Below are 57,671 nucleotides of genomic sequence, written 5' to 3'. Positions count from 1 at the left end.
TTGGTTAATATTTCCATCAATATATCTTATATTTATAATAGTAAGAGGTTATTTATCTGGGTATTATCCATATCCTTTTCTTAACATTGAAGACATTGGTTATAAAAGTGCCTTAATAAACATTGCAGTAATTTTATCGCTAACAATTGTAATTATGATAGCTTTATCTTCTATTGGAAAATATAAATTTAAAAACAACACTTTATGAAAAAACAGACACCTTTACTTGTTGCACTAATTACATTACTAATTGTTTCTTGTGCTACTAAGAATAATATTGATGGAGATGAACTATATCGTACAACTTGGGAACTGGAGTACATTTCAGGACCTCGAATTGCTTTCGAAGGATTATATCCTGACAAAAAACCAAAGATTACATTCGACAAAACAACACATAGAGTCTCCGGAAATAATAGTTGTAATGGCTACTCGGCAGATTATACTTTAAGTGGTAATTCTATTTCATTTGGAGACCCTGGACCATCAACATTAATGTTTTGTGGAGAAGGAGAAACCGTATTTATGAATATGATAAAAAAAATAAACAAGTACAGTTTGGATCAAGATGGAAAACTAAACTTAATGATTGATAACGTCCCGATGATGCGATTTAAAAAATCGGATAATTAATGAATCTCACTCTAAAAATAGGCACTTTATGTTTGCTATTATTAAGCTTTTCTTGTGTAGATAAGAAAAAAGAGCACTCTAAAAGTACAGAAATTGAAACTGTAAACGAGTCTTTGAACTCGACAAAAACAATGAGTTCTGAAAACAAAACAACTGCTATTTATTTTAGAGCTTCGGGAACAGAGCCTTTTTGGACCTTGGAACTATCTAATAATCAAATTAAGCTAATAACAATAACAGATTCCATTGTAGCACCTTATACAGGACCTGCAATAATTAAACATAGTAGCTTAAGAGTGTATGAAATTCAAACAAAATCAAGCCAACTTAACATCCAAATTGACCAATTAGAATGTAACAATGCAATGTCTGGTAACGTTTCACCATACACCGTAATTGTTGAATATAAAAAAAATACAGAATCATCACTTCATAACATACAAGGTTATGGAAACGATATTACCTATAATTAATTTTAAGTTTTAAGCGCATTAAATCAATTATTGAAATAATAAAAAATATGAAAAAAATAGCTTTATTAATTTTTGCACTCGTTAGCATCGTAGCTTGTAAAGACAATACTAAAACAGATAACCAAACGGTAATAGAAGAAGTTAAAACAGTAATAGAAACAACGCCAAAATCAATTTTAGAAATCGGTTGCTATACTTACAACAGCGATGGCAACAATATTAAAATGGAAATTACCGAAGTAAATGCATACGTAACAGCAGACCTGAACATTGCTTATGCAGAAAAAGATAGCAATAAAGGAAAATTCGTCGGCACTCTAAATGGAGACAAGCTTATTGGAACTTACACTTTTAATTCAGAAGGAATAGAAAGTTCGAGAGAAATGGCCTTTTTAGTTAAAAACGACCTACTTATTGAAGGCTACGGAGAATTAAATGAAAATGGCACAAAATTCAACGATGTAAATACCATTAAATATACTTCGACTACACCTTTAACAAAAGCAAATTGCGAGAAATGATGGCCTGGATATTTCTTTATAAATAGAATACCGTTTTCCGAGTTAAAACAGACTCTATTTGTAATTATCTACCTTAAACACCAAACGGAATCCCTTACAACACAGGGCAAAAACAAGTGATAAAACACGATTCACTCATACTATTAATCACAATTTATAGCAGATTTAACACTAAACAGCCTAATATTAAAAACCCCTCTTTATTTTGTATAAAGAGGGGTTTAGTTAAAATACGAATATCTCTGTTTTAATATTATAGTCCTTTTTGAAGATCTTCAATGCTTTTAGCCATAACAACACCAGGTAATTTTACTGGAGCAGCAACTTCTGCTAAAAATGTTCCATTAACTTCTCCTGTTTTGTAAGTTGTAAAACCAATACGGTATAAACCAACAGTTAAAGCTTTTGTAGGACTTCCTACTTCACTTGTATATCTTAATAACGAGTTATAACTGCTTCCGCTAGGTTGTTTTGGCATATCACTACTATCATCGTTGCTAGCAAGAGTTGTCCAAGTTGCATTTTTGGCAGCTTCTTCAGTAATATCTTCTGCTTTAAAAATAGTAGAACGCTCTAAAGTAATGTAAGTATCAAAATAATCGCTAGACCCTGCATTTTCAGTGTAAGCCGCAGATTCAATAGCGTCTTTAACTTTTGTATTCCCAACAGGAGAAAGCATTCTTACACCTAATTCTGGAGCAACAGCAGGAATCCATAGATAGATATAATAGAATTTTTTACCATCTACTATTTCATCTTCATTACCTGCAGAAGCATATCCTAAATAAGAAATAACATCTGTGTAAGGTACTTGAATGGTTTTTGGTCCAACTTTTTTCTCTACTGAACTTCCAAACTTATTTAATTTTTGAGCTTCTGCATTAAAAATACAACAGAAAGCGAATACTGATAATACTACTAATTTAATTTTCATTTTGGTATTGGTTTTTATGTTTTGTTTATTTATAGACATTCGTAAATTTATTTTAATTCAAAAGACACGGAAACACTATGAGCTTGAGAGTTTGAAGTCCCATAATCCATCACATATTGTTCGCTAGTGTTTGAGTCTGAAATAGTAACTATTTCGCCTATTGTTTTATTCAATTTTACTGCAATCGCTTCAGCTCTTGCTCTTGCATTTTCAATAGCCAATGTTGATAGTTCTGCTAATTCTTGTTCTGTTAATTTTGCACTTTTCATATCTACATTGTCAATAGACGTTCCTGCAGATTTTAATTGCATTATTTTTCTCACTTCATCTTTATCAGACGTTTTTAAATAATAACAAGCAGACTCCCTGTTTTGCGAATACGACATCGCAAACTCGTAATAGGTATTCCGTTTAAATTTGCTAAAATCTATTCCAGCCGCTTCTGCTTTTTTAATATAATTTTCTCTAACAAGATCTAAAGATGTGGCTTCAATTTCACCTTGGCCTTCATAAACCATAATTTGTTGTAACGTGATTAAAATAATATAACTGTCGTCTAACACTTGTTTTGGGGTTTCGCCAATAACTGTAATTGTGTTTCTACTGTCTTGTGCAAATGTTGGCAAAGCAAACATTAGCACTACTAAATAGATAATGTTTTTCATAATAATTTATATTTAATGGTTTGTGATATGTGTTTTTAAAAGAAAAGAATGTTAGCTACAATCATCCAAATACCGACGAATAAACCAATAAGACCTAATTTACCTTGCTTTGGCGCTAACTTTTCTCTAAGTATTACAGCATTGTCTTTAACAGCATCGTTTTTAGATAATACATATTTGTTGATAAGGCTAAACCCTAGCATAAATCCTAAAACAGCCTGAATAATATTTCCTGCTAATAAAGTTCCCCACCAGATTGGAAATGTTGTAATCCAACCTAAGTTTAAAATTGAAAATACAATTCCCCAAACACCATAAAAGCAAAAGATTAATCCAATCCAACCTTGGTAAGGTTCTATTTTTTCTAAAAGTTCTTTTGCATTAGGTTTTTTTGATAATAATAAAGATGGTACTGCGATGATGCTTAATAAGATTAGTGTAATTCCGAAAATCATAATGTTTTTTTTTAATGGTTAAAATTTGGTTTTTTTATATTTGAAACACTTTATTTGTTTTGTGATGTCTCTCATATTCTTATGCAAATCTAGAGCAATAGACTTCTTGTTTTAACCCTGTTTTTAGTGAAAAACACTACCCTGAAAACAGTGAGTTTCACCATATAATGCTGATAATAAATACTTAACAACTTGTTGTTTTATGCTTTTTGAAATAAAATGAGCAGAACCACCCATTTTTCTATTCGGTTAATAGATTTGCGTTATGCTGAAAACCACTTTAAACAAAAAAAGCCGCTATTATAAAATAGCGTCTTTGCGTAAAAGGGATGACTATGTTGCCGTTATGAAGACACATATCCTTTTTTTATAGCGTACTTAGTTAATCCAGCGAGGTTTCTAACATTAAGTTTCGTAATCAAGTTTTTCCGATAACTTTCAATAGTATGTTTACTTAAAAAGAGCTTTTCTGCAATTTCCTGAGTGGTAAATTCTTCTGCGATAAGCGAGATCACTTCAACCTCGCGTTTTGTAAGTTTAATTTCCTTTTCTTTATTCTTCTCAAACTTGTTTTGAAGATAGATATCTTTAATTTCTTTTGAAAAGTATTTTTCACCTCCTAAAATCGTTTCAATAGCTTTTAAAAATTCTTCCTTTTGTGCGTTTTTTTGAAGATAGCCATCTACATTATCTTCTATAAGTGCATCAATAATCTCCGGTGTATTGTGCATACTCACAACCAAAGTTTTTATATCTCTAGAAGTGCCTTTTATCCATTTATTTAAATCAATACCATCTACTTCTGGCATGGTAACATCTGTAATTACGAGGTCTATTTTTTCTTCGGTATTTATAGAAATATATTTTTGTATATGACCACCATGCTTTGCCGTATATAAAATGTTGTAATTGCTTTCTGTATTTAGAATACTTAATAAGCCATCTAAAAACATTTTATGATCGTCGGCTATAATAAGGTTATACTTCATTTGTAAGTGCTTTTAATGGAATTTCTATATTGATATTGGCTCCTCTGTTGGGTTGCGAATCAATATGTAATATGCCGTTATAATTTTCTACTCTATTTTTTATATTGGTTAAACCTATACCTAATGTCGTAAGAGATAAATCGAACCCAATACCATCGTCTTCATATACAAAAAAGATACATTCGTTTAAAAGATCTAATTGTATATCTATGGTTTTTGCTTTAGCGTATTTTAGCGTGTTGGTTGTTAATTCCTGAAAAATTGAAAACAGTTCGTTCTGTAATATTTTGTCTAGTTCATTAATTTTTACTTCATCGAAAAAAGCAACATTTATGGTGAGTTCACTAGCCTCTTGAACGGTGTTTATGTACTCTTTAATTAAATCGACAAAATCATTTTCTCTAATTTTTTTAGGTAACAAGTTATGCGATAAGTTTCTTACCTGCTCGTAAGTATCATCTAACTGACTATAGATTAAACTCATTTTTTCCGGGTGATTAGAAAGCTGACTGAACTGTAATTTTATAGCTGCTAAATTACCACCAACACTATCGTGCATTTCCTGTGCAATCTTCTTTCGCTCTTGGTTCTGGCCTTCAACAGATGCTTTTATAAGCATAATTTCTTGATCCTTTTTCAACGAATTAACGCGTTGCACGTTTATCTCTTTCTCTTTTAAATTTAGTAAACCTTGAGCTTGCAGTTTTTGATAGTAAATAATTAAGAGTGCTATAATAGGCACTAATAAAATGAAAAAAGCGACAAGTACAATATATTTAATAGTCTTTTCTCTATCCAGTTCTACCGCTTTTAGCGCATCTCTTTCTTTAAGTAATGCAATTTCATTTTTACGTTTTTCAACACCGTTTTGTAATTGTAGGACTTGATTTTCATTCTGCTTTGCAATTATAGCTTTTTGAAGTTTGTATTTTTCTATATCTGCATCTTTGTTCTTAATATTTAAACTCTTATTTAGGTTTTCTATCTCTAATACTTTTATTTTTTTTTCTTTTTCGAGCGTTTTAAATTTAAACTCTAAACTATTTATTTCTTTCTCCTTTTGTGAGTTCTCTATAGAGTCTTTTATCATGTAATACCGCTTTCCGTAGTTATAAGCATTACTATAATCATTTTTTCTAGCCGAGAGTTTTTCTAACATAAGATAGCTATGCATCTGCAAGTCTAAAGCACCTAAGTTAATAGCCTTTGGTAAAGCGCTAGTAAATATTAAAAGCGCATCATTATCTCTTTTTTCATTATATAATAAGGTCCCAATTTTGTCTGTAATTATAAGTTCTAAATTATAGAACTTATTTTGAAAGCTTATTTCTTTGGCGTCGTAATATTCTAAAAGGGCTTTATTTGTTTCACCTATATTCAAATAATTATCGGCTATATTAATAATAACGTTTATTAAGGCTTGTATATCAATGTTGTCTTTTTCACAAATGGCTTTCGCTTTTTGCAAATAATTATTAGATCTTTTATATTGGTAAAATGACGAATAAATAGACCCCAAATTGATGTAGCTTCCTAAAATAATTTCATCATCGTTAGAATATTTTACACATTTTTCAAAAAGCTCTAGAGCTTCTTGGTTCTTACCCAATGCAATGTATGTACTTGCTAAACCGTGTAAATGTGAGTAATACAAATTTGTTTCGTTGTATTTCTCGCTTAGTTCTGCGCCTTTAATGTGCCATTTTTTACTTTCATGATACAAGCCCCTATTTTTATTGTTTATGGCAAGTAATTGGTAAGCTAAAATAGTTAGTCTGTTTCCTAAAGAATCGTTAACTATGTTTTTGCTTTTAAGCGCTTGTTGGGTATAATAAATAGAAGAATCTATTTCAGTATATTTATTATGGTAATAAGCTAGTAACAAATTGGTGTTTGCTAAGGCTTTATTTGTTTTAAATTTAGGTAAAAGACGAAGTGCCTGTTGATATGCTTTTTTATCAGAGCCATTGTTAAAATAGTAAAAAAGCGAGTCTACTTTTTTGTCTTCAATGGCAATAATGGACGTTGTTGTTTGGGCTATACAAATTGAAGTATAGCACACAAGGAGAAAAGCAAAAATATTTTGGGGCTTAAAAAGCATGTGCAAATGTAGGAATTGCAGAACGTATAACCACCCCCGAAAACAGGGTTTTCCACGTTTTTTAAAAAAGTTTAGAATACAGCACACAATACCAAGTAATTATAAGTTTGATATGGCCAAATACAAACACCACATTGAGCGCAAATTTACAAACGTGTAGCACGCTATAAGCAAAACAAAAATTAAGGTTAATATATCCCACGACATAAGTTTACATCTATCTTTAGTTTTTAAAACACCACATATGGTATATGAATTATTAGTCTAAAACAATTTTAAACTGTCGTTAAATTTAAGGACAAGACTTACTTATAGTATTAAAAAAAAGCCTACTATAGCAGTATTAAATAACGATTACAACTAACCGTATTACACCATGGAATTGCTTATAATTTATACTGGTTTCTTTCTAGCTGCATATGCCGTAATAGGTAATGATGTAATACAAACATTAGGGACTTTTCTGTCGTCTAACAGCAAAATGCATTGGGTGGTTCTGTGGGCATTTGCATCTACTATTTTAGCTGCAACCTTATTTTACGGATGGTATTTCAATAGTGGAGACGTATCCTACCAAAGATTAAATAATATAAATCTACCGGAAACAATTAAATGGTGGCATTTAATTGCACCGCTTTCCTTATTGGTTATTACCCGTTTTGGTATACCTGTTAGTACCACATTCATGATACTTAGTGTTTTTTCGAGTCAACAGATTATTGAAAAAATGATACTTAAATCGGTTTATGGTTATGGTATTGCTGTTGTTTCAGCCTTTCTGCTTTACTTGTTAATTGCCCAAAATTTTGAATCAAAAAAATCTATTGATAAAGTGGACAATACCAAACAAAAAAAGTATTGGATCATTGCACAATGGGGCTCTACAGCATTTTTGTGGTCTCAGTGGTTAATTCAGGATTTTGCTAACATCTTTGTTTTCCTTCCTCGCAAATTATCGTTGTTAGAACTATTGGGTTCTCTTGTCATAATATTATCCATTATGGCCTATATATTCAAAAATCGTGGTGGTAAAATTCAAGAAATCGTTAATCAGAAAGTAAACACCCGAAATATTCGCTCTGCTACAATAATCGACCTTTGTTACGGATTAATGCTCTTCTTATATGGAAATTATAACTCGATTCCTATGAGTACAACCTGGACATTTATTGGAATTCTTGCTGGACGTGAAATAGCAATAAATTACCTTCTAAACAAGAACAAATTAAAGAACTCTTACAAACTTATAGCTAAGGATTTTGCAAAAGTTAATATCGGTCTTGCAATAAGTATTTTTATAGTCTATTTAATTCAAATGATTAAAACCTATTATGCATAATCTCAAGTACTACTTATAATAGCTTGCATTATGTCACACATTAAACCGCTGTATATATGGTTAATGAAGCATCTACTCTACCCTACAAACCTAAAGGATAAAACTTTGCTTAGGGTTAACTATTTTCGCACTTCGGTATTAGAGTTAGTCGTGAATGCTATTGCCTACTAAACAACAATTCAGATATTGAATGATAAAAGAATACCCTGTTCAGGCTAGCTTGCTAAATTAATTCCATAAACATATCTAGACTATGTCGAATCATATTGTTCAACATATAAAAAGCATTTAAAAAGGAATTAATAACAACGGCATATTTCACCAATGCGTTGTTAATCGATACGGAAAAGAAAGAACGTTGTACTACACTAAAAAAAAAAGGCTATTTTTAAACTTAACTAATGTTAGTTGCTTTGTTAGCAAGCTGCTGAGTTTCCTTCAGAAAATCCTAGTATCCTAACAAGCCTTTTTCTAAGGATTCACTATCGTGATATTATAATATTCAGCATTATTTTAAATTTAAAACAATGAAAATTTACAGAGATAATATAAAAACATACGATGCCAAACTACTCAAGCTAAACACCGAATTACATCGGTTTTCAGTGCTTAGGGTGTTTGTTTTTATATGTTCAATTATCCAACTCATTGCCTTAGTGCGCTTTAAATTAGTTACAATCGCCTTAATTGCTTTTCCTATTTTGATACTCCTTTTTGGATTTGTTTTAAATCGGTATGATAAAATAGCAGCATTAAAAAAACATACCTTATTATTAAAAAACATCAATGCTTCTGAAATTCTGAGAGCAGCATGTGATCTGGAATCGTTTGATACAGGAGATACATTTATAGATCAAAATCATCCCTATACTTCCGATTTAGATATTTTTGGACAACATTCCATTTTTCAATTAATAAACAGAACGACGACAGAATCTGGGAAACTACGTCTATCGGAATGGTTAACAACACCGGCTTCTATTTCTGAAATAGCAGACAGACAAAAAGCCATAAAAGAACTGTCTACAAAATTAGAGTGGCGACAAGATTTTCAAGCCTCTGGCCTGCCTTTTCAAAATAAAAAAAGTGACTATTCTAAATTATTAGCTTGGGTAGAACAGCCGGTCGCTTTATTTAAAAATAGATATCTCTATATAGCCATCGCCATTGTCCTCCCTTTAATATTATTAGTATGTGCTTACTTTTTTTATGTGCATTTGGAGTCCACACAACGGTTTGTATATCTCGCAATTATTATTTTAGTTTTACTTATTAACTATTTCATTTTAAAAAAAGTAAGTCCACATGCCGAAGATATTGTAGAAACATCAACCGAAAATCTTAACACCCTTCAAGGGTATCGCGCTCTTATCGCTAAAATTGAAAGTGAGAGTTTTAAATCAGAGAAACTGCAAGCTTTACAAAACATAATTCAGAAAGGACACTATTCGGCATCTCATGAAATTAACAGCATATGTAAAGTATTGGAATTCTCTCACCAAAAGCCCATCAAAAAGGTTCCTATAGGCGGGAGTTATATGTATCAGCTATTAAACAGTTTTCTGCTATTGGATATTTATTTGATTATTGAAACAGAGAAATGGAAATTAAAAAACAAAACATTTTTAAAATTATGGGCAGAAGTCATTAGTGAGTTTGAAGTGATAAATAGTTTTGCCGGTTTCTGTTTTGCAAATCCAACCTACACGTTTCCAGAAGTCACAGTAACCAATAACGACATTCATTTTGAAGCTTTAGGGCATCCCTTAATAGATGCGAACACACGCGTTTGTAATGATTTTCACTCCGAAGGACATGGTAAAATTGTTATGATTACAGGGTCTAATATGGGAGGAAAAAGCACCTTTTTAAGAACCGTTGGTCTAAACCTTGTACTCGCATTCTCGGGTGCGCCCTGTTGTGCGTCCAATGCAAAAGTGTCTAGATTGCACCTATTTACTAGCATGCGTACCCAAGACAATTTAATGAAAGGCACCTCCTCTTTTTATGCGGAATTACATAGAATTGAAAACATGCTAAAACAGATAGAACATCAGCCCAATGTGTTTTTCCTCTTAGATGAAATGTTTAAAGGTACAAACTCTAAAGACAGACATCGTGGTGGTTTTTCGCTGATAAATCAACTAAGCACGCTCAAAACATCCGGAATTATTGCGACACACGATATTGAACTTGCTAAACTATCCGGACATGAAAAACACGTTACAAACTATAGTTTTAATAGTGAAATTAAAGATGATGTGATGGTTTTTAGCTATAAACTTGATCCGTTTATTTGCACGGACTTTAATGCTAGTGAACTGATGAAACGCAGCGGCATAAATATTTTATCACATATTCCAAATCCACCAAATTTATAACGTTGGACATTTAGTTTAAACAGATGGATCTCGCTTTTTAAATGGCAAAGATTGCCTTCACACCTCTATGTTTAGGAGTTGGAATATAATCGAATTATTCGTAGTACATGTATTGTAAAGTATACATTACGCGTTATAAGCTAAGTTGAAAATTTCTATGGATTTTACTATGCATGCTCTATGACTCCTTTCATTTTGCTAACTTAGTTAACTAAACACTTTACGAACATAAATACTATTGCGTTGTCTATAATCAGAAAGACTCAATTGTACATCCGCACTAACTCCTAATAGCTATTATGTTAGTTTGAGCGGCGTCGAAAACCATTACATACGATCTTCGACCCTACTCGATTTGACACGAAGTAAAATGAACGACCTCCGAGGCAGAGTCTAGAAAAATGCCATTGATTAAAACAACACATCGTGAGACATAACGGACATTCAAAAAAGCATATACTCTTCCATAAAAAATAATAATATGGGGTCTAAATTGGCACATATTCACTAAATTAGAGCCTTAATTAACGTCCATTAAAAGTGTTTAAAAACGGCCTATTTCCAGATACAAAATGGACTTTTATACTAATTTATATTTCCCCAAATTTAAAAAAAATGACTAACCTATTTACACGATCAACAAAACTGACACTATCCTTTTTGGGTATAGTATCTTTACTTTTACTTTCAAACTGCTCTAATGACGATACCGATACAACACCTGTAATCGGTACCATAGCCGCAAATGAAATTACAGATACGTCTGCGAATTTAGAAGGTCAGATTATAACTGAAGGCTCAGATTTAATAACCGCTGTAGGTTTTGAATATTCAAATAGTGCAGGTTTTACAGAAGGTACAGGTGTACAAATTAACACAGCTATACCAACTGCAGGCGTATTTATTGCTCCAATTACTGGACTTACTGCAAATACCGATTATTATTTTAAAGCCTTTGCGACGAACAGTCAGGGTACATTTTATGGGGCTGAAGACACTTTTAAAACAGCAGAACCTCAGGTTGTAGATATTGATGGGAATGTATATCCTATTGTCACTATAGGGAATCAAACTTGGATGGCAGAAAACTTAAGAGTCACCCAATATGCAAATGGTAGAGATATACCTGAAGTTACAACTAATGACGCATGGAGTGCACTTGAAAATAACTCTTCAGACGATGCCTACTCTATACTGTATTCTAACGAATTTTATCTTCCATACGGTTTATTTTATACGTATGCTGCTGCTATAGGCGGACAAGGTATCCCTACCTCTGAAAATGTTCAAGGGGTATGTCCTAAGGATTGGCACTTACCTAACGACCAAGAATGGCAAGAATTATTAGATTATGTCGCTGCAGACGGACAGCCCGTACAAGCGTTAATGTCTCTTAAAGATTGGGGTGGTAATGGTACCGATTATTATGGTTTTAACTTGCAAGCAAGTGGCTTTCGTTCGGATATTGATGGTTCTTTTATGGATTTTGAAAGATTTGGCCAGTATCGGAGTAGTAGCGAGGTGTCTACAACAGGTGTGTATGCCCAGATGATTAAATTCTATCAGACCGATTCTGAAGCTAGATCTCTAGGTATGGCCAAAGCTACCGGAATCTGCATTCGTTGTATTAAAGATTAATCGCTTATTTATAACTGAAATCGAATATCCTACAACAAAAGCAAGGACTGTAATTTCCATGTACTCGCCTACTAACACATATTTTAACCTATTTTATTATTCATTTTTTTCATTTAATTTAGTACTTATCCACACAATTAATCAGACAATCAGCAAGATGTGTAATTTAAGGAACAATGGAAATAATTGAAAAAACTAACCAATGGGTACATACACATCCTGTTGCTTCTAGCATTATTACCTATCTAATATGGGCTCTATGTATATTACTCACCATTGCTTTTTTAAGACGTCTACTCAGAAAAAAGCTTCCTGATACAGAAATTAGATATAAGTCACAAAAAGCGGTGGAGTTCTTTGGTTACATTTTGCTAATTATAGTTACGATTTCTTTTTTTACAGGGACTATTAAAGACTTTGCGTTAGCCATTGGATTACTTACTGCAGGTATTACCATAACATTGCAAGAGTTAATTTTAAGTGTCGCGGGTTCTTTCTATATCTTTTTCGTTAACGTATACAAGCCTGGAGATCGCATAGAAATTAATAATATTAAAGGCGATGTAATAGACATTGATAGCATATAAACAACGATGATAAAAATTGGCGAATGGGTTTCTAGCGATAATTATAGTGGAAGAATTGTAAAATTAAGCAATGCCTTTGTTTTTAAAGGACCTGTATATAATTATTCAAAAGATTTTCCTTTTGTATGGGATGAATTTAATCTTCTTACAAAATTTGGTTCTGATATAGAATTAGCCAAAACTATTGTCGTTAAAATAGCTTCCGAAACCTTATCCGAATATATATCAAAATCCAAATACGAGTGGAGTGAAGTAGTGAATAAATACTACATTGAAAATGCTCAAGTCGATCCCACTTTAGCAATCACCATGACCGATAATTGGATACAATTTAATCTTCGCTATATCGTAGATTATAAAAAAAGAAGATATACAAAGAGCCTATTACATGAACGCATTGGAAAAGAAATAAAAATGACAGATGGCAAAGTAAAACTTGCTTCTGTTACTTTAGAGATTGTTCAAATACCAACTATAAATGTGAAAAAAAATGAATAACGAGCTAATTACACAAAAAAGTTGGTGGAAAAGAAATTGGAAATGGCTAGTTCCTTTAAATGCTATATTATTGATTTCTATCACTATTCTTATTACATCAGGAATAAGCGGAATGGGTGCAGATATAGCTCAAGCATATTCAGATACAGAGCTTTATCAAAAGGCATTAGAAAAAGTAAAATCTAACCAAAAAGTAATTCAACTACTCGGAGACATAGAACCCATTGATAAACTTGCCATTTTAGAAGGTGAAGTCCATTATACCCATAAGAACCAGACGGTGAATTCATCTATCCGATTAAAAGGGACAAAAGGGAATGCCCGAATGGACATTTCTGCTGATAAAATTAATACTGAGTGGATCTATACAATAATTAATGTCCGAATTAAAAATCCACCAGAAAAGAAGCAAACAATACACATAATAACAGCTGAATAAATAAAAGGCTAACCTAATTATAAACTTATCTACAAACACATAATATTGGAAACTACTAACGCTTAAACGAACAATGAACAATTCATGTTAAGTCGTTTAGAGGATGGTTTAAAAAGTGCACTTTTTTAGTCCCACATAAATATGCTCTAATTTTCTGAAATAGATTAGCATTAGGAAATAGCGTCGGCTACAAATACGTAACTTTATGAAAATAACACACTTAGTCCTTACTGAAACTTTTCTGACTTTTTAAATACGTATTTTAAAAGGAACGAACAGAAATGATACTTGAAGAAATAAAAAGTTCTGAATGACATTAACAAAAAAACAAATAGTACTTGCATCCCCTTTTTTGATTATCGGCATAAGCTTCGGAGTTGCCTTTCTATTCAAAAACAGCATCGGAAAATGGGCTTTTATACCCATAATTTTAATTCAGTGGTGTCTTTTTATAAGTTTCTTTTTGAGATATACAGATAAAGAGACAAGAAAAAAGTGGTTACAAAAATCAAAACGATCATTTGGATGGAACATTCTGGCTTTATGTATTGGAATACTTCCGCTACCATTATTTCTAATGCATTACGAAACATTAGAAATTTGGCAAGTTTGGCTACCATGGATTTTATTAGCGATAATCAATCCTTGGATTGAAGAATTTTATTGGCGTGGTCTACTTTTAGAGTACACAAAAAACTGGTCGAATTGGATTGCAATAACCTTTACAAGTTTAGTTTTTGCATGTAGTCACGCTGTGTTTGGAGTGAATTCAGAATTGAATAGTGGATTTACGGTTATTATATCGACGTTCATAATGGGTATAATTTGGGCTCTCGTTTATAAGAAAACAGATAGTTTGAGGTGGATTATACTGGCGCACTTTTTAGTCGACTTTTTTAATTTGTCTGCGGCCTCTTTTTTGGATTTATATGAAAAAGGAAATTGGTGAACCCAATAACAAACGTTTTACTCTTATATAATTAATGACTTCCTTTAGACCCATCAAAGATTAAATACAACCAAAACATACCGTTTATTTTGACCTTACATATTCTAGTTAAAAGACATAAATAACATTGTACTTTTTTTTAAAACAAAAGTACCTGACTCTTCATTATTTATATAAAGTAGCACAAAATCTTGCGTTTTACGATTCAGAAAATAGATGTTTGTGTTTTCTAACTTATTGTTAAATTCAGGTACTCTAAATTCAATTTTTAAAAACCTGACTTTCTAAAAAATCATAAAAACCTGACCTTAAAAGGGGTTATAAATTAGTCAAGTAACAAGTGCACCAAAAATTTCATATGCAAAAAAAAACATAGAGTTGTCTGTTCTTAAATTACTATTTTTAATGTCAATTTCGTAAAACACTAATACATTAACTCTAATGGTTAAACAACATTTAGTCTCAAGTTTCAATAATATACTAAGAGCTAAAATTTATTTCTTTCTAAAAAAATCGATCTGGAAATATTTAATGCTTACAACTATTTTGGGTTTTTTACAACCTATAAATACAATGAGTCCACTAGCTTCTGCCCTAATATATTTCATTGGAATTATGATTATACTTTGGCCTTTACAAATTTTAAGTGCTAAGACTTTAGGTCAGTCTATTCATTTTGATGCTTTAGTCGAATTTAATGACCACGACATTATAATCAATCATACTAACAAAGACAGTATTGAAACCAAAGATTGGAATTGGGTAAAAACTATTGAATTAAAAAAGGATAGAATTTGGTTGACATTAAATCTTAGCAGACCATTTGGAATTTCAATACCAAAGTCTAAATTGGACCAATCACAAATTGATTTTTTTAAACATAAAATGAAAATGAAAAACGATCGAAAACAATAAGTATAATCTGTTTTAAGTAACTTTAAGCAAGCGCTTTTTTAAAGGAAGATAGATGTATTTAAGAATAAGATATAAAGAGATCAAATTCCAAATCACTACCTTTAATTCTTACAACAAAAACCATTATAGGATGAAAATTGAGTTTAAAGAAGAGCAGAAATTCACACAATGGTGGGTTTGGGTTCTTTTATTCGGAATTGGGATTTTACCAATTATGGGAATTTACAAGCAATTTATTCTTGGAGAAAAATTTGGTAATATGCCGATGTCTAACTTCGGACTTATAGTATTTTCAATATTTATTTTTACACTAATTGCAATGTTTTGGTTTGTAAAATTAAAAACTGAAATTGATCAAAATGAAATCCGAATCCACTTCTTCCCATTTCTTAAAAAGCATATAAATTGGAAAGAAATAAAAAGTGCAGAAATCGTAAATTATGGATTTGTAGGAGGTTGGGGAATCAGACTATGGACAAAATACGGAACTGTTTATAATACAAAAGGAAATAAAGGTCTAGCTATTGAACTTCTTGACGGCAATAAATTTCTTATCGGAACCCAAAAAGAAATAGAACTAAATAACACCGTAAAAAAAATGATAAACCAACTTTAATTTTCATATTTAAACTCTCGATTCCAACTACTGAACGCAACTTAAGACTAATAAAATCTATTATTTGCATACTTAAAAACAATATTTTACCCGTTTTTAGATTCTTTTGAAGTTTGACTAATATATTTCCCAACAATAATTGCCGTTAAAATCACCATATAAAACTGACCTGCTAAACCTGTTAACATCGTAGCTTTTTGAGCGACTACTGTAGCTGGAGTTATGTCTCCATAGCCTATAGTTAACAGGGATATATAACTAAAATATAACAAGGCGTCTTTTTTACCCGAAACATCTAAATTAAAATCTACCCCATTGAAGGAACCTGGGTGTATAAATTCAATCGTAAAAAACGCAAAAAAACAAACCAACCCTAAACAAATATAACCACACATTAAACCTATAATTACATTTCGGTTAATCAACTTAGCTTTTATAACCTGCTTGATTAATTCAAAGGAAACAATAATATAAAATGTAAAATAACACGCCAACTTAACATACTCTAAAAATATTTCTGGTCGGTGATGGAAAAAATCACGAATAATAAATATTATTATAATCCCAACCAGTATAAAAAAGAGCTTCATCAATCTTTTATTTTTTGAAAGCAAAACGATTCCCGCCAAAAAATTCAAAATAATAGCTAATTGATTTAAGATATCACTAATTTCATCATTTACTAAAAAAATAGGGCTAAATAGTATAATAATAATGGTTGCAAAGAATATTTCAAACCTATAATTGTGAAGTCTGTTTAACTTGTTCATATTTAAATTTTTAGCAGCTTTTCTATATTCTCGTTCTGTCTTGGGCTAAATATATCTTTCTCTTTTCTAGACTTTTAAAGCACTATTAATAGATAAGAATCTACTTGCTCTTTTTAACTCCATAAAATTTTGACTACTAGAAAATTCTAGATTCTTTTACTGCAAATTGGTATTAAGGATGTGTTTTATCCGACAAACTTAATCATTTTTTTTATTAAGGCTTTTCCTATTTTAGAAGATAGTTTTCAATATACATACTTCTTTTGGGCTGTAAATACAATAACTATTTAAGATTAGCTATACCGTAAAGTTTGGAGAATGATTTTTTAGATATCGGTTCTTGAATTACAAATCAATAGCGACCTAAACGATTACTCTCTTTTTCTACAAAGATTTACCACTGCTGACTTTATAAAGTTAGTTGTACTTAGGGAAGTACTTTTTCTATATAAGTTGAATTTTGTTTTTTTAAATGGCCTATCGAAAATTTATCGTAAAATTTGAAGAGAAACTATCGTAAAATTTAAAGCTGTTTGAGCTAAACGTATGTTTCTATATAGTTGATTTTTAGTAGCGAGTTCTTTAAATTTAGATAGTGAACGAAAAATTTAGATAAAAGTTCGTAAGCCTAGATTTTTTTTGGCTTGGTTTATCCAGAGCAAAGTCGAAGGATCTTTTTATCAATGAAAAAAATGAACATACAATATTATTTAGGACACGATTGATTACAAATAAGTTTTCAGGCCTAATATGAATAGGAAACTACGAAAACCTATCCTCATTTTAATAAAACACGTATTTTAGTGCTGATTATAAATCTTTGCAAAAACCAAATGAATCACAGATATTACTCTAAAACAGATAGAGAACAAAACCGAATTCAATTGAAAATTGGAATGATTGCTCTAGCTTTGAATGTTATTGTTTTAGTCGTATCTATCTTTAGTGGATTCAATTTTCTTATATGCTTTTCAATAGTTGTGACCCTTTCGATAATTGCACCATTTTTTGATATTCCTACGCTTAAAAGAAAAGGAAAACTAATTTATTATTCGTCTCTCTTCATTGCCGAAAAAGAGAAAAAAGGACTCATAATTATTCACGGAGGATCCTTATTTGATTATATTTTTGTATTAGACAAATCATTTAATGGAAAGCAAAGCACAAATTTTATTCTTCAAAAGTATTTAGAAGGATGTAGGCTTCTCCTAATTTTTAGAAGACCAACAACAAAAGAAATTATATTAAATAAATAACGGAAAGTGATCTTCAATTTAAAAATTACTAACTTAAATTAAGCCAATATTGATTGCCGATATGATAGTAAACTAGAAAGGTCTTTAGATATTTTAGACTGAAACACAAGCTACTTAAAGTTGATAGGTTTGATCTGACAACTTAAAATCACACCGTTATCATTGGACCTGTATTCTGTCATAAATCAAAGTAAAATGCAATAAGCACATCGTTTTAACTATTCTTGAGACCAATAAAAGTAAATTTTCAATTCAAAATAATGAAAATAAAAACACCGTATAAAACAGTGGTTTAGTATAAAATATTTTATTAAAAAACTACAAAGAGTTTATAAACGCCAACACATCTTCTCTATCTTGAGTTGACAAATCTTTAAACTCATTTTTTGCTTGTTCTGCTTCGCCACCGTGCCATAAAACAGCTTCGGTTACGTTATTTGCACGGCCATCGTGTAACAGTTTAGTATGCTTATTAACTGTATTTATTAAACCAATTCCCCATAATGGTGGTGTACGCCATTCATTTCCAGATGCTTGAAAATCTGGAGCATTATCAGATAAGCCTTCACCCATATCGTGTAATAACAAATCTGTATACGGACGAATGGTTTGGTTTCTAAACCCTGCAATGTAATAATCATTACTGGTTTCCATTTTAGGAATGTGGCAACTTGTACATTTCATAGTGCTAAAAATTTCTTTACCATTAAGTACATTCTGATCTTCAAAATCACGTCGAATTGGAACTGCAAGCGATTGAGAATATAACACGACTCTATCAAAATTTTCATTTGTAATCTCAGGAGAACCACCATTTGGAATATTATCGCAATCGACATCTGAAGGACAGTTTTGGTCTGGAAAAATATATGATGTAATTCCCATATCTCCTGAAAAAGCTCCAGCGACTTGCTGCTTAATATTAGGCTGATTGGCTTTCCATCCAAAACGACCTATTTTTTGCGAATTGCTTTCGACATCGTAAACTGTATTTACGCGTCCAGAAATACCATCATTATCAGAATCGTATTCGTCTGTAAAACTTAAAAGTGTGTTATCAGAAACAGCTTCCAATAAGCCTAAACCAATCATCTGGCTTGCTATTCTAGGAGATACTAATACACCTGAAGCAAGTGAACCATATCCCAAATTTTCGATAGTATAAATCGGCTTTTGTAAAGTAATTAGTGTCCCATCGGCTAAAGTTTCTGTACTGGTTTGATAAGTAATTCTATAACTTCCTTTTGCAGTTTCACCGAGTATAGAGGCATCTTGTAACTGATTTCCATAAATAGGGTCTACATTGGCTGCTCCGTTTTCTTGATGCCCAGATATGCTTAAACGCAACAGTAATCCTTCGCCAAACTCACCATCGAAAGCAGGGGGTCTTCCGCGGCCATCTTTAAAATGACAAGACGAACAAGACACCGCATTAATAAATGGCCCAAGTCCGTCGCGAGCTGTTGTAGAAGATGGTGCCGATACCCAGCTCTGACGAAAAAACGAATTTCCAACGCCAAAATCAACTTGTTCTCTAACCGTTAAAGCCGTACTTGAAAACCCAAATGCTTCTTCGGTTGCGTTAACAACTGTTGATATGCCTCCTCCATATTGCTCGCCATCTTCTGGAACTAACATCACATAATCACTTTCATTACTATCGCAACTGCTCGTAAGCACCACGCCTAATGCAAACAAAATTCTAAAAAAACTTATTTTACTCATACTATTATATTAGACACCAAAAAAGTGTTGTATAATACAACACTTTTTCAGAATTATAAAATAAATTATAATTAACCATTCACTACAATTCCAATTGCTGAAGCTCCGGCTAATAAATTTTTACCAAGAATCAATAATTGATCTACTGCATCCTGTACTTTATCACCTTCTGCAGAACCTTCCCCGCCAGAAATAGCAAAATCAAAAGGAACAGACATTTCAGAAACATTTTCTTTTGCTTCAACTATAGCGTCTTCGGTACTCTCATAAAAATCTGAATTTGATTCAGAAACTAAATCTGATAAAGATGCACCATTTATACTTCCGTATGTTCCTTTATAAACATTAATAACGCCTTGAAGATTTAATGCAATATCTCTGTGTGTATTATCACTAAAACAAGAATGTTCGTCTTCTTGATCTGCATTAATTAATGCTACAGACATACGCTCTATTGGTAATTCTGCTAATACCAAAGTTGTAATACCTAAATACATATTTTGAAGAGCAACGTCTTCATCCAAACTTAAAAATGTCGTTCTATACGTTCCGCTTGGCGACCAAAGGTTTACCAAATACGTAAGATTATCGATAATTAAATCTGCACAAATATTAAGATACGCACTACGTCTATCTTGGTTTAAAGCTGTACCGCCTTCAACAAAATCTGTATAAGGACGTTGTCCAGCTAATTTCTCAGAAGGCGCTGTTAAATCTTGTCCCCAAAGTAAAAATTCAATCGCATGGTAACCCACACTAATATTTTTCTCTCCTCCATTTTCGTTAAGGCCTTCTAAAACGTCTTTTGTGATTTCTGGAAAAACTTCAAGATTATTAACAATACCACCATTAATTATGGTTCCGTTATCACTAACATAATCAATAAAATTCTCATCTAAAGGCCAAGCATTTAATAAACCTTCTGGTCCATTTTCATCATCGATTGGGCCATTTGCAAATCTAAATGCTTCTGTAGTTCCATAACTTTCTCTAGAGGTTAACCATTCACTTTTTGCAGTTTCAAAACTCGCTTGGGTAGGATTTTCTGTAAATGCATTTACCGCAGTTTTTAAAGAAATAGCATCTGTAAGTGCATCTTGATAATTTTGATATACAATGTTTGCATAGTTGGTAATAACAGCCGATTTAACTGTATTTTCGGTAGGGTCTGTAGATCCGGAATCGTCGTCACTATTACATGCTGTTAAAAATAATGTTGCTATAGCAAGTACTGATATTCTATAAAATGGTCTTTTCATATTGTTTATTTAGACTGATTAAAAACAAGACAAAAGTAATAACTTTCAAAAAATGTGCAAATAAAAACTCACTTTATTTATAACTTTTATCTTAAAACATAAATTTATTTAGAATAAATAAAGATAATATCACATAGTTTTTTACTTTTGAAAAAATTTTAATTCATGAAAAATACGTTATATCTAATAGGCATAGTTTTGATATGCTTTAGTTGTTCTTCAGATAATGGAAGTGACACTAATATTTCAAATTATGATAAACAAGCTATGTTAATTAATTGGGCTGATAACTTAATTATTCCTGCCTTTACCGATTATCAAACTAAAACTGAAGATTTAGAGACTAAAAGTTCAGCATTTGTAAACACGCCAAATACTGCAACATTGGGAGAATTGAGAACGTCTTGGAAAATGGCATATGTAACGTTTCAAAATATCGGAATTTTTGACATCGGAAAAGCGACAGATTTACACCTGATAGAAACAGCCAACACCTACCCTACTACAACGGCTAGTATTGATGCAAATATTGCTTCAGGAGATTATAATTTAAGTGCACAAACACAATTTGCTAGTCAAGGATTTCCTGCATTAGATTATTTATTATATGGTATTGGAGAAACAGACCAAGAAATTTTAGCATTTTATACCACAGATACAAATGCTGACAATTACAAACAATATATAACAGATCTTACGGCTAAACTTAAAAGTATTGCCGTTTCTATACTTGCAGATTGGAATAATGGATACAGAACAACTTACATTAACAATTCGAATGCAGTAACGGGATCGTTAAACCAAACAGCTAATAATTTTGTAGAAGATTTTGAGAAAGTTATTAGAGCTCCTAAAGTTGGAATCCCAGCAGGGAAATTTAGTAATGGTGCCCTTTTTCCAGAAAAAGTTGAAGCTTATTATAACAATACAATCGGAAAATCTTTATTAATAGAGTCTATAGATGCATCTCTTGCCTTTTTTGAAGGAAAAACATATGGCACTAACATTACAGGCCCTAGTTTAAAAGCCTATTTAAATGCCGTTGATGCCCAAGCTAGCGGATTACCGTTAAGCACAATTATTACAGACCAATATGATGCTATTCTTATTACTTGCAATTTGTTAAGTAATAGTTTAAGCGACCAAGTCACCGCTGATAATAGTAAAATGTTAACGACCTACGATGCACTACAACAAAACGTAGTCTACTTAAAAGTAGACATGATTAGTGCCCTTGGACTAACTATAGATTATGTAGATGGAGATGGCGATTAATTAACTCATGAGTAAACAAATACGAGATTACCTTAATTCTTATACAGACGTTGCTCCACTAGCTTTTTACAGAATCGCTTTTGGAGCGATGATGTTTTTTAGCGTAATACGATTTGCTGCACATGGGTGGATAGATAAATTTTATATCCAACCCATTTTTCACTTTTCTTATTACGGCTTTAGTTGGGTAAAACCATTAGGATTTTACACTTACCTTCTGTTTATTATCTGCGGAATCTCGGCAATTTGTGTTGCTATTGGTTATAAATACCGATTGGCTATCATCCTCTTTTTTCTAAGTTTTACTTACATAGAACTTATGGATAAAACCTATTACCTTAACCATTACTATTTTATTTCTATGGTTAGTTTTGTCATGATTTTTCTACCAGCGAATACCATTTGCTCTGTTGACGCGAAACAAAAAAATGTGCTATTTAGAAATACAGTTCCGCGATATACTATCGATATATTAAAAGTCTTACTCGCCATTGTTTACATATATGCAGGCCTTTTTAAATTAAATACAGATTGGCTTTTACACGCTATGCCTTTAAAAATTTGGTTACCTTCAAAAGCAGGTTTACCAATTATTGGAGCACTTTTAGGTAAAATTTGGGTTGCTTACGCTTTCAGTTGGTTTGGTGCTATTTACGACTTAGGTATCGTGTTTTTCCTTTTATACAAACGCACCCGATTATTTGGTTTCCTAATCGTAGTCGTGTTCCATGTACTGACTCGTATTTTATTCCCAATTGGTATCTTCCCTTTTGTTATGATTATCTCATCACTTATATTTTTTAGTCCTAGTTTTCATAGAAACGTACTACAAAAAATTATGGTTTTTTTCGGTAGCAAAACACTATCGGATCAATCTTTAAATTCAGAACATGTTGCTATTCTAAATGAAACCACTAAACCATTAGCAAAATATACACCAGTTGTTTTAGGGGTTTTTATAACCATACAATTACTATTACCATTTCGATATTTATGCTATCCTAACGAACTTTTTTGGACTGAAGAAGGCTACCGCTTTTCGTGGCGTGTTATGCTTATGGAAAAAGCAGGGTATGCAGAATTTACAGTAAATGATATTGAAACAGGTCAATTTAAAATGGTTGATAATTCAGAATTTCTGACACGTTTTCAAGAAAAACAAATGGCTTTTCAGCCTGATTTTATTTTACAATATGCTCATTTTCTTCATGATTATTATCAAAAAAAAGGAATGATAGACCCTGAAGTTAAAGTGGATTGCCACGTTGCACTTAACGGCAGATTAAGCCAACAATATATAGACCCAAACATAAATCTTGCAAAACAATATGAATCTTTTAAACCAAAAACCTGGATACTCCCTTTCAACCATACTATCGAAGGGTTTTAGCTTTGTTTTATTTTTAATCACAACCATTTTATATGCTCAAACTCCTTTTACGGGGATAGTACAGATGGAAAATGGTACGCCTATTTCTCATGTTGAAGTTATAGACGTGGCTACTGGAAGGAAAGTATTCACGAATACAAACGGGCAATTCGAAATCACTTTAAGTCAGCCAACATTTTCAATTGTTTTTTATAAAGACGCCTTTCTTTTAAAAGAAAAACACTTTACTAAAGATTCGAATAATGTCACCATTATTTTAGAAGATGTTATCGTATTAAATGAAGTCGTTATTCAGAAAAATAAAGAGCGTGTTTTTGCTATTAGTCATTTAAAAGATATAGAAGGCACAGCTATTTATGCCGGTAAAAAAACGGAGATTATTGAAGTCGATAAGCTTGTGGTAAATAAATCGGTAAACACGACTAGGCAAGTGTATGCACAAGTTGTTGGTATTACTTTTAATGAAAATGCCGACGGTGGATTACAACTTAACATTGGTGGTCGTGGATTAAATCCTAACCGTACAAGTAACTTTAACACCCGCCAAAACGGTTACGATATTAGTGCAGATGTACTAGGTTATCCAGAGAGTTACTACACACCACCTACAGAAGCTTTGTCCGAAATTCAGATTATTAGAGGTGCGGCATCTTTACAATACGGGACTCAATTTGGTGGTTTAGTAAATTTTAAAATTCAACAACCTACTGCAAAACCTATCGAATTAGTGACTCGAAATACCGTAGGCTCCAATGGACTTTTTACAAACTTTACAAGCCTTAGCGGAACGAATGGAAAATTTAGTTATTATACCCATTTTAATTATAAACAAGGCGACGGATTTAGACCTAACTCTTATTTTAATAGCCGTAACTTTTTTATAAATCTGAATTACCAATTTAATGAAAAAACTTCTGTACATTTCGATTACACCCTTTTTGATTATCTCGCACAACAGCCTGGCGGACTGACCGATTATATGTTTAATGAAGATATGTTTCAGAGCAATCGTGAGCGTAATTGGTTTGATGTAAATTGGAATTTATTTGCGCTTAGATTAAAACATCAGTTTACAGATAAGGCAAATTTCTCACTACAGTTATTTGGTTTAGATGCGAGTAGAAGTGCTTTAGGATTTCTATCTAATCGTGTTAGTAATCCAGATATTCCTGGAACTGTAAGAGACCTTATTTTAGGCGATTTTGTAAACTGGGGAGCAGAAGCTCGGTTTCTACAGAAGTACGATTTAAACGGAAAAAGTAGTGCCTTTTTACTAGGTGCAAAATATTACCAATCTAGAAATACATCTATCCAAGGTCCAGGAAGTAGCGGTAGCGGACCAGATTTTAACCTAGCCCTAGAAGAATTTCCAAACTATTTATACCAAAGTGATTATGTCTACCCCAATTTGAATCTAACAATCTTTGGAGAAAACATCTTCAGACTGTCTTCAAATTTAACTATTACACCAGGATTTCGATTTGAAAATATTCGAACACGAGCAGATGGATATTGGAGAAATATAAATACCGACCAAGCAGGAAATATTATTTTAGATGAATTGATTGAAGAAGATGTTACTAAAACCCGAAGCTTTATTTTATTTGGTGTTGGTGTGAGTTTCAAACCACAACCTACAACCGAAATTTATGCAAATATTTCTCAAAATTACCGCTCTGTTACATTTAGCGATATACGTACTATAAGTCCAAGTTTAGTTATAGATCCCAATATTACAGATGAAAAAGGATTTACTTCGGATATTGGGTTACGCGGAAAAATTAGCAATAAATTTAGTTACGATACTAGTATCTATGCCTTATTATACAACGATAAAATCGGAGAATATCAAACAACCAACCCTAATGGTTCTGCAGCTGTAGTTCGTTATAGAAGTAATATTGGAACCGCTATAACGTATGGTTGGGAAACTTTAGTAGACTGGAGTATTAGCAATACATATTTTATAGACAAGTCTAATTTTTCTTGGAATATGTTTATAAATAGTGCGATTACTAGTAGTGATTATTTAAAATCTGAAGCACCTGGAATTCAAGGTAACGAAGTAGAATTTGTTCCTCTTTTTAATATTAAAACCGGAACTACTGCCGGATACAAAAACCTAAAAGTCAGCCTTCAATTCACTTATTTATCCTCGCAATTTACAGATAGTAATAACAGTGTTACAAACCCAGAGGATAATACATTTGGTATTTTTGGTCAGATTCCATCTTTCTTTGTTGCCGATTTTTCAGCATCTTATTCTTGGCGCAAATTAAAACTAGAAGCAGGTATTAATAACTTTACCAATAATTATTATTTTACAAGACGTGCAACAGGATATCCTGGTCCTGGAATTCTTCCTAGCGAACCGATAACGTTTTATACAACCCTTGAAATTAAAATATAATAAAAGTTATTTTTTACCGTTAAGCTAACCCCTTAATTCCATACATATTGATAGTACAGTTTTCTAAAACACATTAACTGTTAACATATAAAATGGTTTTATTTTTTAAAGTTTTACTTAAGAGTTTTGTTTATATCCTAAGCATTAAAACTCATAAAAAATAGAATAATTTAGTCAGTCACAAATGAGTAATCAAAAAATAAATATCTAAAGCAGTGTCGCCAAATCAAATCACTGGATCTCATATTTATTTAAAAAGTAATTGTTGCACTCAAACCATAGGACTGTCCATTGTAAAAAGGCATGACTAATCCATTGGTATGTTCTTTATCTTTAAAAACATGCTTTTTAATTAACGGATGTACCCAATAGGCTATTTTTGTACTTAAAATCCCTATTCCAGCACCAGCAGCCACATCGCTTAACCAATGCCTACTGTTATACATTCTAAAAAAACCTGTTCCTGCAGCAACAACATACCCAGAAACACCATACCAAATTGAGACATCTTTATACTCCTGATATAAGAATTCTGCTCCCATAAAAGCTGTTGCCGTATGCCCCGAAGGAAATGAATTATTTGAAGATCCATCCGGACGCATAACATTTGATGTTGATTTAAGCACACCAACAGTTCCTCCCATTATTAAATATGCTGTACCAAGAATAATAGTCCTGTCCTTAAAATTATGTTTCCCTTTAACACCAAAAGCATTTAAGGCATAAACAGATAAAAACGGTGCATATTGACTAAAATCATCAACTGTGAATTTATCATCTATATTTTCTAATAATTCATTATTAGCACCCTCATTAATATCCCTTATAGTATGGCTTTCCAAGCCAACTACACCATAACCAATTAAAGCGGCAGGGATAATTAATGCTTGATATTTAAACCTAAGCGGTTCATCCTTTTGTATTGAATCTACAGGAGTAATTTGTCCAAATATATTATTAGCAAAGACACAAAAACACACAAATAAATATTTCATTTGATTTCCTTATACTATTGAAAATAGTTCTGATAAATCTTTAGTTAAGTAGTTGCTTCTTTTTCATCACCTTCAAAACAAAGTATATAAGAAGCGAAGTTAAGGCTGCATAAAACCAAAAATCGAATTCAAAAACGAGTCTTTTTTCCTCCACAATTTCTCCTATACTTTCAAACAGCCAAAACAAAAGAAATATAGCCGCAAATCCATTTTTTTCCTTTTTAAGCACTTTTTTAAAACTAAAAGGATGAATGCTTTTCTTAAAATTTTTAAAAGTTGGAATAAACGCAGGGACATCTTTAGACCATAACAAATAATCATCACCAAATTTTTGTCTTAAAAAGCTCTCTTCGGCATACATAATACGCTCATAATAAAACGCATAAAACAGAACAAATGCGATTACAAACCATACATTCTCAGTAAGCATAGAAACACCTAACCACATAAAGAAATTACCAACATACAATGGGTGTCTCACTAAGGAATACATCCCTGTGGTATTTAAAACATCTGCAATTTGTCCTTCTTTTGTATTCCTACCAGATGTATTATTTGGTGTATGTCCCACTGTAAGCACGCGTATTAATAATCCTAAAAAACAGACGGCAAGACATATATATTCAAATATTTCCGAGAACAACGTTTCTGTAGCTTCTATTTCAGCATATTCCGTTTGTATAAATACACCCAGACCAATAGTTAATATAATTAGAGGTAAATAACTTCTATGTCTAAATAAAAAATCACCTTGTGTTTTGAATTCTTCTTGTAATGCCATTATAATATATGTTTTAGAATTGTTTTAAATACATTTTATTAAGGCAAAATTAGATCTGGATTCTAAAGAAAAACTAAAGAAGAGTGTTCTATGAAAAGGAAAAAATGCTAAGCTTTAGTTTTATTTATATTTCGATGAGAATAAATAATTAATCCTGAAATAAGAATTACAGATACCAGTGTTGCCTGCCATGTACCTAAGTCCAACCCTCCTTTTGCTAGCGGCTTAGTTAGAAAATCTCCAAAAGTTGCACCAAACGGTCTAGTAAAAACAAAGGCTACCCAAAACAGAAAAACTTCATTTATTTTGGAGTAATAATGTAAAAGCAACACTATGCCTATAATCGCTCCCGTTACCAATGCCCCGATTACATAGGTTAACCCTATTTCGTCGGTTAAATAATCACCAAACGCTGTACCTAAACTATTTGAGAATAATACGGCTACCCAAAATAATAGTTCTTTCTTTTTTTGATAAATTGGAGATATAGATAAATTCTTAAATCGCTTATACCAAATAACTAAAGTGATGCTTAAACATGAAAAAAGAATGACACTCCCTACTGTATAACCTAGTCCTAAAGTTCTATCCATAAAATCGGATATTTCTGTACCTAGTGTTGTGGTTGCTATAATTACAATCCAAAAACATGAAGGCACATATCTTTTTACGTTTAGCTGTAAGAGTAATACAACTATAAAAAACATGACGGTTATTACCATTCCAAAAGTATAACCCAAGCCTAGTGTTTGTGCAATAAAATCACCCAAGGTTTCTCCTAGAGTGGTTGCAACAATCTTCATCACCCAAAAAAGAGCAGTAACTTCTGCTACTTTATTTACTTCCGATGTATTCATTTTATACCCCTTTTAAACCTTATATTAAATGTAAAGACAGAATCTAAAAGAATTCTAAAGTCGGTTTTATTTTAAAATTTATAATTGAGCCCAATTCTAAAAATTTGAGTTTCGTAGTAATTCTCATAGACTACATCAAAACCGTCTCCTTTTATTTTTTGCTGCAATCCAAAATTATTAAGCACATCTGAAGCTGAGAATGTAATTGCCCCTTTCTTATTCCAAAGTGATTTCTTAAATCCTAGGTCGATAGAAGAACGCGGCAATTGTTCGCCTTGAGGAATATTTCGACCACTATACCACAGACCAATAATTTGAAATTCTGATTCCCAGGGTAATGTAAAGCTATTAGTCAACTTCAAATCTCCTGCTATATCTGATGAATATTCAATAAAGAATGGACGCTCGTATGGAAATAAAACCGTCCCTTCATAGGCCTCTATTTGATTTCTATAGATGTTTGCACTTGACATTAATTTCCAATAATCTGTAATATCTTGATTGAATAACAATTCAACTCCAGCGTTAGTGCTTTCTCCAATATTCACATAAATACGGTTTACAATATCGTATTCTGGATTTGAATAATCTATAGTATAGATACGTTGAAATGTGTTATGAATTTGTCTATAATATAGGGATGTAAATAACGAACCCGATCCCCAACTAAATCGGTAAGCAGCTTCTACACCATCTGTAAGTTGTGGACGTAAATACGGATTTCCAACCTTTAATAATTCTGGATCATCATATTTTGGGAACACACGTAATTCAGCTTCTCCTGGTCTATCAATACGTCTATTATAGAATAATGATATTTTATGTTTTAAGGCTAATTTATATGTAAATCTTAAGCTAGGAAAAAGCTCAAGGTAATCGTAGTCATCATTTTCTGGGTAATAAATATTTTCTGGATCGAGGTCGTAAGAGACATTTGTTTGTTCTATTCGTAGACCTGCTTCAATATCATACTTTTCTTTTTCAAGCAGATAATTCCCATAACTTGCATACAAATCTTCCTTCCAATTTGAATAGTCACCCAAATCTGGATAAATTATAGATTCATGACCCCGATCTACAGTATATTCTACAGGTAAATAATCTACAGTATATTCTACAGGTAAATATCTAAAACGTAATTTAACACCAAATTCTAAACGACCGTTACTTAATGGGTGTTCATAATCAGCAGACACACTTGTAGTATGTTCAATAGCTCGAATATTGGTCATATCTTTTCCAATCCGAACGGCAGAACTATCGTTTAGAAAATAACTTTCATCTTCTAAACCACGCGTATATTGTGCATTTGCACTTATTGTTCGACCTACTTCATTTAGCCTATGTTTATAAGCTAAAGCAAAATTCATAAAACTAGTTACTTCCTCTTCTTTCCAAGTATAATAACGCTCTCTAGAGTCTTCATTCACGTTTATATAAGCAACTTGAGATGTATCTATATGTTTTTCACGATCTAACATCACAGAAAATGTAAACGCATCCTTTTCACTAACTTCCCAATCCATTCCTCCGGTAATTATAGATCTAAATTGTTTCCGATTTTCGGCAACCTGAGAATCTATAACACGGCCATCATCGTAATATCGCGTTGTAAACTCATTATTTGGAAGCGCCTCTTGTACTATAAATTCAGATTGAAAGAAGTAATTAAATTTGTCTGTCCTATAATTAAAATTTAGACTTGGAATGAGCTTAGGATTCACAGAATAACTTCCTAAATCTGTAGGTAAATCTTCTTTTTTCTTAGATAATGCACCTAAACCAAACGATAATCCTACATTTCCATTTATTCCTGTTTGTTTATCTTTTTTATAAATGATATTTACTATTCCAGCAAATCCATTAGCATCATATTTAGCAGATGGATTATTAATAATCTCTATACGCTCAATATTGGCAGAAGGAATATTAGATAAGCCCTTTTGGTTTCCAAATCCTGACAAACTTGACTGCTTACCATCTATTAAAACAGCAACTTTATCACTACCTCTTAAAATAACTTTCCCATCTTGATCGAAAGACACTCCTGGCATCGTTTTCATAGCATCCATAACAGATCCACCTGTAAGAGCAACATTATCGGACAAATCAAAAGATTTTTTATCTAATGCCTTATTAACAATACTCCGTTTTCCAATAATAGAAACCTCTCCCAATGTTTCGTGAGCAACAGCTAATTCTATCTTTCCAAAATCGAATACAAAATTTAATCCACTCGCAATTAATGGTTTTGAATAGGTTTCATATCCCAAAGAAGATACAACCAATTTATATTTCCCTAGTGGAATATCTGTAATGCTGAATTCACCAAAATCGTTTGTAATGGTTCCTGTTAAAACGGCATCATTTATAGCCTCTCTAATAGCAATAGTCACAAATGGAAGTAGCTCTTGTGTCTCCTTATCGATCACTATTCCACTCACAGAAATCTTGTCTTGTGCGACCGTTTCTGAAACACTAAACACTACCATTACTACAACTATTATTAGCTTTAAAACTCTAATCATATTTAATTTTAGAGCCAAAATAGTATTGAATTCTAAAGACTTTTTAAAGTTGTTCTTTCATCACTTAAATACAATTGTAAACTGATGTAAATGATCTTTAAAAACATACTGAATCTGAAATCCATATAAATCACATATTTTCTTAGAAATAGCGAGACCAAGTCCCATAGATTGCTGATTATTCTTCTCTCGATAAAAGCGTTTAAATAAATGCTCTGGAAATTTTAATTCTTCCAAACCATAGTTTGAAACAGTGAGCACTTTATTTTTCAAACTGACTATTATCGTTTTACTATCCTCATTATAACGTACGGCATTAGAAATTAAATTATTACACAACACTTGTGCTAAATGCGAGTCCATAGATACCATAAGTTCAGTATCTGATGTATATAAAAATTCATTCGGACTTAGCTCTTTAAAGTTTTCAATCGTAGAATCAACTAATGATTTTATCTCAATTTGCTCCATAGTAACAAATTGATTATTTTCTATTTTAGTCAGTAAAGTCAGTCGTTTATTTAATTGTTTTAAACGCTGAATGTCTTTTTGAATAGATGTGATTTGTTGAAACTGTGTATTATTAATATCTGTTTGATTAATGATGTTTTCAATTTTTGCTTGAATAATCGCTAAAGGCGTTTGCAACTCGTGAGATACATTTTCTGTAAATTGCTTTAAATTTTCATAATCCAACTTTACCTTTTCAGTAAGATGAATAAGCTCTTCCTTTAGTTCAGAAAACTCCAAAACATCACTATCCATTAATTGAATATTTTTATTTGAAGTTAAAGAGAACTGTTTCATTTCTTCCAAATTATTGAAAAAAGGTTTCCAAATTCTAAGATTTCTAGACTTCGAAAAATAGAATAAGAACAAAAAGGCAAGCATAAAAATTACAATATTAGACACAACAGTACCCATTAAAACCTCTCCAGATTCGACAACAAGGTTTCTAACCGATATTTTATAGTTATTATTATTTATGCTCCTATAGGTAGATAATTCTCGAAACAATTCCATTTCATCTTGAGAAGGATCGTAAATAATAGTGTCTTTTAAAACGTTATGACTAAGTTTGTCTACAATTTTTACGTCTATAATTGGTGGTAATGAAAACTCACCTTCACTATGTTCTAATGCATCAACAACTCTAGACTCTGTTGTATGTAATCCTTCTTCAACTTCTGATTGCAATAAGTTTTTAGTATAAAAATAGAGCGCAACAGTACTTAAAATCATCAAAAAAACAGCTGCTTGCAGAAACATTTTGGATGTTTTTGTTATAAGTTTTTCTTTCTTTATCACTGACTTATTCATCTATAAATTTATAACCTGTACCATATGCAGTCTTAATATATTTTGCACCTTCAGCAGTGAGTTTCTTTCTTAAGTTATTAATATGTACATAAATAAAATCAAAATTATCTAGCAAATCACTGTTGTCTCCCCATAGATGTTCGGCTATAATTTCTTTTGAAAGTACGCGCCCTTTGTTAGAAATGAAGAATAAAAGCAATTCGTATTCCTTTCGGGTTAACGCCATAGATTTCCCATTTATACTTGCTGTTTTAGATTTTGTATCTAAAGTAATTTCATTGAAAGTTATAGACTCGTCTCCACCGAATTTCCCACGCCGAAGCACCGCATTTATTCTGGAATTAAGTTCGGCTAAATGGAAGGGTTTTGTAATATAATCGTCTGCACCTAAATCCAAACCTTCTAATTTATTGGTTAATGAATTATTTGCTGAAATGATAATAACACCAGCACGTTTTTTATCCTTTTTTAAAGTCTTAAGTACATCTATTCCGCTACCTGTTTCAAGGTTTATATCTAAAATAATAATGTCGTAATTGTAAAGTGCTACTTTTTCTTCAGCTTCATAGAAATCCCCTGCAACTTCACAAATATTTCCATCACGCTCCAAATAATCTACAATAGATTGGCGTAAATCCACTTCATCTTCAGCTATTAAATATTTCATATTCTAAAATTAGAATAATAAAAGTAAGCATAGATTCTAAATTAAATCTAAAGTTTTAAAATTTCTAAAATCAAGTAATATTAGTGTAGTCCGTTTATTGCAATATGGTCTTTTAGTGCAGTTTTAAGTTAAACATTTCTTAATTTATAGACTTTTAGTCCATATCCTGTGAACTTCCATCATAAAATCCTAGCTTTGTTTTTTTTAAAACATTTAAAATTATAGTATGAGTCAAGTAAAAGAGAATGATACAGTGAAAGTGCATTACACAGGAAAATTAAATGACGGTCGTATATTCGATAGTTCTTTAGAGCGTGAGCCTTTAGAAGTTACTATTGGACAAGGCATGTTAATTCCTGGTTTTGAAAACGCGATTATTGATATGAAAGTGAATGAGAAAAAAACAGTTGAAATATCTAAAGACGACGCATACGGCGACATAAACAAAGAGTTGTTTCATGAAGTTACAAACGAGCAATTGCCACAAGATATGAAGCCAGAAGTTGGTATGGGATTAGCATCAAAAGGTGAGGATGGTAGAGAACACCAATTTGTAGTGGTAGACATTAAAGAAGATCATATTGTTATAGATGGAAATCATCCATTAGCTGGTCAAGATTTAGTATTTGATTTAGAAGTTATTGAAATCAAATAACAATCTTAAATAGCATAGAAAACAAAAATCCGAACTTAAGTTCGGATTTTTTTATGAGCTAAAATGTTGTAGCATGTTTAGAGATATTCTCTAAATTCTTGTAGACTAAAAACATATGACTTCCCAAAAACGAAGAAAAACAGATTCTTAATCTACACTTTCTTTAAAACAAAAATCATCCTTTTGTCTGTGTCATATCATCCACAACAACCATAATATAATTCGCTATTGAGGCTTTTTGATCGGCTGTCATTTCATTCCATTCCGATTGCAAAACTGTAGTAATTGACTTCAAATTTAAACCACGCAGAATTTTATTAATCCACCAAATAATGCCTTGTTCTTAGTTTGAATGGTACACCCCTTCAAAATGCAATAAAAGATTCTCTGTATTAAAATTTACATGAGAAAAGTACGCCATAGTTGCATCTTTAGCAGTCTGAGACACTTAGCTATTAGTTAATTTCGTGATGCCAAATCAACTTAAGATGCCCGCATTCCTTTTTACATTCCGACAATATAAATAAAGTCAAAAAAATATTTATAAATTTTGCTACTGAATATTTATCGATTTCCATGTTTTCAAATGCATGCTTACCCCTTTTTAGAATATTACCAAAAATAAAACGCTCCCTTAAATGCTTAAAAAATCATATCTCCACAGCAATTCCAAAGAAAAATTGAAACGGCTAAGATTATTTTAGTCACAAATAAAAAGTAGTTACTTTGTATCGTGTGCTTAATTTATAATCTTAAAAACTGTGGTTAAACCTCATCATAAATCTGTATATACTTTAGTTTTAGGTTTCGATTAGAACTATTTAATCGTGTCTTAAAAAATCATTAGCGCACATAACAATTGCATTTGCATCATGCGCTTACAACATCTATTACTATTTTTATAAATTGATTTACTGTAAAATTTAAAATATTAATGCCTATCTATATACTATGTTTACTATAAGTTTGTTATAGCCAATAATTAAGATATGCTTATACGTAAAAATCACACATAACCTGAGAGCACCTATGACATTAGAATCTTTGAATTTTTATTCATTTTTCACCAAATATTCTCTCATGGAGGAATATGGGTTTACTTCAGGAATCCTCAATCGGTTTTACAGGAAAATATTACCTAGTATTCCAGATGAAAACACAGTAGAATATCTTTTACTAAACGAAGACGAGCCTATAAATTTTGTATTGTCTCTTTTAGATTTTAGTACCATATCAGACAGTAAAACATCGCAACAATTAGATTTAAGTATTAAAGCCTTATGCGCTAAAGTTGTTGCATTTGGGCTGGACAGCAATATTAAAGCAAAATATAATTTTCTTCAATTAAACTCGAAACCCTTTGAGATTCTACTTGAAAAAGTAAATAAATTATCGGAGTTCGAAGAAGAAGAAACCTTACAGTTATTTAATTCATTAGAAGCCATAGAACTGCTTATAATAGACTTAAGAAAAAACAAAAATAAGATAGGAACAAGTTTTCATCTTACGCTTACAACCAGAAGAATTCTAGAATACACCAATAGAATTAAGGAATTACTACATTTAAAAGTACATATATCCTCAAAAAAACATTGGGAAATTATACTTTCAGAATTTCTTGAATATTCAAAAAACAAAGACAGTATCAGACGCTATATCAGTAGACATTCTGATTTACTTGCTATAGAAATTGTAGAACACAACTCTACAAAAGGAGAAAAATATATTGCAGAAAGCCGTAAAGAGTATTGGAACTTCTTCTATAGATCTCTATTTGGGGGTGGTATAATCGCCGTATTTGCGTTCTTTAAACTCATTATTAGTGCTTACGAATTAACTGAACTTTCTTATGCCCTGTTATTCAGTTTAAATTATGCCCTTTGCTTTATTATTGTAAACCAATTGGGAGGTATTATTGCTACAAAACAACCAGCAATGACTGCGACTACAATCGCAAAAAATATTGATAAGGAAGGCAACCTGAAATTCGATTCAATGAAAAGCATTACAATCATTGTCAGGAAAGTTTTTAGAAGCCAGTTTATTTCTGTTATGGGTAACTTTTTAATGGCCATTCTATTTGCATGTGCCTTTATGTTTATTTGGCAATTATTTGACACAGAATATTTGTCACATATTATTGCACCTGAATATCTAATTCATAAAATTGTTCCGACACCTCAATTGGTTTTCTTTGCTTCTGTAGCTGGTTTTTTCCTTGCATTGTCTGGATTGGTTTCAGGATATGTAGACAATAAAGTTATGGCTTCTAAAATAGGTCACCGTATTCGTCATAATCGATTCCTACTAAAAAGTAAGCGATTGGCAACATATTTCGATAAAAAGGCAGGAACATTATTTGGAAATATAAGTCTTGGTTTTTTTCTGGGGTCTTCATTCTTATTGAGTAATATTTTACCTTTCCAAATAGATATTAGACACGTTGCCTTCAGTTCTGCAAACGTGGGATATTCCATCATGAATTACGATTTCAACATCAGAACCATATTATTAGCTGTTATTGGTGCTTTACTAATTGGGTTAGTCAACTTTATAGTGAGCTTTTCTATAACATTTTATCTGGCATTAAAATCTAGAGGTGTTAACTTTATACTCATTCCGAAAGTCCTTTTCAACATATTTAAAGATTTCTGCTTTAACCCTTTACATTATTTCATTAAAATAGAAAAAGAACCTTTAACGAATAAAAATATGGACGAATAAATTATTCATAAACAGCATTTAAAAGTAATTATCATCTTAGCGGACACTCTACGTTTTTTTAGCTAAAAACCTTATTGCTTTTAAAAAGCAATAGAGCTCATAACAATTGCAATTGCATCATCCTATCTTAAGATTACTTACTATTTTTATACGTAAAATGAATGTTTAACAAAACCTAAAGCCGGTTGAAATACAGACGTTTGAATATTCATTTTCCAGACTTATAAATTTTAAAAGATGAGACATTCAAAGCTTGCCATTATTGGTTCCGGAGCATCTGCTATATATTGTTTACGACATATTGCAGATAATTCTGAGTTACTTTTAAAACAGTTTCAAGGCATTTTAATCTTTGAAAAAGATACACATATGGGGTTTGGTATGCCTTATAATCCAAACACCACAGACAAATATAATTTATCGAATATTTCTTCTGAAGAAATTCCTGCACTTCCACAAACATTTGCCAATTGGTTAAGAGCTCAAGACAAAACCTATCTCGAAGCACTAAACGTTACCAGTTTCCCGATAACCGACTCCAAGATGTATAGCCGAATTGCCTTAGGTTATTACTTTCATGAACAATTCAATATTTTAATTAAGACATTAAAATCCTCAGGGTTCGATGTTGAAACATATCCTGAGCATCAGGTTAATGACATAATTCCTGTTGCAGAAGACGTGATTAAAATCGTTACAAATCAATCTGAATATATATGTAATCGAGTTATTATTTCTACCGGACATAATATTTCAAAAGACGACAAACCCAACATAGGCTATTACGGATCTCCTTGGCCCATTCAGAAAATATTACCCAAGTCTGAAACGTATTATAATTTCGAAATCGGAATATTAGGGGCGTCCTTAAGTGCTTTCGATGTGGTGTCCTCCTTAGCGCACAGACACGGAACATTTAAAACGGAAGGGAATCAGTTAAAGTTTACAAGTCATAAAAACGCAAAACATTTTAAAATTACCTTACATGCTGTCGAAGGCTGGCTACCACATTTACAATACGAGCAAGAAGAACCTTTAAGAGAAATTTATAGACACACTACACGAGAAGCTATTTTAAAGCTTCGAAATGCCAATGGATTTTTAAAGATTGAAGACTTTTTTAATGCGATATGCAGACCTGCTCTTATTAAGGCATTCAAAAAAGACCAGGATAAAAACATGGTTAAAAAGTTGAATGATAAACAATTCTGTTTTGAAGATTTTATTGAAACTATGTCGCAATCTCATGACTATATAGATTGTTTTGAAGGTATGAAAAAGGAACTACCTCAAGCCAAAATTTCTGTAATACAAGATAAACCGATTCATTGGATGGAGACTTTAGACGATTTAATGTATTGTCTAAATTTTCATGCCGAATTATTAGCTGCCGAAGACTATTTATTTTTCAAAACCATCGTAAAACCATTTCTAATGAGTGTAATCGCCGCGTTTCCTTTAGAATCTGCACAGATTTTATTGGCACTTCACGATGCAAAGTTTATTGATTTAGTTGCGGGTAAAGTTAAAATTAATGATGCTACAGATAAAGAAGTTACGTCTATTGAGATTGAACAAAAAGACCAATCTAAAATCACCAAAAATTATAAGATGTTTATTAACTGTACGGGTAGTGATGCTATAGAATTAGCACAATTTCCTTTTAAATCTTTAGTAAACAAAGGTATCCTTAGTAAAGCAGCTTCTAAATTTGAAAGCATTCCCGATAACATAGCCCATTTAGTCGCAAAGGAAAAGTTATATACAAAACATTCAGATACGTATTTATATACTGGTGGAATCGCTGTAGACAATGCCTATCGTGTGATTGGAAGCTCCAGTACCGTCTCTCCTAATATTTACGATATTTCGTTTACTCATGTGCATGGCTGCAGACCTTATTCTTATGGTTTGCAAGCTTGTAATGCCACAAGTTCAATAGTTATAGAGTCGTGGCTATCTCCAAAAACTCCAAAGTATTCTAAAATTTCAACACAAAATATAACGGAAATATATGATTCTAATGCTGAATTATAACAGCCCATTTTTTTTGCATATTCACAATTTAAAGAGTTATTCTAATTCAGTTAGTTTTAATTTTTTTAAGGGTAATTCGTTAAACATTCAAGTCTTATTTTGGCACAAGTATGTAAACAAACAAAACTATGGAAACTACAAATAGTGAACACACCAATAATCGTGAACAAGAGCAAGAATACAGAGCACAAAATGGCGCTTTAAATCTAGACGAATTACAAAAAAAGTGGAACGCGATACAAACGGAATATAGAAAACAATATCCTTCTCTTACTTCTGAAGATGTAGACTATCGTTCTGGAGAATTTCATGATATGACTAACCGTTTAGCAAAACGTACCAATAGAAGTCGTCAAGAAATTCAAGATGAAATTAATGACTGGGAAATGTAACCGCATCTAACAACAAATATTCAAGCATTAAAAGCTCTATCTCTATTAAGATGGGGCTTTTAGTGTTTTTGATATTAGAAAAATTAATGCTATGGTTTAGAATCTGATCCTAGAACTCTTTGTACATGTCCCCAAAAACTCATTAAAGAGCCCGAAGATTTTTCTGAAAATGTTGACAGTAATAATAAATTATCTACAAATTGCATTGAAAATTTATCGTCTGGCCTATAAAATGCCATATTCCAATTCGTAAAATATCTTTTGTATACATCATTTTCCCAAAGTAAGTTTACAGTATGATGTCTTTCATCACTTTTAATTTTTTTAAAAACATGAAGTACATCCTTTTTTTCGCCTTCCAGAATTTGTACAAAACAATTATTGTGATAAACCAAACAACCAGAAATATGTCTTTCTGAATTTGTCGCAACAGCCTCTTCTAAAATATTTTCTAAATGTTCGAGGGTAAGTCCAGCTTTTGATATAGAATGGTAATTTAATTGATACATAGATACTATTTAAATACTATAACGCTAAATAACGTTTTTAAAGATTAGTAAATTTTCAAGAGTTTACAAGTAGGGGTTATACTTGTGTTAAAACGACATTAGATTCGCATTTATCAACGCTCATACCATAGGATACGTATCGCTATTTCGTAAATTTTAAAAATATTCTAGCGTACTTATAACTGTGATAATGCTTAAAATCTAAATTCTAAGAGATAAATATAAGAAAAACACTATAAAAATAAAGACTAATTTGGCAAGAGAACATGACTATAACTATCAAAACGAAGTTTGACTTCCCAGCATATTTTTAAACTAAGGACTAATTACAATTTAAAATTAAAATAGATTAAGAAAACAGCACCTGATACAACAAGCCTATTTCAATGTTTTATTTAACATACATAACACCCCTATCTCTTCCCTTGAAAGGTTTTCGTTTTGTTTTAGAAGTCTTGATATTTCTTTTTGAAAATAGTTGATGGTTTTACCATCTATATATTCATCAATCACACGCGGATCTATGTAAGAACTACGTGCAACCGATGGCGTATTCCCTAACATTTCACTCACTTTAATCACAGCTTCACGAATATTCTTATCGAGCATTTTTTGATCTTGTGCTTCTGCATATCCAATCTCGTCTAATGCTATGGCAGCAATAACAGTACCAGCCCAAGTTCTAAAATCTTTGGCCGAAAATTCTTCTCCCATAACCTCCCTAATGTAGGCGTTAAGATGGTCACTTTTAACATCCTGTTTTTGTCCGTCTTCATCTATAAATTTAAAAATTTCATAACCTGGCAAATCATCTATTTCCTGTACGACTTTCGCTAATTTTTTATCAACTATATGGCGTTCTTGTGCCTTGCCTGATTTTCCTATATAACTAAATATAAGTTCATCGCTTTCAATTTGTAAATGTTTACTTCTCATGGTCGTTAATCCATAACTATGGTTTTCTTTAGAATACCGATCACTCCCTGGTCTAAAATAAGCAGCCTCTAATAAACGTACCATACAAGCGAGCACTTTTTCTTTAGTCAGTTTACGTTTCCTAAGATGTTGCCCTGTAACCCGTCGCATATGCTCCAGCTGATCTGCAAACTTCAAAATACGATCAAACTTCTCCTGATCTTGTTGTGCTCTATATTTCGGATTGTAGATGTACTGTTTTCGATGTTTTTCATCACGACCAGTCGCTAGAATTTTAGCGTTTTTTTTCGAATCAATCTCTACCTCTGTCCAAGCAGGCGGAATAACCAAGGATTTAAACCATGATTTTATTGTTTTATCTTTTATCGTTATGTTCGAATCATCGACATAACGAAAGCCCTTGCCATGTTTTTTTCTGTAGTACATGTTATTTCAATTAACGATCATAAAATAACTGATTTTTAGCGGCATGGATTACCTCTAAAGACACAAAATTTATCTGTGATAGAAATAGTTTTCAGGCCCACGAATTTTAATTATGAAGATCTATAATTGCAACTCGCTACCAAAAAACTCAAAACCTAACGGCACATTTGCGGGGATAAAAATATCTCAGAAAATTACTTTTGAATTTCAAAAAAAATTAATACATTCGCCAGACCTAAACATATGCAAAATATAGCATATGAATTTAACTTACACTAATGGAAGAACAAGTAAAGGTATTTAAAGCGTTGTCTGATATAAATAGATTGAAAATTATTTGGCTACTGACCAATATTGACGAAAAAATCTGTGTCTCTGAAATTGTAGAAGTTCTAGATGAATATCAGTACAATGTATCTCGCTATTTAAAAGCATTAAAAAAAGCAAAATTAATTGAAGAAGTGAAGGAAGGAAAATGGGTCTTCTATTATTTAAATCCTGAAAAAACTGAGTTTAGACAGTGTATTGAAGCGGCGATAAAAGCAATTCCTGAAATACAAATGAACGCAGAAATAAAGAAATGTAAACTACTATTGTCGGAACGCGATAATAAGACCAATATTCCGACTCATAAATAGCAAAAAAAGAAAATAATTATATAACCCTATTTTTTTACCATTTCATATGCCAAAATTAGCATATGTTAACTTAATTATATTTAAAATCATGAATGAAAAAGTAAATTTAGCATTAGAAGAATTTCTACATGTAGGTGTAGTTTTAGTCTTAATCATTGCCCTTGTATCTATTATCACGGGGTTAATTCGAGCCTTTATTCCTCAAGAAAAACTACAAAAACGTTTGGCTAAAACCGGAAAATATAGTGGATTAATGGGTGCATTATTAGGCGTTCCCACTCCATTTTGTAGTGCATCGATGGTTCCTGTATCAATGGGTATGATAGAAATGGGAGCGCCTTTCTCTATGGTATTTTCGTTCTTACTCTCTGCCCCACTTGCAAATTTTGTTGTTGTAGGTTTTATTTTTGGTGTTTTTGGATGGAAAGTAGCTCTTGTTTATTTCTTAGTCGTCTTTATTGGAGCTGTTTTATTTGGCACACTTGCTGGAAAAACATCCTTAAAGAATGAAGTAAAGCGCATGTATATTAGTCCCAAAAAATCTAATGACACTTGTGGAGCAAACCAACCCGCAAGTTGTAATACCTCAACAAAAACCCCGGTCGTTTCCTGTAATAGTAATCCCTGTTCTGATGCTGAATCTCAAAGTCAACAAAAAGGTGTTCACAGAACCTCAAAAGATAAATTGAACGAAGCTTTAAATTTTGGATGGGCATTGTTTAAACGTATTTTTCCGTATGTCGTATTGGGAGCCGTAATCAGTGCTATTTCTGCAGTTTTTGTACCTGATGCTTGGGTCCAGAAATACTTAGGTAATGATAGTCCGTTGGCTATTCCTATTGCTGCGACGGTTGGAATACCATTATATCTACGTATAGAAATGGCTATTCCCATTTTACAAGCATTAATTCTTAAGGGTATGAGTATGGGAGCTGCAATAGCCTTAATTATTGGAGGTACCGGAGCTAGTTTACCCGAAATTGCTATTATTTCCTCCATGCTAAAACCAAAAGCAATAATAGCATTCATATTATCTGTGTTAACAATGGCCATTGTTGGTGGTTATATTTTCTATTTTTTCTTCTAAAACTACACTCATGAAATCTCTTACAAATCTATTTAAGTCTGCTGTTCAAGCCTGTCCCTACACGCATGTTGGAAAAACATGTATTTCTGCTATGAAAGGGGAATATAAACCAGTGAAAAATTCAACGAACAAAATACTTGCATATAAATCCCGCATGAGAACGGGACGGAATATTTCATTAGTAGGTGTATTTTGTCCCTTTCTTTGGTATGCTATAATATCGGGAGCGAGTACTAATTTTATATTATTGAACGCCATGCATTCGGGAATCATTGTCGCCATTGGGCTATTAATTATTGCGATTAATTATTTCTACTTAATATATAGCACGGGGAAGCAATAATACTTCAGCAGTCTTCATTTCATACAGATTAAGCATTAGGAGTAAACATTTAATTTGCTCCTAGCTTTCCCTATCTATAGGTATTTCTAAAACCTCATCTTTAGTCGTCACAAAAACACTTTCGTTAGTCGTTGGTTTAACGATATAATTACCTGTAAAATTTCCAAATGCAGGAAAAATCATTTGATGTTCTCTTTTATAAAAACAACTTAATTTTAAACGTTGCTTCCCCAAACCTCGCAATTGTACCCCAGGATGAATATGTCCTGAAAAGTTATAATAGCCTTTGCGTTCTTCCGGATGATGTGTCAAAAGAAAATCATCTATTTTCCATTCCTGTATGACGGTTACATTTAATTTGTTATAAAATTCAGTAGCAATAATATCATGATTTCCAGAAACCAATACCACCTTACAATTCAAATTATAAATCCAATCTTGAAACAATAACCATTCGGTATTGATATGACTGTGGAATAAATCTCCTAAAAAACAAACGATCTTAGTTTCAAAATAATCCACAACTTTATTCAAACGATCGAAATTCTGATACATTGAAGATTGCGGTACAGCACTCCCATGTTTTCTAAAATGCATAATCTTACCTAAATGCACATCTGCAATTAATAATATACCCTTTTCCTCCCAAAAAGCCGCTCCCGAAGGATGCAAAATAAAAGGTTGATTATTACAATTTATCTGAAGTGTTTTCATTGTTGAATTAAAAAAATTGAAATTATGATTTTTCTAGTTGAAGCGTCATACGTTTAATTCTATCAGCCAGTTTTTCTGAAGATAATTTGGCACGCAACCGGTCTGTAATTATAGGGAAAGAAAACGGCGTTGGTTTTAAACATGATTTCCATACTATAGTTTGATTATTTATACGCATTAATGCCAATTGCAACCTACCTTCTTCCAATTGATGCTCGAAAGTTTCGCTAAATGCTTGCTGAAACAAAAGGTTGTCCGGTTCGTAATCTTCGAAAACGCCAAATAATAACTGAGAGCTCGCTTGTAAATGTTTACTCTTAACCATTTTACTAGGAAAACCTGTAAACACCAAGCCTGAAATAATTGCAATATCTCGAAACGCGCGCTTAGCCATTTCAGTGGCATTAATACTTTTTTCTAAATCACTTCTTAAATATGCCGAAGTAAATAAATCGTTATCCAAAAGTGCTTGTATATCTATGGGTTGATCTGATAGTAGTTCGAATCCATAATCGTTAAATGCAATAGTAAAGGTTATCGCAGACAATAAACTCATACGATACGCCATTAAACTACCCATTGCTTCGTGAACGGCGTGGCCTTCAAACGGATAAAACACGGCGTGATAGCCTTCACGAGTTTTAAACGTTTCAATTAAAAACTGATTTGCATTGGGTACAATACTTTCGCGTTGTTGTCTTATAAAAACAGGCTCTAGCGCTTTTAATTCTCTAGTTTTTATAGCCGTTTCCGAATTGACGCTGTAGAGTTCTTCACGGAGTAGATTACTCATTTCTGATGAAAAACTCATGCGTCCACCCATCCAATTCGGGATTTTAGAGTTTTTCTGTTTCGATTTTTTGACTAAAACCTGCATGTTTCTAATTTTAAACAACTCTAATTGCCTTCCTGCAAAAGTAAACGCATCACCGGGTCTTAATTTTGAAATAAATCCTTCTTCTATAGAACCAATATACCCGCCTTTTAAAAACTTGACATTTAAAACCGTGTCGCTAACAATCGTACCAATTTGTAACCGATGGCGCATGGCCACAGCCCTACTATTCACCTTAAATCTACCATCAGCCTCAATTTCGACACGCTTATATTCGTCGTAAGCTTGTAAACTTTGACCACCAAGAGTAATAAAATTTAAAATCCATTGAAATTGTTCTGTTGTTATGGTTTGAAAACAAAAAGTGCTTTTAATTTCAGGAAAAATAACATCGGGATAAAATCCATTCGATACTGCTAAGGTTACTAAATATTGAACGAGCACATCGAAACTATTTATATAAGGCACGCGATCTTCGACAACATGATTGGCCACCGCTTTTATTAAAGCAGAAGCTTCAATTAATTCTAAAGCATGCGTTGGCAAAAAATAAATAACACTCGTCTTTCCTGGCTGATGCCCACTTCTACCAGCGCGCTGAATGAAACGTGCTACACCTTTCGGACCGCCGATTTGAATAATTGTGTCTACGGGTGCAAAATCTACACCTAAATCAAGACTCGATGTACAAACTACAACTTTAAGGTTACCGTCTCTAATAGCCTGCTCTACCCAGAGTCGCGTGTCTCTACTTATACTTCCATGGTGCATGGCGATATCTCCTGCAAATTCTGGATGTTTTTCTAATATTTTTTGAAACCATATTTCACATTGCGCTCTCGTGTTTGTAAAAATCAAAGTCGACTTACTCTCTTGTAATATTGGAATAACAGCTTCTAACAAGTGTAACCCTAAATGACCACGCCATGGAAATTTATCCATTTTTTCAGGAATAATAGATAAGACATTAATAGTCTTTTTAATGTTGGCTTTAATTAAAACGGAATGCGAGATGGTTTCTGGTTGCATGCCTAACAAAATCTCTCGCGCCTGATCTAAATTCCCTATGGTTGCCGAAATACCCCAAGTTCGCATGGTAGGCGTTATTGTCCTTAATCGCGACAATGCCAAAGTCATTTGCACGCCACGTTTATTACCTACCAATTCGTGCCACTCATCAACAACAACACCTATTAACCCTTTAAAAATCGTATCGTAGCCTTTTGTCGCTAACAGTAATTGTAAACTTTCTGGAGTGGTAATTAATAAACTCGGCATATTTTTTTTCTGTGCAGCACGTTCTTTTGTACTCGTATCTCCAGATCTAATCCCAACGGTTAATGGGATGCCTAACTCATTTATAAATCGCTCGGCTGACTGTTTAATTTCTACAGAAAGTGCTCTCAACGGCGTAACCCAAATGGCTAGAAGTCCCTTTTGCGGCTTCGACTTATAATTTGGATTTTTTTTAATATATTCTAACACTATGGGTACCCAAAGCGCATAGGTTTTTCCGCTACCGGTTGGCGCGTTTAAAAGGCCATTTTTACCTTGCAGAAAAGCAGTCCAGGTTTGCTTTTGAAACGGAAACGGTTCCCATCCTTGTTGCTTAAACCAATCTTGCGCGAGTTGTTCTAATGCGTTTCTATTCATAACTCAACTAATCATTAATGCTTTTAAATCTTCCAATTTATTAGCATCCTCTATTTTTTTATCGTGTCGCCATCTTAAAATTCTAGGAAAACGTGTTGCATATCCGCTTTTGTGTCTGCTTGAATTTGCAATGCCCTCGAAAGCAATTTCGAAAACCAGTTCTGGAGTAACGCTACGTACAGGACCAAAACGTTCTAAAGTATTTTTTTTAATCCAAGCATCTACTTTTCTAAATTCGGCATCTGTGAGCCCTGAATAGGCTTTTGCAAAAGTGACTAGCTGATTATCTGCATTCCATAAACCAAAAGTATAGTCTGTAAATAAATTAGAACGTCTTCCATGACCACGCATAGCATACGTTAAAACAGCATCTATCGTTAATGGATCTGTTTTCCATTTCCACCAACCTCCTTTTTTTCTACCCACTTGATATTTAGAATCTTTACGTTTTATCATGAGGCCTTCGCTTCTCATCTCTCTGGCACGTGCTCGTTCTTTTGCAACTGCTTCCCACGAAGCACACTCTACGGTTTCTGAGAGGTAAATCGGTAAGTTTTTATCACTTATATCTTGCATCAATTCCTCTAAAACTAGTCGTCTTTTCGAAAAAGGTTGTGCTCTTAAATCTTTCCCTCCCCATTCTAGTATATCATATACTTTTAAAATCACTGGTGTTTTGGCAAGCAGTGCTTTACTTACTGTTTTTCTACCAATTCGTGTTTGCAAATCTTGGAACGTTCCAATTTCGTGATCTGGAAACGGTAATATTTCACCATCTAAAACAGTTCCGTTGGGGATTTCATCTTTAAACACATGAAACTCCGGATATTTATCTGTCACCAATTCCTCACCTCTACTCCATACAAATAATTCGTTTTCGCGAACAATAGTTTGAGACCGAATCCCATCCCATTTATGTTCGAAACTCCAATTGGCGATGTCTCCTAAATCTGAAACATCACCTTCAACGCCATATGCTAAAAAAAAAGGATAGGGTTTAGAAATAAAATCTGAAGCTTTTTCTTTTAGGACTAAATCTTCAAATGAAATCGAACTCGGGTCCCATTTCCCCATTAATTTATAGGCTAAAACATCTTCATCTATCTCTGTTGCTATAGACAAGGCACGCGTCATTAATTTCTGACTCACACCTATTCGGAAACCACCCGTTATTAATTTCGTAAACACAAAACGCTCGTAATAATTAAGACTATTCCAGTACTTGGTGACATAGCGTTTTTTAAAATCATCATCTTGTTTTTTAAGCGCTATCATGTCTTCTAAGAATGCCGATAATGTCTTTTCTGTACGTTCTGAAGTTGTGGGTACGACTAAGGCAATCGTTTCGGCTAAATCACCAACGATATGATACGATTCTTCAAACAACCATAAGGGAATATTGGCAAGTTCTGAGGCCCAAGTTCTAAGCAAGGTCGTATTTACCGGTCTTGGAGGTCTCCGGTGCGATAATATGGCAATAGTCCACACCCGATCTTCGTCACTTGCGTTTATAAAGTATTCTGAAAGTGCTTTTACTTTTAACGTCGTTTTCGTAGTGCTATCTAAAGTTCTAATGAGTTCTGCAAAATTGTTCATACTTCTGCCTCGCTTTCTATTTTAGTATCATATTCGTTTAATTCGCCATCAAACTGTGTATGTTCTGTTCTCGCATCCAAACCAATTGTTCGTAAATATTTTGAAAAAATGTCTGTATACCCGTGTGTACATATTACTTTTTCTGCGCCAGTTGCTTCTACAGCTGTTAAAAGTTCCTGCCAATCGCAATGGTCGGACATTACAAAACCACGATCTACTGCTCGACGCCGTCTTGCGCCTCTAAAGGCCATCCAACCACTTGCTGAAGCTGTTACATAAGGCACCATTTTTCTAATCCACGTAGAACCATGAGCGCTTGGTGGTGCCAAAACAATATTTCCTAATAAGTCTTGTTTGTTTGTATCTTTCGTGATACGAGTTGTCTCAGGAAAATCGACCATAGGCCGTATCACTTCCGTCATATTTTCTATGGCGCCGTGTGTATATATTTTTCCAATATCTGTATCTAGATATTTTAATAACCGTTGTGCTTTACCTAAGGAGTACCCAAATAATATAGAGGTTTGCTTCGCGTCTTTATTTGCCGCCCACCAAGTATTGATATCCTTAAAAACCTCTGCTTGTGGTGTCCATTTAAAAGCAGGCAAACCAAAAGTACATTCCGTAATAAAAGCATGGCATCTAACGGGTTCGAAAGGCACTGAAACACCATCGTTTTCCAGTTTATAATCTCCAGAAAATACCCAAATTTCTCCGCGATGCTCCACACGAATTTGAGAACTCCCTATAATATGCCCAGCAGGATGCAACGAGAATTTTACATTGTTAATTACAAAGGATTCATTGTAATTAACACCGCTAACAGTAATATCTCCTAACCTATGTTTAATGATTGGGACATTGGTATGATGCGTAATGTATTTTTTATGACCGTAGCGACTATGATCTGCATGTCCATGAGAAATTATGGCACAATTTACCGGTTTCCAAGGATCTAAATAAACATCTGCGATCTCACAATAAATGCCGTTATCATTAAAAACTAATAAAGGTGTCTCCATACCGCTCTTTATTTTAAATATAAGACTATCTAAATGAAATTATAAGCGGTAAATTCTAAAGCGCTAATGTTTATATCGTTTGAGTTCGTTTTTATTCAAATTCTTGGATTAACCAATGATATTTAATTTTATTACGGTTTTATTTTTCCGAAGTCCATAACATCGGGTTGATTTCCTGATATAGCGCTCACTCCCATTTTTACCAAAGTGACCAACTTATTACTATTTGGATCCCAGTAATAGGCTTCTGATGGCGTAATACCTATAGCCGTGATATTTGGATCCTCTTGTCCTTCAAACCAAGTATCGTCTGCTTTGCCGTATAAGGCCTCAATTATTAATGTATCTGTAGTAATTTGTGCTTGACCATACACATTTAAAAACTGCATAGCGCTTTTATCTGCATACACTAAATGCACGTTTGGATCTTTTAATATATTCTGATTGTGAGTACTATTTTTGTTACTTAAAAACCAAATTATCCCGTTTTCATCGACTTTTTTTGTACTCATCGGGATCATATGTAATGGCATTTTTTTGAGATTTGTCGCCATCATAGTAAAGTCGATAGCTTCAGCCATATCCCTAATTTTCTGTTTTGCTTCGTCGTTATATAGATTTTCATTACTCATAATGATGTGTGTTTTTTAGTGTTCATATTATATTGAAACACACAAGAGTAGTAAACAATTTAATTATCGGATGATGCTATCCATTCAAATCATAACTCATAAAAAAATGCTACTTTACGGGGATTCTTAAGTGCAATTTTGTTCATTATACGCTTCATTAAAAAAGGAGCATTTGCAACACTCTATAAAAAGTTTGTAGGTTAGGCTTAGTAAATACCATGATTGTTTCTGTTCTTTTACTATAGATTAGATCAGTAATAATTGGCAAACATATGTATTAGAGTATCCTTTAAAAGATGAATACCTGATATATTGCAACCATATGTGTATATAAAAGTTAAGAATTTATAAAATAGACATCCAAATCGGACAAAGCGGCTCTTATTATTCTGCAGCTACGGTGGGACGATCTCCCTGCTCTTCTTTTCCGTTTTCAATCATCTCTTCTACCTCTTCTTCTTCTTCGGCATCAAGTGTTTCAACCTGCTCTTCTAAAACGTTTTCTTCTTTATTAATATAAAAATTACAGAACAATGGCAAATGGTCGCTACCAATATTATGTAATGTTTTAAAATCTTGAATAAAAATATGAGGGGAATGGAAACACAGATCAATAGGAAATCGAAGTAATCTATATTTCGCATGAAACGTAGACACGAAGCCGCGACCAATTCGAGGATCTATTAATTTTGATGTTTTTCTAAACAGAATAGATGATTTTGCCCAAGCCACATTATTAAAATCGCCAAGAACAATTACAGGTCCGTCTATTTCTAAAATTCTTTTGCCCAACGTAAGTAATTCTCCATCACGTTCTTTAGAGGTATCTTCTTCGGTTGGACTAGGCGGAGGTGGATGCACACCAAAAAAAGTAAATGGCAGACCATTATCCATACGTAAACACGCTTCAATACTTGGCAAATCGTCTGAAATAAAATGATGCACTTTTAGAGATTCTACATCTAAACTGGTATAAAAATGAATACCGTAGGTGTTTTCTAAAGCAACTTTTTTAAAGTTAGGATAGTTAACTTCAATTACCGACAAGGCATCTTCCCAAGCCTGATTAGATTCCATCGTTAATAAAATATCTGGTTTAACCTCGAGCACTAGCTTTATTAATTTATCATACTGCTCGTTAAACTGATACACATTCACCGATATAATAGATATTAATTGAGAATGTTTGGCCAAGCTCTTCTTATTCTTTTTTGAATACAGTGATGTGTATGGAAACAAGACCACGAGATTGTGAATTAAAACTGCTGCCAAAACGCCTATGGTCACCCAAAACAGTGTGCTTTTACTATCTATAAAGGCAAGTCCTAGAGTAAGGGTGAAAAGCTGAAATATCATCAGCTGAATCCTTCCGAATTCCCACACCCGAAACATCCAGTGCTGATGCGGTAAAAGTGGCAATACTGATACACTTATAAATAGTGCAGATATAATATAAAAGGTCGTTAACATGACGTTTGGGTTGGTAATATTTTTATAATTAAAATGTTTATTTTCTTGTAAACGTACTGTATTTATAGTCTGCTTTAAACTTTAAAGTCAACTCTAAGCAACGAAATTAATAAATACAATCGAAACTGCATTCAAAAGGAAAGCGTAAAAATAGCTATCATCAATAAAAATAATAAAACCTTATCATTACTCTTTTCAAATTACACTTTTAATAACCCTTTTTTTTAAATCTAAAAAAGATCCAACCTCGTTTTAGCGACTCAACTGCTGCAATGCAAATACTAGTATAACGATCTAGATCGTGATTATAGCCTACTCAATTTATGCTTTTTTTTTCATTTTAAAATCCGTTCTAAATATATAGCAGCATCTAGATTGTACAGATTTTCTAATAAAACAACCATTATCGGAATAACATTAGCTCCATTTAAATCACTGCAAATTATAACCTCACACAGGTGCTATCTTTTAAGGTTAAATTAATTCTTGATTGAGGAAACCTATTCCCTCTTTCATTTATAATTTTACCATCTAACTTATGTATAAAGAATCTGTTAAAGCGTTCTGAATACATTAAAATTAAAATGATATGGCAGAAATTAAAATAGAAAAGAAAAGGCCAATCTGGCCATGGATAATTGGTTTACTAGTGGTTATAGGTATTATTTTATTCCTATTTTACGCAATGAGTAAAGACGATAATTATCCTAACGACACGATTACAAATGAGTATTCTAGAACCGATACTATAAATGCTAATCGCAGTGCAATTTATAATACAACACCAACTAACGACACTGTAGAACATTATGCTTCTAGTGCGACCTATTTGGTTAAATTACAGGAAACCTTAAAAGATTCGGCAACCATAGGAACCGATGCTGCACAAACCACTCAGGCTTTAAAAAACTTGGCGTATGCTACAGCTGCAAAAGCAGAAGAATCTAATGTATATGATACAGCTGCATTAAAAAATCTAGAATCACAATTAGAACAACATACTATGACAAGTGATACACCATTAGATTTAAAAACCATGAGTGCAGACATTACAGCTGTTATAGCAGATATACAAACGAGTCGTGCACCAAACTTAAATACAGAGGTTTCAACCTTGAAACAAACGTCTGAAAAACTAAGTGCATCTACAGCATGGGCGAAACAACAAAACACGATTCAAGATTATTTAAAACAAGCTCATAATATACTTGTAAATATTAATTCTTAAACAACATATCATGAAAACAAACGAAAAGCACTTATACGATTTAAGCGAATTATCTGACTATAAAATTTCTGAAGGCTATGCCGACATTAGAGGTTGGGAAGTAAAGGACATTGACAACCGCGTGATAGGAAAAGTAGATAATTTGTTAGCGAATAAAGAAACCCAGAGGGTTGTATATATTGATGTTGAAGTCGATCAATCTATTATAGATTCTAGTCACGACCCCTACAATACAAATGGACATACAGAGGTTCGTGAATTTATAAATAAAGATGGGGATAATCATATTATCATTCCAATAGGTTTGCTAGATATAAATTCTGATTTAAAACAGGTTTCTACACAAACGGTTAATCACAGAACGTTTTCTGAAACGAAGCGATTTCGTAAAGGAGACATTGTAAACCGTGAATATGAAGTTCAAGTTCTAAATTCGTACACCCGAAATATGGCACAAAACCGTCTGGACGATACTATGGAACAAGAACGCAGAGATGCCTTTCAGGTAAACGACATACCGCATGAGGAACGTATTCGAGAAATAGTACGTGAAGAAATAAGAAAATTTCATAATACGAACGATAATTATGTTGCAGAACGTGATACAGTTACGTTTGATTCTGAATCAGAACCCCACAGAGAGAATCCTTATAAAGACGAAAATTTTTACAACAGACATGAGTTTGAAAACGATCCGTTTGAAAACAGAGATTCTAGACGATAATTTAACTTTGAGGATTGTGCTATACCGGCATAATCCTTAATTTTTTTTACTCTAATTAAAAAAATTGCGACTTCATATTAGATTATACATACACAAAATATTAAGAACGCTTTATAAATATGTGTCTAGAGCACATGTAATGGTCTCCGCTTAAAGTTTACAATATGACATCCTATTTTATTATATTATTGATTATTGGATTAACATCGCTACTAGCGAGTTTTTCACCCATGTTGTTAAAACGTATTAAAATTAGTTTCACCATACCGTTTCTAATTTTAGGAGCCTTTCTTTATTATCTAAAAGCACCACTGCCTTGGCCGGACCCGACTTGGGATATAGATCTAACCTTACGCTTTTCGGAGATGGTTGTTATTATAAGTCTTATGGTAGCAGGCTTAAAAATAGGATTAAACTATTCTTGGAAGGAATGGAGAAACCCGTTGCGATTACTCGGGATCACGATGCCTCTTTTTATGGTATTCGTGTTTTTATTTTCGTATTATTTATTAGACTTTTCTGTTGCACTCGCACTATTATTGGCAGCAGTCTTAGCGCCTACAGATCCTGCTTTAGCCTCAGAAATTCAGTTAAACAAAAAACAATCTGGCGAATCTAAGAATTTAGGTGTACAATATAACCTCACTGCAGAGGCAGGTCTTAATGATGGCTTAGCTTTCCCTTTTGTCTATTTGGCGATAATATGGTCTAAAAAAGAACAACTGGACACTGCTGTTTGGTTAGACTGGCTTAGTTTTTATCTGTTTTATAAAATTATAGCAGGGGTGTTAGTAGGTATCCTTATCGGTTATGTATACAGTTATTTTACAACAAAACGCTCTAAAGGACAGCAAGAAAAGATCCATGAAGCTTATGTAGCCTTGTCGCTTACGCTTATTTCGTATGGCCTAGCCGAAATAATTAGTGCTTACGGTTTTTTAAGCGTGTTTTTCACTGGACTATTTGCACATTATCATCAACATATTAATGATAAAAGTAATGACTATAATCCCAATCTGGGATTTATTACCAATATTGAAAAATTTCTAATCATCTTTTGGATGCTCTTTTTTGGAGGCTCGTTAATGGCAGGCATCTTAAATTTCCTGAACTTAAAATTGATACTTTTTTGCTTCTGTTTGGTTTTAATTGCAAGACCCTTACTTGGCTATTTGTCTTTAATACATTCCGGTTTAGGGACAAAGAAAAAGATGGCCATTTCCTTTTTCGGCATTAGAGGTATTGGTTCTGTTTTTTATTTAACCTATGCCATTAAAAATGGTGAATTTGAAAATACAGACCAATTATTTTCAATTGTAGCTCTAGTCATTTTAATTTCGATAGTACTGCATGGTTTAACGGTCAAGACATCCATTGGTATATTAAAAAATAAAAACGAAAACGGATCCTCCAAACAGCTCCCCTAGCACCTTATAAAACAGTTTAAAATTCATCTTTAAAACGAAATTTCTAGCGTCCAAATATTCATTTACGAACCCTCTTTTTATATAATGAATTATTCATTGTACTCTATAATTCTACCCTTTTCCACATACAAAGAACCTTCTATATTCAGAAAATTCCTTTTACACCATAAACCTATACTTTAATATACGGCAACTGCTCCAAAATAACTACTAATAGCAGCCACTTTATCCGCATTGGTAATAAATCCAAATTAAACACTTGGTATCAATTTATGTACTTTTGTCATTTTCAATCCGTTTTGTTTTAGTCTTGCTCGAGAAACGGTTTCTTGTATATTTTATAAATTCGATTTTATGAGAGAATACATATTTTAGAAGACAAAAAAAAGTCTAAAATTTAGTTAAATGTTAAGATTTTTTCAGCACAAAAAACCATAACAGAAAGGCTAGGAAATATTTTTTATAGGCGAAAAGACTTTAAATAAGAATTCGTGTTTGTAAATTATATTTTTAGTTGCGGTTTTGAGTTGGACGTTATTTACAAGTAGATAAAAGATATATAGCACATATGTTACATATATCTTATATTTGAGAGATATAGCACATATGTGCTATATACTTTTGTTGCCTTGCATTTGAAATGAAAATCGAGCAAAATAAAAACATTAGAGAAAGATGGATAGGTTCGCTATTTGAATTGGCGCATATTGAATATCAAAAACGTTTATGGATAGATGCAGAATTTGAAAATGAAATTAGCGATTATAACGAATGTGTCTGTAAATATTTTGATGATTTGAATTTGGAAAATGGATATGCGGAATATATCTCTGACGGAATAATCTCGAAAAACGATGCGGAAATTGTAGCGGAAATGCATACCGAATTTAGAAATTATACTGAACGAACTGAAAAGCGAAATTTATCTGACAAAAAAGTACTGAAAGATATTGAATGGAAAAATTTTACTAAACTTGCTTTAGAAACCTGGAATAAATTAAAAACTGAAACTGAATCAATAGAATTGCGGAATTTGATGTTGGAATCGGAAAAAGATTACGTGAGAAAAAACGCAAGGTAACACCGTGTATAAACTATTGCTGGGTCTGTGCTCATCTGGAAAATTCCTGCGGAATTTTCACGTAGATTTGTACTTGGGATGGTTCGGGCAATCACACGCAACGGTCCATACACAAAACGTTACAGGCAATTAGAAAATCAAGATTCATAAATTACATTCTACATTTGTAGAAATAAAATCTCTATATTAAATACATTGTATTATGAAAAAATTCTTACCTCTATTAATTGTTATGATTGGATTAACTTCTTGTAAAGAAAATACAAAAAAACAAACAGCATCTGATGAAACACTAAATTCTATTGATAATTCTGTAGAATTGACAGAAGAGCAAAAGGATTTAAAAAAGAATGCGATACCCATTCAAAACTTATCCAAACTGAACGACAAGATATACGATGAAATCGCAAATTATGAAATAATAATGATTGGAGAAATGCATGGAACAAATGAGCCTGCTGAATTTGCTTATGGACTATGTGAACTGATTGCTAAACACGAAGGCAGCGTGATAATGGCTATGGAAATTCGTGCTTCACTTATGAATAATTTGTCAGACCAGATGTCAATTTCCGAGTTAAAAGAATTGGATTTCTTTAGTGGAAAAAATTTTGACGGTAGAAATGGTATAGCATGGCTTGATTTAGTATACAAGGGTATTAAAAATGATGGAATTATTTTAAAATTCATTGATAATCCTTACCAATCTTCAACTAGAGACTCATCCATGTACAGGGAAATACGCAACATCCATAATAAACATCCAAACACTAAAATAGTTACTCTAACTGGCAATACACATAATTCTTTTATACCTGTTTATAATAACAAAGAGAGAATCGGAGGATACCTGTTAAAGGATACTGTTAATTTTGATTCTAAAAAAATCATGTCCATTAAGCATGTGTTTAGTGAGGGAAATATGTTAAATAACGACCGTACCGGATTAAAAATGAGAACTATTGAAAGAGAGGATAATATCTATAATACTACCTTATCCCATGATATTTTTTTATATAAGAAACTTCTTGAAGAACAAAATGGATATACACATATCTTATATACTGATAAAGTAAATGCTTCAGAAATAATTAAGAAAGATGATAAGTAATGATAGTATATATCTCTTTTACTGAAAAATGGTCTTGGCAAATTTGACTCTAGAACATGGAATTACAAACAAAAATTCAATAAATCGAAAAAACAACTGGCTACAACACCATGTATAAACCATTGCTGGGGTCTGTGCTCATCTGGAAAATTCCTTCTAAATTTTCAAGTATTTTTGTACTTTTAATGGTTCGTGTGTGAGACACGCAACGGTCCATACACACCAAACGTTGGCAAACATTTAGAAAAACTGCATAAAAAGAAAATGAAGAACTATTTAATTATCATTTCAATCCTGTTTTTCTGTAATCTGAATTACGGACAAGTTGCAGTTATAAAAGACATCGATGGATTTACGAACGTACGAAAACTACCGAGAGGAGATTCTGAAATCATATACAAACTAAAAGATTCTGAAATTTTCAGTTACCAAGAACAGTCAGACGAATTAGATTGGATAAAAGTTTACATTTCAAAAAATAAATACCAATTAGAATGTGACGAAAATGATACTTTTATTGGTTACATTCATAAAAGTCGTTTATGTCCAATTGAGAACTTAACTAAATATAGCGGAACTGAATTTTCGTTTAAGTATAAATTACAAAAATTCAGTCTTGAAAATAATATTTCTGACTTTGACGGAAAATGGCTGACTAAAATTAATGGACGGAGAATTTACGGAACTGACGGAAATATTCCTAATATAGAAGTTGTTGGAATAGAAACCTCAATTAACGGAAAAACAATTGAAATTCCGGAAATGCTTTATGAGGATATTTTTGAATGTAACAATGAATTTGTAATTAATAAAAACAATGACGATTATATTGTTCATCAATGGAATAGCGATGGTGCTGGCGGATATTTAATTGTCTGGGTTTTAGGAAATGAGAAATTAAAACAGCGACTGATATTAATACCGTAAATAAAAACGATTTGCCAACAAAGTACTGTGGTAAAAAACAAGTAAAAACTCATTAATTTTTCACTAAAACACTTCTATAATTATTATCATAGGTTAATCCTGATTTTGCTATGGCAAAAGCCTGTTTTAAGAGCTTAT

The 57,671-nt window shown here is 32.5% G+C and carries 52 protein-coding genes (1 of these 52 running past the window's edge); 30 read left to right on the top strand and 22 right to left on the bottom strand.

All coding sequences use genetic code 11. The features are described 5' to 3' along the window. The 4 genes in view from R6X41_RS16180 to R6X41_RS16165 are tightly spaced (at most 47 nt apart) and all read left to right on the top strand, a layout consistent with a single transcriptional unit that may run on beyond the window. Positions 1 to 208 carry the end of a Pr6Pr family membrane protein gene (locus R6X41_RS16180; protein ID WP_318501395.1) on the top strand. Its footprint begins 416 nt before the window's first position, so 208 of the gene's 624 nt are visible here — the last part of the coding sequence; the start codon falls outside the window, past its left edge; it ends in the stop codon at positions 206 to 208. Then, on the top strand, positions 205 to 633 hold the full coding sequence (locus R6X41_RS16175; protein ID WP_318501394.1) for an META domain-containing protein: 429 nt from the start codon (positions 205 to 207) through the stop codon (positions 631 to 633). Before R6X41_RS16180 ends, R6X41_RS16175 begins: the two co-directional genes overlap by 4 nt. Further along, positions 633 to 1,106 (top strand): hypothetical protein, encoded by a 474-nt coding sequence (locus R6X41_RS16170; protein ID WP_318501393.1) that lies wholly within the window; start codon positions 633 to 635, stop codon positions 1,104 to 1,106. Before R6X41_RS16175 ends, R6X41_RS16170 begins: the two co-directional genes overlap by 1 nt. 47 nt (positions 1,107 to 1,153) lie before the next feature. Then, positions 1,154 to 1,627 (top strand): hypothetical protein, encoded by a 474-nt coding sequence (locus R6X41_RS16165; RefSeq protein ID WP_318501392.1) that lies wholly within the window; start codon positions 1,154 to 1,156, stop codon positions 1,625 to 1,627. 253 nt (positions 1,628 to 1,880) lie between these two features. Here R6X41_RS16165 and R6X41_RS16160 read toward each other — a convergent pair whose 3' ends face one another. From R6X41_RS16160 to R6X41_RS16140, 5 genes are all read right to left on the bottom strand, one after another. Next, positions 1,881 to 2,561, bottom strand: coding sequence for a Lipl32 family lipoprotein (locus tag R6X41_RS16160; protein WP_318501391.1), 681 nt, complete (start codon positions 2,559 to 2,561; stop codon positions 1,881 to 1,883). Between the two features lie 47 nt (positions 2,562 to 2,608). Further along, entirely contained in the window at positions 2,609 to 3,226 is a 618-nt protein-coding gene (locus R6X41_RS16155; RefSeq protein WP_318501390.1) for an SIMPL domain-containing protein, read from the bottom strand. A 35-nt stretch (positions 3,227 to 3,261) separates the two neighbouring features. Further along, complete coding sequence (locus R6X41_RS16150; RefSeq protein WP_318501389.1) at positions 3,262 to 3,681, bottom strand: hypothetical protein; 420 nt, start codon at positions 3,679 to 3,681, stop codon at positions 3,262 to 3,264. Positions 3,682 to 4,025: 344 nt separating this feature from the next. Then, positions 4,026 to 4,670 carry a response regulator transcription factor gene (locus R6X41_RS16145; protein ID WP_318501388.1) on the bottom strand — a complete coding sequence of 215 codons (645 nt, stop codon included), beginning with the start codon at positions 4,668 to 4,670 and terminating at the stop codon, positions 4,026 to 4,028. Further along, on the bottom strand, positions 4,660 to 6,771 hold the full coding sequence (locus R6X41_RS16140; protein WP_318501387.1) for an ATP-binding protein: 2,112 nt from the start codon (positions 6,769 to 6,771) through the stop codon (positions 4,660 to 4,662). Before R6X41_RS16140 ends, R6X41_RS16145 begins: the two co-directional genes overlap by 11 nt. A gap of 376 nt (positions 6,772 to 7,147) precedes the next feature. On the opposite strand from R6X41_RS16140, the gene R6X41_RS16135 reads away from it, so the two are divergent. From R6X41_RS16135 to R6X41_RS16095, 9 genes are all read left to right on the top strand, one after another. Continuing rightward, on the top strand, positions 7,148 to 8,110 hold the full coding sequence (locus R6X41_RS16135) for a hypothetical protein (RefSeq protein WP_318501386.1): 963 nt from the start codon (positions 7,148 to 7,150) through the stop codon (positions 8,108 to 8,110). A 527-nt stretch (positions 8,111 to 8,637) separates the two neighbouring features. Continuing rightward, positions 8,638 to 10,491: a MutS-related protein gene (locus tag R6X41_RS16130; protein WP_318501385.1), complete on the top strand. Its 1,854-nt coding sequence runs from the start codon at positions 8,638 to 8,640 to the stop codon at positions 10,489 to 10,491. 615 nt (positions 10,492 to 11,106) lie between these two features. Then, positions 11,107 to 12,129: an FISUMP domain-containing protein gene (locus R6X41_RS16125; protein WP_318501384.1), complete on the top strand. Its 1,023-nt coding sequence runs from the start codon at positions 11,107 to 11,109 to the stop codon at positions 12,127 to 12,129. Positions 12,130 to 12,305: 176 nt separating this feature from the next. Beyond that, complete coding sequence (locus R6X41_RS16120; RefSeq protein WP_318501383.1) at positions 12,306 to 12,716, top strand: mechanosensitive ion channel domain-containing protein; 411 nt, start codon at positions 12,306 to 12,308, stop codon at positions 12,714 to 12,716. Positions 12,717 to 12,722: 6 nt separating this feature from the next. Beyond that, complete coding sequence (locus R6X41_RS16115; RefSeq protein ID WP_318501382.1) at positions 12,723 to 13,214, top strand: hypothetical protein; 492 nt, start codon at positions 12,723 to 12,725, stop codon at positions 13,212 to 13,214. Next, positions 13,207 to 13,653, top strand: a complete 447-nt coding sequence (locus R6X41_RS16110) for a cytochrome c oxidase assembly factor Coa1 family protein (protein WP_318501380.1) — start codon at positions 13,207 to 13,209, stop codon at positions 13,651 to 13,653. Before R6X41_RS16115 ends, R6X41_RS16110 begins: the two co-directional genes overlap by 8 nt. A gap of 310 nt (positions 13,654 to 13,963) precedes the next feature. After that, positions 13,964 to 14,602 (top strand): CPBP family intramembrane glutamic endopeptidase, encoded by a 639-nt coding sequence (locus tag R6X41_RS16105; protein WP_318501379.1) that lies wholly within the window; start codon positions 13,964 to 13,966, stop codon positions 14,600 to 14,602. A gap of 573 nt (positions 14,603 to 15,175) precedes the next feature. Continuing rightward, positions 15,176 to 15,517 carry a hypothetical protein gene (locus tag R6X41_RS16100; protein WP_318501378.1) on the top strand — a complete coding sequence of 114 codons (342 nt, stop codon included), beginning with the start codon at positions 15,176 to 15,178 and terminating at the stop codon, positions 15,515 to 15,517. 130 nt (positions 15,518 to 15,647) lie between these two features. Beyond that, complete coding sequence (locus tag R6X41_RS16095) at positions 15,648 to 16,133, top strand: hypothetical protein (RefSeq protein ID WP_318501377.1); 486 nt, start codon at positions 15,648 to 15,650, stop codon at positions 16,131 to 16,133. Positions 16,134 to 16,219: 86 nt separating this feature from the next. Here the strand turns inward: R6X41_RS16095 and R6X41_RS16090 are convergent, their stop codons facing one another. Continuing rightward, positions 16,220 to 16,903: a potassium channel family protein gene (locus R6X41_RS16090; protein WP_318501376.1), complete on the bottom strand. Its 684-nt coding sequence runs from the start codon at positions 16,901 to 16,903 to the stop codon at positions 16,220 to 16,222. An 833-nt stretch (positions 16,904 to 17,736) separates the two neighbouring features. Here R6X41_RS16090 and R6X41_RS16085 point away from each other — a divergent pair. Further along, on the top strand, positions 17,737 to 18,159 hold the full coding sequence (locus tag R6X41_RS16085) for a hypothetical protein (protein WP_318501375.1): 423 nt from the start codon (positions 17,737 to 17,739) through the stop codon (positions 18,157 to 18,159). A 318-nt stretch (positions 18,160 to 18,477) separates the two neighbouring features. Here the strand turns inward: R6X41_RS16085 and R6X41_RS16080 are convergent, their stop codons facing one another. Next, positions 18,478 to 19,884: a di-heme oxidoreductase family protein gene (locus R6X41_RS16080; RefSeq protein ID WP_318501374.1), complete on the bottom strand. Its 1,407-nt coding sequence runs from the start codon at positions 19,882 to 19,884 to the stop codon at positions 18,478 to 18,480. A 71-nt stretch (positions 19,885 to 19,955) separates the two neighbouring features. Further along, positions 19,956 to 21,143 (bottom strand): imelysin family protein, encoded by a 1,188-nt coding sequence (locus R6X41_RS16075; RefSeq protein ID WP_318501373.1) that lies wholly within the window; start codon positions 21,141 to 21,143, stop codon positions 19,956 to 19,958. 165 nt (positions 21,144 to 21,308) lie between these two features. Here R6X41_RS16075 and R6X41_RS16070 point away from each other — a divergent pair, with 165 nt between their 5' ends. Genes R6X41_RS16070 through R6X41_RS16060 form a run of 3 tightly spaced genes read left to right on the top strand, consistent with a single transcriptional unit; the run spans position 21,309 to position 26,218 of the window. Continuing rightward, positions 21,309 to 22,418 (top strand): imelysin family protein, encoded by a 1,110-nt coding sequence (locus R6X41_RS16070; protein ID WP_318501372.1) that lies wholly within the window; start codon positions 21,309 to 21,311, stop codon positions 22,416 to 22,418. A 7-nt stretch (positions 22,419 to 22,425) separates the two neighbouring features. Further along, positions 22,426 to 23,808 (top strand): HTTM domain-containing protein, encoded by a 1,383-nt coding sequence (locus R6X41_RS16065; protein ID WP_318501371.1) that lies wholly within the window; start codon positions 22,426 to 22,428, stop codon positions 23,806 to 23,808. Then, the gene (locus R6X41_RS16060) at positions 23,747 to 26,218 is read left to right on the top strand and encodes a TonB-dependent receptor family protein (RefSeq protein WP_318501370.1); all 2,472 of its coding nucleotides are present in this window, start codon (positions 23,747 to 23,749) and stop codon (positions 26,216 to 26,218) included. Before R6X41_RS16065 ends, R6X41_RS16060 begins: the two co-directional genes overlap by 62 nt. A 251-nt stretch (positions 26,219 to 26,469) precedes the next feature. Here R6X41_RS16060 and R6X41_RS16055 read toward each other — a convergent pair whose 3' ends face one another. The 6 genes from R6X41_RS16055 to R6X41_RS16030 all read right to left on the bottom strand — a co-directional run bounded on the left by R6X41_RS16055 (position 26,470) and on the right by R6X41_RS16030 (position 33,366). Continuing rightward, complete coding sequence (locus tag R6X41_RS16055; protein ID WP_318501369.1) at positions 26,470 to 27,213, bottom strand: phosphatase PAP2 family protein; 744 nt, start codon at positions 27,211 to 27,213, stop codon at positions 26,470 to 26,472. Positions 27,214 to 27,253: 40 nt separating this feature from the next. Beyond that, on the bottom strand, positions 27,254 to 27,994 hold the full coding sequence (locus R6X41_RS16050) for a methyltransferase family protein (protein WP_318501368.1): 741 nt from the start codon (positions 27,992 to 27,994) through the stop codon (positions 27,254 to 27,256). A gap of 107 nt (positions 27,995 to 28,101) precedes the next feature. Then, a complete protein-coding gene (locus R6X41_RS16045; RefSeq protein ID WP_318501367.1) occupies positions 28,102 to 28,851 on the bottom strand; it encodes a COG4705 family protein in 750 nt (249 codons plus the stop codon). A gap of 71 nt (positions 28,852 to 28,922) precedes the next feature. Next, on the bottom strand, positions 28,923 to 31,379 hold the full coding sequence (locus R6X41_RS16040) for a TonB-dependent receptor (protein ID WP_318501366.1): 2,457 nt from the start codon (positions 31,377 to 31,379) through the stop codon (positions 28,923 to 28,925). Positions 31,380 to 31,439: 60 nt separating this feature from the next. After that, positions 31,440 to 32,699: a sensor histidine kinase gene (locus tag R6X41_RS16035; RefSeq protein WP_318501365.1), complete on the bottom strand. Its 1,260-nt coding sequence runs from the start codon at positions 32,697 to 32,699 to the stop codon at positions 31,440 to 31,442. After that, complete coding sequence (locus tag R6X41_RS16030) at positions 32,692 to 33,366, bottom strand: response regulator transcription factor (protein WP_318501364.1); 675 nt, start codon at positions 33,364 to 33,366, stop codon at positions 32,692 to 32,694. Before R6X41_RS16030 ends, R6X41_RS16035 begins: the two co-directional genes overlap by 8 nt. 226 nt (positions 33,367 to 33,592) lie before the next feature. On the opposite strand from R6X41_RS16030, the gene R6X41_RS16025 reads away from it, so the two are divergent. The 4 genes from R6X41_RS16025 (at position 33,593) to R6X41_RS16010 (ending at position 39,174) form a co-directional block, all read left to right on the top strand. After that, the gene (locus tag R6X41_RS16025) at positions 33,593 to 34,021 is read left to right on the top strand and encodes an FKBP-type peptidyl-prolyl cis-trans isomerase (RefSeq protein WP_318501363.1); all 429 of its coding nucleotides are present in this window, start codon (positions 33,593 to 33,595) and stop codon (positions 34,019 to 34,021) included. 1,029 nt (positions 34,022 to 35,050) lie between these two features. Beyond that, the gene (locus R6X41_RS16020) at positions 35,051 to 36,745 is read left to right on the top strand and encodes a hypothetical protein (protein ID WP_318501362.1); all 1,695 of its coding nucleotides are present in this window, start codon (positions 35,051 to 35,053) and stop codon (positions 36,743 to 36,745) included. A gap of 237 nt (positions 36,746 to 36,982) precedes the next feature. Beyond that, positions 36,983 to 38,782 (top strand): FAD/NAD(P)-binding protein, encoded by a 1,800-nt coding sequence (locus R6X41_RS16015; RefSeq protein ID WP_318501361.1) that lies wholly within the window; start codon positions 36,983 to 36,985, stop codon positions 38,780 to 38,782. A gap of 128 nt (positions 38,783 to 38,910) precedes the next feature. Beyond that, entirely contained in the window at positions 38,911 to 39,174 is a 264-nt protein-coding gene (locus R6X41_RS16010; protein ID WP_318501360.1) for a hypothetical protein, read from the top strand. An 89-nt stretch (positions 39,175 to 39,263) separates the two neighbouring features. On the opposite strand, the gene R6X41_RS16005 is transcribed toward R6X41_RS16010, so the two are convergent. Together R6X41_RS16005 and R6X41_RS16000 are read right to left on the bottom strand one after the other, a co-directional pair. Continuing rightward, complete coding sequence (locus R6X41_RS16005) at positions 39,264 to 39,683, bottom strand: BLUF domain-containing protein (RefSeq protein WP_318501359.1); 420 nt, start codon at positions 39,681 to 39,683, stop codon at positions 39,264 to 39,266. 378 nt (positions 39,684 to 40,061) lie between these two features. Further along, positions 40,062 to 41,045, bottom strand: coding sequence for a DNA topoisomerase IB (locus tag R6X41_RS16000; RefSeq protein WP_318501358.1), 984 nt, complete (start codon positions 41,043 to 41,045; stop codon positions 40,062 to 40,064). A gap of 278 nt (positions 41,046 to 41,323) precedes the next feature. Here R6X41_RS16000 and R6X41_RS15995 point away from each other — a divergent pair, with 278 nt between their 5' ends. From R6X41_RS15995 to R6X41_RS15985, 3 genes are all read left to right on the top strand, one after another. Next, positions 41,324 to 41,683 (top strand): ArsR/SmtB family transcription factor, encoded by a 360-nt coding sequence (locus R6X41_RS15995; RefSeq protein WP_318501357.1) that lies wholly within the window; start codon positions 41,324 to 41,326, stop codon positions 41,681 to 41,683. Between the two features lie 88 nt (positions 41,684 to 41,771). Further along, on the top strand, positions 41,772 to 42,770 hold the full coding sequence (locus tag R6X41_RS15990) for a permease (protein WP_318501356.1): 999 nt from the start codon (positions 41,772 to 41,774) through the stop codon (positions 42,768 to 42,770). 10 nt (positions 42,771 to 42,780) lie between these two features. Next, a complete protein-coding gene (locus R6X41_RS15985) occupies positions 42,781 to 43,113 on the top strand; it encodes a hypothetical protein (protein ID WP_318501355.1) in 333 nt (110 codons plus the stop codon). A 60-nt stretch (positions 43,114 to 43,173) separates the two neighbouring features. Here the strand turns inward: R6X41_RS15985 and pdeM are convergent, their stop codons facing one another. The 6 genes from pdeM to R6X41_RS15955 form a co-directional block, all read right to left on the bottom strand. Continuing rightward, positions 43,174 to 43,827: a ligase-associated DNA damage response endonuclease PdeM gene (gene pdeM / locus R6X41_RS15980; protein ID WP_318501354.1), complete on the bottom strand. Its 654-nt coding sequence runs from the start codon at positions 43,825 to 43,827 to the stop codon at positions 43,174 to 43,176. Between the two features lie 22 nt (positions 43,828 to 43,849). Then, positions 43,850 to 46,315: a ligase-associated DNA damage response DEXH box helicase gene (locus R6X41_RS15975; RefSeq protein WP_318501353.1), complete on the bottom strand. Its 2,466-nt coding sequence runs from the start codon at positions 46,313 to 46,315 to the stop codon at positions 43,850 to 43,852. Positions 46,316 to 46,318: 3 nt separating this feature from the next. Further along, positions 46,319 to 47,911: an ATP-dependent DNA ligase gene (locus R6X41_RS15970; protein WP_318501352.1), complete on the bottom strand. Its 1,593-nt coding sequence runs from the start codon at positions 47,909 to 47,911 to the stop codon at positions 46,319 to 46,321. Further along, positions 47,908 to 48,933: a ligase-associated DNA damage response exonuclease gene (locus R6X41_RS15965; RefSeq protein WP_318501351.1), complete on the bottom strand. Its 1,026-nt coding sequence runs from the start codon at positions 48,931 to 48,933 to the stop codon at positions 47,908 to 47,910. The genes R6X41_RS15970 and R6X41_RS15965 overlap by 4 nt, the downstream gene beginning before the upstream one ends. A gap of 131 nt (positions 48,934 to 49,064) precedes the next feature. Further along, positions 49,065 to 49,565: a pyridoxamine 5'-phosphate oxidase family protein gene (locus R6X41_RS15960; protein ID WP_318501350.1), complete on the bottom strand. Its 501-nt coding sequence runs from the start codon at positions 49,563 to 49,565 to the stop codon at positions 49,065 to 49,067. 384 nt (positions 49,566 to 49,949) lie between these two features. Further along, positions 49,950 to 51,035 carry an endonuclease/exonuclease/phosphatase family protein gene (locus R6X41_RS15955; protein ID WP_318501349.1) on the bottom strand — a complete coding sequence of 362 codons (1,086 nt, stop codon included), beginning with the start codon at positions 51,033 to 51,035 and terminating at the stop codon, positions 49,950 to 49,952. 589 nt (positions 51,036 to 51,624) lie between these two features. Here R6X41_RS15955 and R6X41_RS15950 point away from each other — a divergent pair. The 6 genes from R6X41_RS15950 (at position 51,625) to R6X41_RS15925 (ending at position 57,533) form a co-directional block, all read left to right on the top strand. Then, complete coding sequence (locus R6X41_RS15950) at positions 51,625 to 52,263, top strand: hypothetical protein (protein ID WP_318501348.1); 639 nt, start codon at positions 51,625 to 51,627, stop codon at positions 52,261 to 52,263. A 10-nt stretch (positions 52,264 to 52,273) separates the two neighbouring features. Beyond that, positions 52,274 to 52,987: a PRC-barrel domain-containing protein gene (locus R6X41_RS15945; RefSeq protein WP_318501347.1), complete on the top strand. Its 714-nt coding sequence runs from the start codon at positions 52,274 to 52,276 to the stop codon at positions 52,985 to 52,987. Positions 52,988 to 53,151: 164 nt separating this feature from the next. Beyond that, a complete protein-coding gene (locus R6X41_RS15940) occupies positions 53,152 to 54,414 on the top strand; it encodes a cation:proton antiporter (protein WP_318501346.1) in 1,263 nt (420 codons plus the stop codon). A gap of 640 nt (positions 54,415 to 55,054) precedes the next feature. Beyond that, the gene (locus tag R6X41_RS15935; protein WP_318501345.1) at positions 55,055 to 55,495 is read left to right on the top strand and encodes a hypothetical protein; all 441 of its coding nucleotides are present in this window, start codon (positions 55,055 to 55,057) and stop codon (positions 55,493 to 55,495) included. A 202-nt stretch (positions 55,496 to 55,697) separates the two neighbouring features. Further along, entirely contained in the window at positions 55,698 to 56,606 is a 909-nt protein-coding gene (locus R6X41_RS15930; RefSeq protein WP_318501344.1) for a hypothetical protein, read from the top strand. Between the two features lie 264 nt (positions 56,607 to 56,870). After that, positions 56,871 to 57,533, top strand: a complete 663-nt coding sequence (locus tag R6X41_RS15925; protein WP_318501343.1) for a hypothetical protein — start codon at positions 56,871 to 56,873, stop codon at positions 57,531 to 57,533. Positions 57,534 to 57,671 lie beyond the last annotated feature (138 nt).

The sequence above is a fragment of the Formosa sejongensis genome (genome assembly GCF_033447105.1).
GTDB lineage: Bacteria > Bacteroidota > Bacteroidia > Flavobacteriales > Flavobacteriaceae > Formosa.
This window is presented reverse-complemented; position numbering and strand designations above follow the sequence as displayed.

Coding starts and splice junctions, on each gene's coding strand:
- R6X41_RS15965 (WP_318501351.1), bottom strand. CDS start 48,933: ATGGAGACACCTTTATTAGTTTTTAATGATAACGGCATTTATTGTGAG.
- R6X41_RS16115 (WP_318501382.1), top strand. CDS start 12,723: ATGATAAAAATTGGCGAATGGGTTTCTAGCGATAATTATAGTGGAAGA.
- R6X41_RS16175 (WP_318501394.1), top strand. CDS start 205: ATGAAAAAACAGACACCTTTACTTGTTGCACTAATTACATTACTAATT.
- R6X41_RS16010 (WP_318501360.1), top strand. CDS start 38,911: ATGGAAACTACAAATAGTGAACACACCAATAATCGTGAACAAGAGCAA.
- R6X41_RS16005 (WP_318501359.1), bottom strand. CDS start 39,683: ATGTATCAATTAAATTACCATTCTATATCAAAAGCTGGACTTACCCTC.
- R6X41_RS16135 (WP_318501386.1), top strand. CDS start 7,148: ATGGAATTGCTTATAATTTATACTGGTTTCTTTCTAGCTGCATATGCC.
- R6X41_RS16060 (WP_318501370.1), top strand. CDS start 23,747: ATGAATCTTTTAAACCAAAAACCTGGATACTCCCTTTCAACCATACTA.
- R6X41_RS16170 (WP_318501393.1), top strand. CDS start 633: ATGAATCTCACTCTAAAAATAGGCACTTTATGTTTGCTATTATTAAGC.
- R6X41_RS15990 (WP_318501356.1), top strand. CDS start 41,772: ATGAATGAAAAAGTAAATTTAGCATTAGAAGAATTTCTACATGTAGGT.
- R6X41_RS15950 (WP_318501348.1), top strand. CDS start 51,625: ATGGCAGAAATTAAAATAGAAAAGAAAAGGCCAATCTGGCCATGGATA.
- R6X41_RS16025 (WP_318501363.1), top strand. CDS start 33,593: ATGAGTCAAGTAAAAGAGAATGATACAGTGAAAGTGCATTACACAGGA.
- R6X41_RS16075 (WP_318501373.1), bottom strand. CDS start 21,143: ATGAAAAGACCATTTTATAGAATATCAGTACTTGCTATAGCAACATTA.
- R6X41_RS16125 (WP_318501384.1), top strand. CDS start 11,107: ATGACTAACCTATTTACACGATCAACAAAACTGACACTATCCTTTTTG.
- R6X41_RS16045 (WP_318501367.1), bottom strand. CDS start 28,851: ATGAATACATCGGAAGTAAATAAAGTAGCAGAAGTTACTGCTCTTTTT.
- R6X41_RS16080 (WP_318501374.1), bottom strand. CDS start 19,884: ATGAGTAAAATAAGTTTTTTTAGAATTTTGTTTGCATTAGGCGTGGTG.
- R6X41_RS16140 (WP_318501387.1), bottom strand. CDS start 6,771: ATGCTTTTTAAGCCCCAAAATATTTTTGCTTTTCTCCTTGTGTGCTAT.
- R6X41_RS16160 (WP_318501391.1), bottom strand. CDS start 2,561: ATGAAAATTAAATTAGTAGTATTATCAGTATTCGCTTTCTGTTGTATT.
- R6X41_RS16130 (WP_318501385.1), top strand. CDS start 8,638: ATGAAAATTTACAGAGATAATATAAAAACATACGATGCCAAACTACTC.
- R6X41_RS15945 (WP_318501347.1), top strand. CDS start 52,274: ATGAAAACAAACGAAAAGCACTTATACGATTTAAGCGAATTATCTGAC.
- R6X41_RS16065 (WP_318501371.1), top strand. CDS start 22,426: ATGAGTAAACAAATACGAGATTACCTTAATTCTTATACAGACGTTGCT.
- R6X41_RS16155 (WP_318501390.1), bottom strand. CDS start 3,226: ATGAAAAACATTATCTATTTAGTAGTGCTAATGTTTGCTTTGCCAACA.
- R6X41_RS16110 (WP_318501380.1), top strand. CDS start 13,207: ATGAATAACGAGCTAATTACACAAAAAAGTTGGTGGAAAAGAAATTGG.
- R6X41_RS15995 (WP_318501357.1), top strand. CDS start 41,324: ATGGAAGAACAAGTAAAGGTATTTAAAGCGTTGTCTGATATAAATAGA.
- R6X41_RS16150 (WP_318501389.1), bottom strand. CDS start 3,681: ATGATTTTCGGAATTACACTAATCTTATTAAGCATCATCGCAGTACCA.
- R6X41_RS16055 (WP_318501369.1), bottom strand. CDS start 27,213: ATGAAATATTTATTTGTGTGTTTTTGTGTCTTTGCTAATAATATATTT.
- R6X41_RS16070 (WP_318501372.1), top strand. CDS start 21,309: ATGAAAAATACGTTATATCTAATAGGCATAGTTTTGATATGCTTTAGT.
- R6X41_RS16100 (WP_318501378.1), top strand. CDS start 15,176: ATGAGTCCACTAGCTTCTGCCCTAATATATTTCATTGGAATTATGATT.
- R6X41_RS15930 (WP_318501344.1), top strand. CDS start 55,698: ATGAAAAAATTCTTACCTCTATTAATTGTTATGATTGGATTAACTTCT.
- R6X41_RS15985 (WP_318501355.1), top strand. CDS start 42,781: ATGAAATCTCTTACAAATCTATTTAAGTCTGCTGTTCAAGCCTGTCCC.
- R6X41_RS16120 (WP_318501383.1), top strand. CDS start 12,306: ATGGAAATAATTGAAAAAACTAACCAATGGGTACATACACATCCTGTT.
- R6X41_RS16085 (WP_318501375.1), top strand. CDS start 17,737: ATGAATCACAGATATTACTCTAAAACAGATAGAGAACAAAACCGAATT.
- R6X41_RS16095 (WP_318501377.1), top strand. CDS start 15,648: ATGAAAATTGAGTTTAAAGAAGAGCAGAAATTCACACAATGGTGGGTT.
- R6X41_RS16050 (WP_318501368.1), bottom strand. CDS start 27,994: ATGGCATTACAAGAAGAATTCAAAACACAAGGTGATTTTTTATTTAGA.
- R6X41_RS16035 (WP_318501365.1), bottom strand. CDS start 32,699: ATGAATAAGTCAGTGATAAAGAAAGAAAAACTTATAACAAAAACATCC.
- R6X41_RS16105 (WP_318501379.1), top strand. CDS start 13,964: ATGACATTAACAAAAAAACAAATAGTACTTGCATCCCCTTTTTTGATT.
- R6X41_RS16020 (WP_318501362.1), top strand. CDS start 35,051: ATGACATTAGAATCTTTGAATTTTTATTCATTTTTCACCAAATATTCT.
- R6X41_RS16165 (WP_318501392.1), top strand. CDS start 1,154: ATGAAAAAAATAGCTTTATTAATTTTTGCACTCGTTAGCATCGTAGCT.
- R6X41_RS15975 (WP_318501353.1), bottom strand. CDS start 46,315: ATGAATAGAAACGCATTAGAACAACTCGCGCAAGATTGGTTTAAGCAA.
- R6X41_RS16030 (WP_318501364.1), bottom strand. CDS start 33,366: ATGAAATATTTAATAGCTGAAGATGAAGTGGATTTACGCCAATCTATT.
- R6X41_RS16145 (WP_318501388.1), bottom strand. CDS start 4,670: ATGAAGTATAACCTTATTATAGCCGACGATCATAAAATGTTTTTAGAT.
- R6X41_RS15935 (WP_318501345.1), top strand. CDS start 55,055: ATGAAAATCGAGCAAAATAAAAACATTAGAGAAAGATGGATAGGTTCG.
- R6X41_RS16000 (WP_318501358.1), bottom strand. CDS start 41,045: ATGTACTACAGAAAAAAACATGGCAAGGGCTTTCGTTATGTCGATGAT.
- pdeM (WP_318501354.1), bottom strand. CDS start 43,827: ATGAAAACACTTCAGATAAATTGTAATAATCAACCTTTTATTTTGCAT.
- R6X41_RS16015 (WP_318501361.1), top strand. CDS start 36,983: ATGAGACATTCAAAGCTTGCCATTATTGGTTCCGGAGCATCTGCTATA.
- R6X41_RS15940 (WP_318501346.1), top strand. CDS start 53,152: ATGACATCCTATTTTATTATATTATTGATTATTGGATTAACATCGCTA.
- R6X41_RS16090 (WP_318501376.1), bottom strand. CDS start 16,903: ATGAACAAGTTAAACAGACTTCACAATTATAGGTTTGAAATATTCTTT.
- R6X41_RS16040 (WP_318501366.1), bottom strand. CDS start 31,379: ATGATTAGAGTTTTAAAGCTAATAATAGTTGTAGTAATGGTAGTGTTT.
- R6X41_RS15925 (WP_318501343.1), top strand. CDS start 56,871: ATGAAGAACTATTTAATTATCATTTCAATCCTGTTTTTCTGTAATCTG.
- R6X41_RS15970 (WP_318501352.1), bottom strand. CDS start 47,911: ATGAACAATTTTGCAGAACTCATTAGAACTTTAGATAGCACTACGAAA.
- R6X41_RS15960 (WP_318501350.1), bottom strand. CDS start 49,565: ATGAGTAATGAAAATCTATATAACGACGAAGCAAAACAGAAAATTAGG.
- R6X41_RS15955 (WP_318501349.1), bottom strand. CDS start 51,035: ATGTTAACGACCTTTTATATTATATCTGCACTATTTATAAGTGTATCA.